Source organism: Virgibacillus necropolis (assembly GCF_044793635.1).
In the GTDB taxonomy this organism is placed as follows: Bacteria; Bacillota; Bacilli; order Bacillales; family Amphibacillaceae; genus Virgibacillus_F; species Virgibacillus_F necropolis_A.
In genome coordinates, this window is sequence record NZ_CP084992.1 from 2,537,547 (window position 1) to 2,595,217 (window position 57,671).

Annotated in this window: 56 protein-coding genes, 3 riboswitches and 1 other annotated feature (2 of these 60 cut by a window edge); of the genes, 34 read left to right on the plus strand and 22 right to left on the minus strand. The window is 37.4% G+C overall.

Annotation, left to right across the window (positions count from 1 at the left end):
* From LG329_RS12310 to LG329_RS12335, 6 genes are all read left to right on the plus strand, one after another.
* Positions 1-875, plus strand: the end of a protein-coding gene (locus LG329_RS12310; RefSeq protein WP_404451120.1) for an MMPL family transporter. Its footprint begins 1,324 nt before the window's first position; 875 of the gene's 2,199 nt are visible here — the last part of the coding sequence; the start codon falls outside the window, past its left edge; its stop codon occupies positions 873-875.
* Positions 876-1,231: 356 nt separating this feature from the next.
* Entirely contained in the window at positions 1,232-1,852 is a 621-nt protein-coding gene (locus LG329_RS12315; RefSeq protein ID WP_404456645.1) for a glycerol-3-phosphate acyltransferase, read from the plus strand.
* A gap of 12 nt (positions 1,853-1,864) precedes the next feature.
* The gene (locus LG329_RS12320; protein ID WP_404451121.1) at positions 1,865-2,350 is read left to right on the plus strand and encodes a DUF456 domain-containing protein; all 486 of its coding nucleotides are present in this window, start codon (positions 1,865-1,867) and stop codon (positions 2,348-2,350) included.
* Between the two features lie 19 nt (positions 2,351-2,369).
* On the plus strand, positions 2,370-3,215 hold the full coding sequence (thiD, locus tag LG329_RS12325; protein ID WP_404451122.1) for a bifunctional hydroxymethylpyrimidine kinase/phosphomethylpyrimidine kinase: 846 nt from the start codon (positions 2,370-2,372) through the stop codon (positions 3,213-3,215).
* 50 nt (positions 3,216-3,265) lie between these two features.
* Positions 3,266-3,775, plus strand: a complete 510-nt coding sequence (locus LG329_RS12330) for a MarR family transcriptional regulator (RefSeq protein WP_404451123.1) — start codon at positions 3,266-3,268, stop codon at positions 3,773-3,775.
* A gap of 493 nt (positions 3,776-4,268) precedes the next feature.
* Positions 4,269-4,649: an SET domain-containing protein gene (locus tag LG329_RS12335; RefSeq protein WP_404451124.1), complete on the plus strand. Its 381-nt coding sequence runs from the start codon at positions 4,269-4,271 to the stop codon at positions 4,647-4,649.
* 70 nt (positions 4,650-4,719) lie between these two features.
* Here the strand turns inward: LG329_RS12335 and LG329_RS12340 are convergent, their stop codons facing one another.
* From LG329_RS12340 to LG329_RS12360, 5 genes are read right to left on the minus strand one after another with little or no spacing between them, the layout of a single operon-like run.
* The gene (locus LG329_RS12340; protein WP_404451125.1) at positions 4,720-5,376 is read right to left on the minus strand and encodes a DUF2642 domain-containing protein; all 657 of its coding nucleotides are present in this window, start codon (positions 5,374-5,376) and stop codon (positions 4,720-4,722) included.
* Complete coding sequence (locus LG329_RS12345) at positions 5,377-6,732, minus strand: arsenic transporter (RefSeq protein ID WP_404451126.1); 1,356 nt, start codon at positions 6,730-6,732, stop codon at positions 5,377-5,379.
* Between the two features lies 1 nt (position 6,733).
* Positions 6,734-6,874 (minus strand): hypothetical protein, encoded by a 141-nt coding sequence (locus LG329_RS12350; protein ID WP_404451127.1) that lies wholly within the window; start codon positions 6,872-6,874, stop codon positions 6,734-6,736.
* Between the two features lie 29 nt (positions 6,875-6,903).
* Positions 6,904-7,866, minus strand: coding sequence for a DUF6897 domain-containing protein (locus LG329_RS12355; RefSeq protein WP_404451128.1), 963 nt, complete (start codon positions 7,864-7,866; stop codon positions 6,904-6,906).
* Positions 7,867-7,893: 27 nt separating this feature from the next.
* Positions 7,894-8,433 carry a hypothetical protein gene (locus LG329_RS12360; protein WP_404451129.1) on the minus strand — a complete coding sequence of 180 codons (540 nt, stop codon included), beginning with the start codon at positions 8,431-8,433 and terminating at the stop codon, positions 7,894-7,896.
* A 275-nt stretch (positions 8,434-8,708) separates the two neighbouring features.
* On the opposite strand from LG329_RS12360, the gene LG329_RS12365 reads away from it, so the two are divergent.
* The gene (locus LG329_RS12365; RefSeq protein ID WP_404451130.1) at positions 8,709-9,245 is read left to right on the plus strand and encodes a GNAT family N-acetyltransferase; all 537 of its coding nucleotides are present in this window, start codon (positions 8,709-8,711) and stop codon (positions 9,243-9,245) included.
* A gap of 45 nt (positions 9,246-9,290) precedes the next feature.
* Positions 9,291-9,513: a binding site (T-box leader), on the plus strand.
* A gap of 48 nt (positions 9,514-9,561) precedes the next feature.
* Entirely contained in the window at positions 9,562-11,001 is a 1,440-nt protein-coding gene (gene proS, locus LG329_RS12370; RefSeq protein ID WP_404451131.1) for a proline--tRNA ligase, read from the plus strand.
* Positions 11,002-11,128: 127 nt separating this feature from the next.
* Here proS and LG329_RS12375 read toward each other — a convergent pair whose 3' ends face one another.
* Positions 11,129-11,608 carry a glutathione peroxidase gene (locus LG329_RS12375; protein WP_404451132.1) on the minus strand — a complete coding sequence of 160 codons (480 nt, stop codon included), beginning with the start codon at positions 11,606-11,608 and terminating at the stop codon, positions 11,129-11,131.
* A gap of 261 nt (positions 11,609-11,869) precedes the next feature.
* On the opposite strand from LG329_RS12375, the gene LG329_RS12380 reads away from it, so the two are divergent.
* Together LG329_RS12380 and LG329_RS12385 are read left to right on the plus strand one after the other, a co-directional pair.
* Complete coding sequence (locus LG329_RS12380; RefSeq protein ID WP_404451133.1) at positions 11,870-12,880, plus strand: TAXI family TRAP transporter solute-binding subunit; 1,011 nt, start codon at positions 11,870-11,872, stop codon at positions 12,878-12,880.
* Between the two features lie 120 nt (positions 12,881-13,000).
* Entirely contained in the window at positions 13,001-14,914 is a 1,914-nt protein-coding gene (locus tag LG329_RS12385) for a TRAP transporter permease (RefSeq protein ID WP_404456648.1), read from the plus strand.
* 75 nt (positions 14,915-14,989) lie between these two features.
* Here LG329_RS12385 and LG329_RS12390 read toward each other — a convergent pair whose 3' ends face one another.
* Positions 14,990-15,964, minus strand: a complete 975-nt coding sequence (locus LG329_RS12390; RefSeq protein WP_404451134.1) for a rhodanese-related sulfurtransferase — start codon at positions 15,962-15,964, stop codon at positions 14,990-14,992.
* Positions 15,965-16,352: 388 nt separating this feature from the next.
* Between LG329_RS12390 and LG329_RS12395 the strand changes: the two genes are divergently transcribed.
* The 4 genes from LG329_RS12395 to LG329_RS12410 all read left to right on the plus strand — a co-directional run bounded on the left by LG329_RS12395 (position 16,353) and on the right by LG329_RS12410 (position 18,509).
* Positions 16,353-16,550, plus strand: coding sequence for a cold shock domain-containing protein (locus LG329_RS12395; RefSeq protein ID WP_404451135.1), 198 nt, complete (start codon positions 16,353-16,355; stop codon positions 16,548-16,550).
* Between the two features lie 187 nt (positions 16,551-16,737).
* Positions 16,738-17,214, plus strand: a complete 477-nt coding sequence (gene tnpA / locus LG329_RS12400) for an IS200/IS605-like element ISOih2 family transposase (RefSeq protein ID WP_404451136.1) — start codon at positions 16,738-16,740, stop codon at positions 17,212-17,214.
* 307 nt (positions 17,215-17,521) lie between these two features.
* Positions 17,522-18,208 carry a class I SAM-dependent methyltransferase gene (locus LG329_RS12405; protein WP_404451137.1) on the plus strand — a complete coding sequence of 229 codons (687 nt, stop codon included), beginning with the start codon at positions 17,522-17,524 and terminating at the stop codon, positions 18,206-18,208.
* Between the two features lies 1 nt (position 18,209).
* The gene (locus tag LG329_RS12410; protein ID WP_404451138.1) at positions 18,210-18,509 is read left to right on the plus strand and encodes a hypothetical protein; all 300 of its coding nucleotides are present in this window, start codon (positions 18,210-18,212) and stop codon (positions 18,507-18,509) included.
* A gap of 1 nt (position 18,510) precedes the next feature.
* Here LG329_RS12410 and LG329_RS12415 read toward each other — a convergent pair whose 3' ends face one another.
* On the minus strand, positions 18,511-19,386 hold the full coding sequence (locus LG329_RS12415) for an NAD(P)-dependent oxidoreductase (protein ID WP_404451140.1): 876 nt from the start codon (positions 19,384-19,386) through the stop codon (positions 18,511-18,513).
* Positions 19,387-19,526: 140 nt separating this feature from the next.
* Positions 19,527-19,729: riboswitch (cobalamin riboswitch) on the plus strand.
* Positions 19,730-19,849: 120 nt separating this feature from the next.
* Here LG329_RS12415 and LG329_RS12420 point away from each other — a divergent pair.
* The 5 genes from LG329_RS12420 to LG329_RS12440 all read left to right on the plus strand — a co-directional run bounded on the left by LG329_RS12420 (position 19,850) and on the right by LG329_RS12440 (position 24,917).
* Positions 19,850-22,084 carry a ribonucleoside-diphosphate reductase subunit alpha gene (locus LG329_RS12420; protein WP_404451141.1) on the plus strand — a complete coding sequence of 745 codons (2,235 nt, stop codon included), beginning with the start codon at positions 19,850-19,852 and terminating at the stop codon, positions 22,082-22,084.
* 227 nt (positions 22,085-22,311) lie between these two features.
* Positions 22,312-23,355 carry a ribonucleotide-diphosphate reductase subunit beta gene (locus tag LG329_RS12425; protein WP_404451142.1) on the plus strand — a complete coding sequence of 348 codons (1,044 nt, stop codon included), beginning with the start codon at positions 22,312-22,314 and terminating at the stop codon, positions 23,353-23,355.
* 69 nt (positions 23,356-23,424) lie between these two features.
* Positions 23,425-23,874, plus strand: coding sequence for a GNAT family N-acetyltransferase (locus LG329_RS12430; RefSeq protein WP_404451143.1), 450 nt, complete (start codon positions 23,425-23,427; stop codon positions 23,872-23,874).
* 80 nt (positions 23,875-23,954) lie between these two features.
* Entirely contained in the window at positions 23,955-24,569 is a 615-nt protein-coding gene (locus LG329_RS12435) for a TraR/DksA C4-type zinc finger protein (protein WP_404451144.1), read from the plus strand.
* 141 nt (positions 24,570-24,710) lie between these two features.
* Positions 24,711-24,917, plus strand: a complete 207-nt coding sequence (locus tag LG329_RS12440) for a zinc ribbon domain-containing protein (protein ID WP_404451145.1) — start codon at positions 24,711-24,713, stop codon at positions 24,915-24,917.
* 101 nt (positions 24,918-25,018) lie between these two features.
* Here the strand turns inward: LG329_RS12440 and LG329_RS12445 are convergent, their stop codons facing one another.
* Together LG329_RS12445 and LG329_RS12450 are read right to left on the minus strand one after the other, a co-directional pair.
* The gene (locus LG329_RS12445) at positions 25,019-25,849 is read right to left on the minus strand and encodes a hypothetical protein (RefSeq protein WP_404451146.1); all 831 of its coding nucleotides are present in this window, start codon (positions 25,847-25,849) and stop codon (positions 25,019-25,021) included.
* A 902-nt stretch (positions 25,850-26,751) separates the two neighbouring features.
* On the minus strand, positions 26,752-28,065 hold the full coding sequence (locus tag LG329_RS12450; RefSeq protein WP_404451147.1) for a S1C family serine protease: 1,314 nt from the start codon (positions 28,063-28,065) through the stop codon (positions 26,752-26,754).
* A 207-nt stretch (positions 28,066-28,272) separates the two neighbouring features.
* On the opposite strand from LG329_RS12450, the gene LG329_RS12455 reads away from it, so the two are divergent.
* From LG329_RS12455 to typA, 3 genes are all read left to right on the plus strand, one after another.
* On the plus strand, positions 28,273-28,959 hold the full coding sequence (locus LG329_RS12455) for a response regulator transcription factor (protein WP_404451148.1): 687 nt from the start codon (positions 28,273-28,275) through the stop codon (positions 28,957-28,959).
* A 2-nt stretch (positions 28,960-28,961) separates the two neighbouring features.
* The gene (locus tag LG329_RS12460) at positions 28,962-30,293 is read left to right on the plus strand and encodes a sensor histidine kinase (RefSeq protein WP_404451149.1); all 1,332 of its coding nucleotides are present in this window, start codon (positions 28,962-28,964) and stop codon (positions 30,291-30,293) included.
* A gap of 75 nt (positions 30,294-30,368) precedes the next feature.
* Positions 30,369-32,201 (plus strand): translational GTPase TypA, encoded by a 1,833-nt coding sequence (typA, locus tag LG329_RS12465; RefSeq protein ID WP_404451150.1) that lies wholly within the window; start codon positions 30,369-30,371, stop codon positions 32,199-32,201.
* Positions 32,202-32,528: 327 nt separating this feature from the next.
* Here the strand turns inward: typA and LG329_RS12470 are convergent, their stop codons facing one another.
* The 6 genes from LG329_RS12470 to LG329_RS12495 all read right to left on the minus strand — a co-directional run bounded on the left by LG329_RS12470 (position 32,529) and on the right by LG329_RS12495 (position 39,536).
* Entirely contained in the window at positions 32,529-33,572 is a 1,044-nt protein-coding gene (locus LG329_RS12470; protein ID WP_404451151.1) for a homoserine O-acetyltransferase, read from the minus strand.
* Between the two features lie 222 nt (positions 33,573-33,794).
* On the minus strand, positions 33,795-35,552 hold the full coding sequence (locus tag LG329_RS12475; RefSeq protein WP_404451152.1) for a PLP-dependent aspartate aminotransferase family protein: 1,758 nt from the start codon (positions 35,550-35,552) through the stop codon (positions 33,795-33,797).
* Between the two features lie 112 nt (positions 35,553-35,664).
* A riboswitch (SAM riboswitch) is annotated at positions 35,665-35,782 on the minus strand.
* 141 nt (positions 35,783-35,923) lie between these two features.
* The gene (locus tag LG329_RS12480; protein ID WP_404451153.1) at positions 35,924-36,703 is read right to left on the minus strand and encodes an energy-coupling factor transporter transmembrane component T family protein; all 780 of its coding nucleotides are present in this window, start codon (positions 36,701-36,703) and stop codon (positions 35,924-35,926) included.
* Positions 36,684-38,360: an ABC transporter ATP-binding protein gene (locus LG329_RS12485; RefSeq protein ID WP_404451154.1), complete on the minus strand. Its 1,677-nt coding sequence runs from the start codon at positions 38,358-38,360 to the stop codon at positions 36,684-36,686. Before LG329_RS12485 ends, LG329_RS12480 begins: the two co-directional genes overlap by 20 nt.
* A complete protein-coding gene (locus LG329_RS12490) occupies positions 38,357-38,935 on the minus strand; it encodes an ECF transporter S component (protein ID WP_404451155.1) in 579 nt (192 codons plus the stop codon). Before LG329_RS12490 ends, LG329_RS12485 begins: the two co-directional genes overlap by 4 nt.
* Positions 38,928-39,536: a YkoF family thiamine/hydroxymethylpyrimidine-binding protein gene (locus LG329_RS12495; RefSeq protein WP_404451157.1), complete on the minus strand. Its 609-nt coding sequence runs from the start codon at positions 39,534-39,536 to the stop codon at positions 38,928-38,930. The genes LG329_RS12490 and LG329_RS12495 overlap by 8 nt, the downstream gene beginning before the upstream one ends.
* A gap of 143 nt (positions 39,537-39,679) precedes the next feature.
* Positions 39,680-39,786: riboswitch (TPP riboswitch) on the minus strand.
* 169 nt (positions 39,787-39,955) lie between these two features.
* Here LG329_RS12495 and LG329_RS12500 point away from each other — a divergent pair.
* The 4 genes from LG329_RS12500 (at position 39,956) to treR (ending at position 45,621) form a co-directional block, all read left to right on the plus strand.
* Entirely contained in the window at positions 39,956-41,002 is a 1,047-nt protein-coding gene (locus LG329_RS12500; protein WP_404451159.1) for a PQQ-dependent sugar dehydrogenase, read from the plus strand.
* Between the two features lie 326 nt (positions 41,003-41,328).
* Positions 41,329-43,224 carry a PTS system trehalose-specific EIIBC component gene (treP, locus tag LG329_RS12505; RefSeq protein ID WP_404451160.1) on the plus strand — a complete coding sequence of 632 codons (1,896 nt, stop codon included), beginning with the start codon at positions 41,329-41,331 and terminating at the stop codon, positions 43,222-43,224.
* A gap of 18 nt (positions 43,225-43,242) precedes the next feature.
* Complete coding sequence (gene treC / locus LG329_RS12510; protein WP_404451161.1) at positions 43,243-44,892, plus strand: alpha,alpha-phosphotrehalase; 1,650 nt, start codon at positions 43,243-43,245, stop codon at positions 44,890-44,892.
* 12 nt (positions 44,893-44,904) lie between these two features.
* Positions 44,905-45,621, plus strand: a complete 717-nt coding sequence (gene treR, locus LG329_RS12515; RefSeq protein WP_404451163.1) for a trehalose operon repressor — start codon at positions 44,905-44,907, stop codon at positions 45,619-45,621.
* Positions 45,622-46,199: 578 nt separating this feature from the next.
* Here the strand turns inward: treR and LG329_RS12520 are convergent.
* The 4 genes from LG329_RS12520 to LG329_RS12535 all read right to left on the minus strand — a co-directional run bounded on the left by LG329_RS12520 (position 46,200) and on the right by LG329_RS12535 (position 48,697).
* On the minus strand, positions 46,200-46,385 hold the full coding sequence (locus LG329_RS12520) for a hypothetical protein (protein WP_404451164.1): 186 nt from the start codon (positions 46,383-46,385) through the stop codon (positions 46,200-46,202).
* A 114-nt stretch (positions 46,386-46,499) separates the two neighbouring features.
* Positions 46,500-47,462 (minus strand): ABC transporter permease, encoded by a 963-nt coding sequence (locus LG329_RS12525; protein WP_404451166.1) that lies wholly within the window; start codon positions 47,460-47,462, stop codon positions 46,500-46,502.
* Complete coding sequence (locus LG329_RS12530) at positions 47,455-48,375, minus strand: ABC transporter ATP-binding protein (protein WP_404451167.1); 921 nt, start codon at positions 48,373-48,375, stop codon at positions 47,455-47,457. Before LG329_RS12530 ends, LG329_RS12525 begins: the two co-directional genes overlap by 8 nt.
* Positions 48,376-48,553: 178 nt before the next feature.
* Positions 48,554-48,697: a YfhE family protein gene (locus tag LG329_RS12535; RefSeq protein WP_404451168.1), complete on the minus strand. Its 144-nt coding sequence runs from the start codon at positions 48,695-48,697 to the stop codon at positions 48,554-48,556.
* Positions 48,698-48,903: 206 nt separating this feature from the next.
* Between LG329_RS12535 and LG329_RS12540 the strand changes: the two genes are divergently transcribed.
* The 4 genes from LG329_RS12540 (at position 48,904) to LG329_RS12555 (ending at position 52,866) form a co-directional block, all read left to right on the plus strand.
* Positions 48,904-49,467 (plus strand): RNA polymerase sigma factor, encoded by a 564-nt coding sequence (locus tag LG329_RS12540; protein WP_404451169.1) that lies wholly within the window; start codon positions 48,904-48,906, stop codon positions 49,465-49,467.
* Positions 49,457-50,242 carry an anti-sigma factor domain-containing protein gene (locus tag LG329_RS12545; RefSeq protein ID WP_404451170.1) on the plus strand — a complete coding sequence of 262 codons (786 nt, stop codon included), beginning with the start codon at positions 49,457-49,459 and terminating at the stop codon, positions 50,240-50,242. The genes LG329_RS12540 and LG329_RS12545 overlap by 11 nt, the downstream gene beginning before the upstream one ends.
* 544 nt (positions 50,243-50,786) lie before the next feature.
* A complete protein-coding gene (locus LG329_RS12550; RefSeq protein ID WP_404451171.1) occupies positions 50,787-52,139 on the plus strand; it encodes a copper amine oxidase in 1,353 nt (450 codons plus the stop codon).
* Between the two features lie 40 nt (positions 52,140-52,179).
* Complete coding sequence (locus tag LG329_RS12555; RefSeq protein WP_404451172.1) at positions 52,180-52,866, plus strand: class F sortase; 687 nt, start codon at positions 52,180-52,182, stop codon at positions 52,864-52,866.
* A gap of 91 nt (positions 52,867-52,957) precedes the next feature.
* On the opposite strand, the gene LG329_RS12560 is transcribed toward LG329_RS12555, so the two are convergent.
* Both LG329_RS12560 and LG329_RS12565 read right to left on the minus strand, forming a co-directional pair.
* Positions 52,958-53,308, minus strand: coding sequence for a phosphatase PAP2 family protein (locus tag LG329_RS12560; protein WP_404456651.1), 351 nt, complete (start codon positions 53,306-53,308; stop codon positions 52,958-52,960).
* The gene (locus LG329_RS12565) at positions 53,299-53,490 is read right to left on the minus strand and encodes a hypothetical protein (RefSeq protein WP_404451173.1); all 192 of its coding nucleotides are present in this window, start codon (positions 53,488-53,490) and stop codon (positions 53,299-53,301) included. The genes LG329_RS12560 and LG329_RS12565 overlap by 10 nt, the downstream gene beginning before the upstream one ends.
* A 406-nt stretch (positions 53,491-53,896) precedes the next feature.
* Between LG329_RS12565 and LG329_RS12570 the strand changes: the two genes are divergently transcribed.
* The 4 genes from LG329_RS12570 to LG329_RS12585 all read left to right on the plus strand — a co-directional run.
* The gene (locus LG329_RS12570; protein WP_404451174.1) at positions 53,897-55,186 is read left to right on the plus strand and encodes a DUF2254 domain-containing protein; all 1,290 of its coding nucleotides are present in this window, start codon (positions 53,897-53,899) and stop codon (positions 55,184-55,186) included.
* 56 nt (positions 55,187-55,242) lie between these two features.
* The gene (locus LG329_RS12575; protein ID WP_404451176.1) at positions 55,243-56,406 is read left to right on the plus strand and encodes a CapA family protein; all 1,164 of its coding nucleotides are present in this window, start codon (positions 55,243-55,245) and stop codon (positions 56,404-56,406) included.
* 68 nt (positions 56,407-56,474) lie between these two features.
* Complete coding sequence (locus LG329_RS12580) at positions 56,475-57,290, plus strand: DUF368 domain-containing protein (RefSeq protein WP_404451177.1); 816 nt, start codon at positions 56,475-56,477, stop codon at positions 57,288-57,290.
* 70 nt (positions 57,291-57,360) lie between these two features.
* A protein-coding gene (locus tag LG329_RS12585) for a thioredoxin family protein (RefSeq protein WP_404451178.1) crosses the window boundary here: on the plus strand, positions 57,361-57,671 show its 5' portion. 10 nt of this gene lie beyond the right edge of the window; 311 of the gene's 321 nt are visible here — the first part of the coding sequence; its start codon is at positions 57,361-57,363; its stop codon lies beyond the right edge, outside the window.

Genomic DNA, 57,671 nt, shown 5'->3' on the forward strand with positions numbered 1-57,671 from the left:
TTCATACTGACGACGGAAAAATTGATGTAGAAAAGCTTGCCAATTTAAAAGAGAATTTGAATGAAAAAGAAGGTGTGGCTAAAGTTACTCCAACTTTGGAAAAGCAACAGCCTGCTATGCCGGCAACATACTTATCTGATAATGGGAAGTATGCGAAGCTCGAATTAGTTTTTTCAAGCAATCCGTATGAAGCACAAGCGATTAACAATTTAGAGGATATACTTTTAAACAAAGAAGAGCTATTGCAATCCAGTGGTTTTGAAAATGCCTCCATATATTTTGCAGGTGAAACAGCAAAACAGTTAGATACACGCGAAATAAATAACCGCGATCTAATCGTTGTAGCCTCAATTGTCACAGTTCTTATTACCATTATGCTAGGATTCCAGACTGGGTCATTAATCGCACCGATATATATGATTTTAACAATATTAATTTCCTATTTATCAGCACTTGGTTTAAGCACATTTATCTTTGAAAATTTCATGGGGTACTATGATATGAGCTACAGTATTCCGCTATATACCTTTGTTTTCTTGGTAGCGCTCGGTGTTGATTATAATATCATGTTAATGTCGCGGATTAGAGAGTATGTGGATGATTATCCTATTAAAGAAGCTGTTTTTAAAGGACTCGCACATACAGGTGGAGTAATTTCTTCAGCTGGATTAGTACTCGCCGCAACATTCGCTGTACTAATGACGCAACCGCTACTTTTACTGTATATGTTTGGATTTACCGTTGCGGTAGGAATTATGATTGATACATTTTTAGTACGATCGATTTTGCTACCTGCAATTGTCATGAAGTTAGGTAAATATAGCTTCTGGCCGTACAAACCAAAATATGAAGCTAAACAAAAGGCTCAAGATTAATTTCTTGGGTCTTTTCTTTTAGGTTGTTTTCGTAAAAATTGTTGCTCTTGAAAGAATAGATATAAACTGTGTCATAGCATACCGCTCCAGAAATACACTTCGCTTTCCGCGGGCTCGCGCTGAGCCTCCTCGCGAGCAAAAACCGCTCACTACGGGGTCTCATCGTCTTCGCTGTTTCCGCAGGAGTCTTCGAGTATTTCCTCCGCTAACATGGTGTCTGGAAGGAAGTACTTGGTGGCGCAGGTAATGAAACTTTTTTGGAGGAAGTGCGTAATAAAGTAAAGAAGAATTTTTGAAAAATGATGTATCCAAAACCAGTTGATGCTACGATTATAGTAAGATAGAGGGGGGATTAGATTTTGTACATTCTAAGTATGTTAATCGGTTATCTGATTGGATGTATTCATGGATCGCAGCTAGTCGGGAAGTATAAAAGGATTGATATAAAAGAATCTGGGGTAAAAAACTCAGGTGCTTCAAATACAACGATTTTATTAGGGTGGAAATTCGGAGTCATTGTAGCCATTATAGATATTTTCAAAGCTACTTTATCGATATTATTTTTATTATATATAATTAATGAAAATGGGATAACTGGAGATACAAAGACATTACTTATTTATATTAATGTATTATTTATCATTGTCGGCCACAATTATCCGATTACCATGAATTTTAGAGGTGGAAAAGGGACAGCATCAATTGTAGGAGCTTTTCTAGCTATTGATTGGAAAGTAGCTGTCATTTGTATAGGTGCTTTAGTGGTCTTTACATTGTTGACGGATTATTTAGTAGTAGGTGTGTTGCTTATGTACATTTCATTTGTAGTGACAACGTTCTATTACTTCTGGATGGTTCCAGCATTTATTGCGTTTGTTTTATTTGTTATAAGCATGATTATGCATAAAGAGAATTATAAACGCATTATTTCAAAAGAAGAAACGAAATTATCAAGTCTTTTTAAAAAAACAGCCTAATTGGAGGTAACTATGGTAGATATTCTTATATGGATCGTAATTATTGCGTTATTTGTTTTGAGTTTTGTGGGGATTATTTATCCAATTATCCCTTCCCCACTTGTAATATGGGTCGGGTACCTATTGTATCATTTTGTGATCAATCCTGATGAGTTAAGCATGATTTTTTGGATTAGTATGGTTATCCTGACTGCCGTACTCATTGTTTCCGATATCATTGCAAATAGTTATTTTGTGAAGAAATTCGGTGGAAGTAAATGGGGGGAACGTTTTGCAGGTATTGCTGTAATAGTTGGATCATTTATTATTCCACCATTTGGTATATTAATTTTACCATTTGTAACAGTGCTTATCGTTGAAATGGTTCAAAAACGGACAATAAAAGATGCGTTCCGTGCATCAATTGGTTCGCTTATTGGGTTCTTAAGCGGTGCGGTAGCGAAAGTCGTGATACAGGTTATCATGATTGCATGGTTCGTATTTGTTGTGATCTTTTAAATAGAAAGAAGGATATTGTATGATGATCAAACCACCTAGAGTACTAACAATCGCTGGTTCCGCTGCTGGTGGTAGTGCTGGAATCCAGGCAGATTTAAAAACGTTTCAAGAATTAGATGTATATGGAATGAGTGTTATAACAGCAATCGTTGCAAGACATCCAGAAACAAAGAAGAACGTTCATCCGCAAACCATTGAAGCAATCGAAGCGCAATGTGCTACAGCAACTAATCAGGTTGGTGTCGACGCTCTTAAAACAGGTATGCTTTTTTCAAAAGAAGTGATTGAGAAAACCGCGGAAATTATTAGGGATTCGAATGTAGAACATGTTGTCATTGATCCAGTAATGGTCGGGAAGCTTGATTCAAAATTATTAGAGGATGATGCGATTGATGCATTGAAGATGCAGTTATTACCTATGGCTACGATTATTACACCGAACATGCCAGAAGCATCTTTCTTGTTAGATGGGCGCACGTTAACATGTGTGGAAGATTTGAAACAAGCAGCCAAGGATTTACATGAATTAGGTCCGAAATATGTCCTGGTTAAAGGTGGAAGACTAGAGGGACCCGCTGTTGATGTGTTGTATAATGGTTCGCAATTCATAACATTTGAGGCTCCACGGATTGATACGGTACATACTAGTGGAGCAGGATGTACCTATTCCGCTGCAATTACCGCGGAACTTGCAAAAGGAAATTCCATACATGAAGCTGTTGAAGCGGCTAAGGGCTTTGTGACAACTGCGATTGATTATGGATTTTCTTATACGGAATTGGTAGGTCCAACTTATCATGCAGCACGGCGTACGCAGGGGGAAGCGCATCGGATTATAGTAGACAAAACTGTGGGTGAAAATTAATTGCGATTAACTATAAAATATGAACAATTAAAAGCGGCGGAAGTGAGAAAATGGAATACAACATACATGATTCAAAAGCAATAGATACCAACATACTAAATAAGGAAGAAAATGAACTGTGGTCCTTATATATGGAAGTTTTAACTGGAGCTGGACTCGGCGACGTTTCGGAATGGATGAAGCTTGATTTAAGCATGCCGCAAATGAAGATATTAATGCTGTTAAACAACAAGGGGCGATTGAAGGTGAGTGAAATTGCCACCTCTATGGGAGCATCCATGTCGAACATGACTGGTTTATTAGATCGGTTGGAAAAAGAGGGTTTTGTTAAGCGTGTTCATTCGCAGGAAGATCGTCGAACCGTTTATGTAGAGCTTGGTGAAAAAACGCTTACTATTTTTCGGGGACTATATAAAAAGGGTCATGTAAAAATAAAGAATGCGTTAGAATTAATGTCTGAAGATGAGAAGTTAAAGGTAAAGGAAGGTTTGACGATTCTGGCATCTACATTAAACAAACCTGATCAGGGTAGAGGGAACGACGAAGAAGGCACTGATTAACATTGGAAATACGTTGCGGTTCGATGTGATTTATCTAAAATAGGATGCTAAGTATTAAAGCAAGTGAAACCTGTAACAATGGGGGTCGCTTGCTTTATATATATATATCGAAAGATGCGAAAAGCAGTGATAGATGCCGGCACATAAAGGGAAATTTTGAATAAAATGTCTTAATTCTAGTGTAAAAAGGAGGCAATTCAATGCCGAAAGGAAAAAAAGGCAATAATAATTCTGATAAAAAGGCGGAATCAACTTCAACAGACTCTACATCAACGGAAGAAACAAATGAAGCAAAAGAAACAAAAGACAAGGAATAATAGAGCCAGGAAAAAAACGATCTCGAAATCAGCTACTTCTGCTTGATCAAGACTTTAATGTCAAGCGGAAGTTTTAATATTGAAAAAATCACTCCATAATTAAATGATGTACATAGCATAGAATGTAGGCCACAAAGTACTATTCTTGTTTTTGATTAGGGGAGGAGTTATTAACATTGGAAACATTGTGTATAAAAGATACTGGGAAATATGGTCGAGGTGTATACGCTGCACGTACTATTAAAACAGGTGAACTAATTGAGGTGTCACCTGTTTTAATAGTACTTAAAAGCGAATGGAAATATTTGAAGGAAACAATTCTCTTTGATTACTGTTTTACTTGGGGTGAAAATTACGAGCATACTGCGATTGCCCTAGGGTATGGATCGTTATTTAATCATTCATACACACCAAATGTTAGATTTGAAAATAATTTAGATAATCAATCAATCGATTTTTTTGCAATTGATGACATTGGGGATGGTGAAGAAATCACGATTAATTACAATGAAGATGCAGAAGATAAATCTCCATTATGGTTTGATGTAATTGATTGAACTTTGGATGGGGTCATAAATTATTAGGTATAAAATAATCATAAGCGGCAGGAATCTCCTCCGCTTATGATTATTGAAAGTGAATAGTTTTTATATGGTGTAGGTTAACATACACAGTGTCCTGCCGAGCCGTCGCTAATTCCAGGTATTTTCCTTGTATCGTTTTTAATTGGCCAATTTTATCTGTGGTTGGTGCTAAATCAATCACGATGATTTGACCGATTAATTTCTCAAGCTGTACATCAAGTGTTCTTGATACGCTGATTGTAGATGGATTTACCGGTAGCATTTCCTTTTCCAAAGAGTAAGGTGTTTGGTGGTCGTGATAAGGAATAAGCCACTTCAGGTGCCGAAAAGGAATAAACATTGTTTTATAAACTGGGGAGTAAAATACGAAATAATCATTTAGTATACTGGTAACATATCCATGAATGGACTGTGTACCTGTTACAAAAATCTCCGAGAACAGTCCTTTGGCATTCGTGAGCACCTTTCTTAGGGAAAGCTGGTCACTTATTTGGATGTCGGCAGCATTATCTATGGCTATCTCTTCTTCAGTATTTTGTTTAACTTTTTGTATATGCATATTTGGAATATAAAGGAAATCAACGCCGTTATAAATAACTAGGATATCGCTGCCAATCTCAAGCAGTATGCCATAGTGGGTTTTTTTTCCGGAAATTTCAACTTCAATTGTTTGTTGTAGATATTTTTTTAGGATATCCATTTAGAATAATCCCTCCTTATAAAATGTGATCCACTCTGTCCATAGATATAAAGAAACCAGGCTTACAAACAAAGTGATTGGAATTACCATAATAGTAACTTTAAAATACTGACCCCAGGAAAACTTAATATTATTCTTTCGTAAAATAAACATCCATATTAATGTTGCAAGTGTTCCTATTGGTGTTAGAAGTGAGCCGATATCACTACCTATGATACTAGCAAGATAAGAGATCTGGGTCGTATGAAGGTTTATATCCATACCCGTTAATGCTAATGTACCGATCATGATGGATGGTAGATTATTAACAATATTCGAGAGAAAACTAACCAGGACTCCCATAATCATGATGGCATTAAAGTGATTTGATTCAACGATAGGGCCGATTAGGTCAACCAGATAATCTGTTAAACCAACGTTCTGAAGTGCAAAAACGATAACATACATACTGAAAGCAAATAGTAAAATATGCCAAGGGGTTTTCAGAATAATATCTTTTCCCCCTTTTTTATAACGGAAGTACCTAAGGGAAATCAGAATAACAGCACCTATAATTGATATGACCTCAAGTGGTATGCCTAGTGGGGTTAGTGCAAAGTAGCTGACGCGGATGATGACGATAATAATTAACGAAATATAAAACATCTTCCAATCAATAGTTTGTTCAATCGTGGATGTGGACAATGGGTTGCTTTTCATGCCATTCTGGAATAAGGATGTATTGATTTTGTCAGGTATATCCTTTTTAAAATAAATGAATAGTAATAAAACCATTGTGATAATCCCAATTACTGAAGGAACAAACATCATGTCAACATAACCATTTAAGTCAAGACCAACAATTTTCATTGCAATTAAGTTTGCGATATTGCTTACAGCGATTGGTGCGCTAGCTGCTGTGGCGACTAATGCACCTGATACAAGATAGGGGATTTGCTGGTGAGGTCTTAATCTTAATGTTTTTACAATATGGATTATAATTGGTGTCGTAATAAGAATACTACCGTCATTATTGAAAAAAATAGTTACAAGGAAACATAAAATGGTAACATAAAAGAAAAGTAGTTTTCCTGATCCTCTTGATCTATTTACTATATTGATAGCAGCCCAATGAAAGAACCCAACACTCTCTAAAACTATCGTCATAACGATCGTCGATAAAATAGTTATGGAAGCTCCACTGACCATATTGAATATACTAACAATATCTTGAAAAGGTACAATGCCTAATAAAAGTAAAAGAGCAGCTCCAATTGATGTAGGAATTGTTTCATTAATTCCTCTAGGCTTCCATAACATGAACAAGACGGTTAACGAAAATATAAGAAGTGTAATAATAGTTCCATTTGGTAACATCTTAATTCCCCTTTTGCTCAATAGATGCAGGAGTTATTTTAAGTTGTTTTGAAGGGATATACTGGTGCTGTTCTGGTTTTTGCGGTTTGATTATTGTATAAAATGATAATCCACATGCTATAAAGACTAAAATGGTGAACATACCTTCCCTCCTTTCCAACTATATTTTATTTACTTGCCCGAAGCCTTCCTTCTTTCTCTGGCCTTGCGGCGATTTCGCATTACTTGTTGGGGCGTTAAATCATTTCTTGGATCATAATATTTTTGTTTAGACTTATATTTATTACTTTGCTTTTGTTGTGGCTCTGTTTTTTCTTTTTGTTGTTTTACTGACTTATCTTGTTTGGATTGTTTTTTAGTACTCTGCTTTTGTTGTGATTCTGTTTTTTCTTTTTGTTGTTTTACTTTCTTTCCTTGTTTAGATTGATAGGTTTTAGTATTTTGTGTTTGTTCTTGCTCTTGCTTATTACTTTCCTTATGTTGTTTCGAAGTAATTTCTTTTGCCAATTTATTCAACCGACTTGCAATATTATCATCCTTTTGCTTCTTATAATTACTTACTTTACCTTCCTTACTATCTTTCGTTGAGCTTTCACTCGAAGGGTTATCATTCTTACTTTGATTAGTAGGTTGATGGGTTTTACTGTCTTGGTGTTCAGGTGAATGATCACTGCTTTTCTTTTGATGTTTCGATGGCTGTTCCTGCTTAGGCTGTTTCACTAAATTGCTTGCACCTGTTGCAATTTGTGAAATCGGAATAAATGAAATTTCATCATTGACGATAAAAGTTATATAGACGTTATGCACATTGCTTAAAAAGCCCTCTATGGCTTCCGTTCCATCTCTACTGACAGTTAACCACTCATTTTCAAATGCCTTTAAAAGTTCAACAAAATTAGGCTTATTAACGAATTTAATATCGCTCAAATCCCGTACCTTTAAATTCTTAGTGTTTTTTGTGAGTTCTTTAATATTATCCAGTTTTATATAATGCGTTAGATCTTTTTCATTTTTTAAAATCAGGTAATCTTCTTTTATATCAACTAATAACCCTTTTATTGTATGTGGACCGGGATATACCACTTTAATTTCGTGACCTATTAGATTACTTAAAAGGTTATGATGCTCATTCAAAACATAAACCTCCTCTCACTTTTGATATTAATCGTCTTGTTTTTCTTTTTTGTCATGGTCATCTTTTTTGTTATCGTCTTTTTTGTCGTCTTTCTTGCCATCATCTTTATCTTTTTTAGGTTTATTTCCGACGCTTACATTATTAATGTGGAAAACAACTACGCGAATGACTTCTTGATCATGAACGAGGGTAATTACTTCATCCGTAATATCATTAACTACCCCATCAACTTTGGCGGGACCGCCACGATTGATTTGAACCCACTTGTATTTCAATGTCGATAGAAATGATCTAAAGTCATGGGGGGTATTACAGTCAACGTTTCTTGATTCTTCTTCAATTTCGTCAACATCGTCCCCGTCCAAGCCATCTTTCACATTTTCGGTGACGCTTTTGATATGGTCCATATTATAATAAAGAACCCCATCATTATTTGTTAACAAAGTTATATAGTCATCATGGACTGCAACTAATTTTCCTACTCTAGAGTTAGGGCCACCACGGTCAACCTTAATAACTTTATCTTTTAATGCTTCCAATTGCTTGTTAATATTTGATGAATTCATCCTTACACTCTCCCTTTTGTTTGTTTTCTGTGCTACTTCCCTACATGTATATGCACCCTCTAATGACAATGCACTAGCCATGAGCCCTTTTAGAAGACAATAATTAAAACACCTAGTTTAGTATTCATTTTGAGTTTTATAGAATCTTGGGGATGAACCATTGCCCTACCTTGTATTTCAACTGACCAGTGTTTTTGTCCTGATAAAATTTTTAATTGATGATAAACTTTTAGTGGTAGGTAATTTTTAAAATATGTAGTTTTGGAGGTTTTCAAATGCTTATATTTAGTACGGAAGAATTCTTTAGTTATAAGGTCCGCCAGGCAATTAAGGAAGATACCCCTTCTGTAGTTAAAATGCTGACAAATGCAGCTAGTTGGCTTAAAGAAAATGGGGTTGATCAATGGAGTTACTTACATAGCGGAAAAGAAAATAATGAGATTGAAGCGGCTATAATCAAAGGGACAACATACGTATTAGAAGATGATGAAGGAAAGTTTATAGCCTCCTTTAACCTTTCCCCCGAACAAAATGATTGGGATCTGGAATTATGGGGCAATACAAATGATCAGGCTTTATACGTGCATCGATTAGTCGTTGCACGTGGTCAACATAAGAAGGATATTGGAAAGAAACTGTTAGCTTGGATGATAAAAAATATAGATCAAAAGATTGAGTCAATTCGATTGGATTGTATTGGTCACAATAGGGTGTTAAATCTTTTTTATCAGGATGCAGGATTCACATATGTAGGATCACATGATATGGGTGGAGAATTGTTTTCCAAGTATGAACGACCTTTAAGACTGTAGAACTTGACTTTATTTTCACATGGTTATATATTAAAAAATACAATATACGAAACGTTGATGAGGATTAGTATAGTTTGAAAGTTTTTTCAAGAGAGGGAATGAGTGGTGTGAATTCCTAAAAACGCAAACTAGAACCTGCCTTTAAGTTCGCCATCAGAAAAGCGTATTGCTCTAAGATGTGCGCGGTATTTTACCGTTATCAAGCTAAGTGTACAGGATGAATTATACCTGTAAACAAGGGTGGTACCACCAAACCTCGGTCCCTTTTCGGATGGAGGCTTTTTTGCGTTTATAATTTTTCAAGGAGGAATATAAAATGGGTAAAAAAAATAAGCAATTTGTGGAAAAAATTACAGCAATGGAAGATGATTTCGCACAATGGTATACGGATGTTGTAAAGCAAGCAGACTTGGTGGACTACGGGCAAGTGCGTGGAACAATGATCATAAAGCCATACGGTTTTGCAATTTGGGAAAATATAAAAAATGAACTGGACAAAATGATTAAGGATACTGGTCATTCCAATGTCGCTTTCCCATTATTCATTCCTGAAAGTCTTCTGCAAAAAGAAAAAGATCATGTGGAAGGTTTTGCACCAGAAGTGGCTTGGGTAACACATGGTGGGGAAGATGAATTAGCTGAACGAATCGCTGTCCGTCCAACCTCAGAAGCACTTTTCTGTGACTACTATTCGAAAAATATTCATTCGTATCGTGACTTGCCAATGCTTTATAACCAATGGGGAAATGTTGTTCGCTGGGAAAAAACGACACGTCCATTCTTGCGTTCATCTGAATTTCATTGGCAAGAAGGTCATACGGCACATGCGACAGATGAAGATGCATCAGCAGAAACAGAGAAAATGCTTGGTGTATATGCAGACTTGGTCGAACATTATTTAGCAATTCCTGTACTTAAAGGACGTAAAACAAATAAAGAAAAATTTGCAGGTGCAAATTATACACTGACGATTGAAAGCTTAATGCATGATGGAAGAGCGTTGCAATCTGGGACAACTCATCATTTTGGTTCTGGTTTTGCCGAGGCGTTTGATATTACTTATTTAGATGAAAATGGTAAAAGCCAGTTTGTTCATCAAACTTCATGGGGGCTATCTACACGCATTATGGGTGGATTAATCATGGTGCACGGCGATAATCGTGGTTTAGTCGTTCCGCCACGGATTGCACCTACACAAGTAATGATCGTCCCAATTGCACAGCATAAAGATGGCGTCTTGGATAAAGCGTATGACTTACGTGATCAATTAAAGAATGTTGCACGTGTTGGAATCGACGCAAGTGACAAATCACCTGGCTGGAAGTTTAACGAGCATGAAATGAAAGGTGTGCCAATTCGAATTGAAATTGGACCAAAGGATATAGAAAATGAACAAGCAGTAATTGTTCGTCGCGATACAGGAGAAAAAGAATTTGTTCCATTGAATGATTTGGAAGCTCGCGTAGCTACATTGATAGAAGAAGTTCAACAAAGTTTATTTGATAAAGCACTGCAGCACCGTACTGACAAAACATCTATTGCAACCACTTTAGAAGAATTTAAACAAACGCTTGATGAAAAAACTGGATTCATTAAAGCAATGTGGTGTGGCGATCAAGCATGCGAAGAGAAAATTAAAGAGGAAACATCTGCAACATCACGTTGTATTCCTTTTGAACAGGAAAAAGTCTCCGATAAATGTGTATGCTGTGGAAAAGAAGCAAAAGAATTAGTTTACTGGGCAAAAGCATATTAAAGTAGAAAAGCGGAGGCGACTGGTCAGTGGCCACCAATTAGAGGATGTTCTCTAGAAATAATAAGGATCGGGCACTTTACTTTGCCCGGTCCTAATTATCGTTCTCGAGGATTGATATATCAATAAATTATGATTTAAGTGCCTTTCCGATATCTTCCTTAATGCTTTCCGGTTTTGTTTGTGGGGCGAAACGATCAGTTACCTCACCATTTTTATTAACTAGAAACTTGGTGAAGTTCCATTTGATTTGCTTCGTTAACATTCCAGGCGCTTCTTTTGTAAGGTATTTGAATAATGGATGTGCATCATCACCGTTAACATTAACCTTACTAAACATTGGAAAGGAAACACCATAATTTCGCTGGCAGAAGTCAGAAATCTCCTCGTCTGAACCAGGATCCTGATTATTAAATTGATTACAAGGGAAACCAAGAATCTCTAGACCTTGTCCATTAAATTCATCATATAATTCTTGTAGTCCTTCAAATTGAGGGGTAAAACCACATTTGCTTGCTGTATTAACTATCAAAACAACCTTACCTTCATAATCTTTTAATGATTTTTCTTCACCCATCAGTGTCTTTGCTGAATAGTCATAAATGGTCATTTTAACAGACCTCCTTTTTAAAAATGATAGCAACAGTACATAGACTAGTCAAAATGTGTGATTAATTTTTCATGACTAAAAAAGGTGAGAGCAAGCATAGTATAAGGAATGGAAGTTATTTTAAAACTTGTAGTATTAGATGAATTAGGATAAAATACTTGTAAAACGTTATCATTTATTATGAAAACGTGTTCAATTTAATCTAATACATAGGAGTTAAGCACTATGTCTTAGATAAAAAAATATAGAGGGGGCAATATTTTGAAGAAAAAAAGTTTATTTTCATTAGTGCTCATCCTAGCTATCGGCATGGTATTAAGTGCGTGCGGCGATAGTGGGAATGGTGGCAGCAGTGACGGTGGTGGAGAAGGTGGAGATCCTGTAACAAATCTTACCATGGGAACTGGTAGTGTAGGTGGAGTCTATTATCCATTAGGTGGCGAAATGGCTAATCTATGGACAGATAACATCGATGTCGAAGGCTTTGACGTAAGTTCAGTAGAATCTGGTGCATCTGTAGAAAACATTGCAAAGATCCAGTCAGGTGATTTCCAATTAGGAATCGCACAAAATACAACAATGATCAATGCTATTAATGAAACAGGTGAATTTGAAGGAAAAACTACTGATAAAGTTGCAGTAATCGGTTCACTTTATCCGGAAGCACTTCAAGTTGTTACACTTGAGTCAACTGGAATCGAGTCTATTGAAGATTTAAAAGGTAAAAAAGTTGCTATTGGGCCTCCAGGTGGAGCAACTCGTGAGGCAGCTGAATTAGTATTAAAAGCTTACGGAATTGAAGAGGGCGACTTCGAAGCGTACGAAGAAGGTTTTGGCGATGCGAAAAGTAAGCTGCAAAATGGTACAATCGATGCTTCATTCGCAGTTGTAGGTGTTCCATCTTCTACAACAGATGAACTAGCAGCAGCTACTAATGAAGTGAAGTTCCTTGATATCGAAGGTGATGCATTAAAAGAAGTAACGGAAAAAAGTCAATACGAAGCATACACAGTTGAACCTGGCACTTACGAATGGCAAACTGAGCCAGTCCAAACTGTAACAGCAATGGCATTACTTTTAGGTTCAACAGAACAAATAAGTGAAGATCTTGCATATAAAATTACAAAAACGTTATATGAAAAATCAGGAGATATGACAATTGCACAGGCAAAACTAATTACGAAAGACAGTGCATTAACGGGTGTTAGTGATGATTTACCATTACACCCTGGTACAGAAAAGTACTTTAAAGAAGTAGGAATTATTGAATAAAGGAAATAGAAAGAACCGGGCGGTTATGTCCGGTTCTTTCTCCTCACTAATAAAGTAGAGGGAACGGAGGTTTAATCATTGGCTACACAAGATACGCAACAAATAGATAAAGATGAATTGATGGCAAAATATGATAAAGAGAGTGCATATCGGACAAATTTAGGACCTTGGGGTTGGGTGACCCTGATAGTAGGTGCGGCATTAACCATTTTCCAACTCTACACTGCTTTTTATGGAGCGAAAGTCTCGTTGATCCAAGGGGCAATCCACTTAGGGGCAGGATTAAGTTTGGTTTATCTACTTTATCCAATAAAGTCGTCCATGACCAAACGGAGAGGTGTACCATGGTATGATGCTCTATTAGCACTGGCGGCATTATTTACAAACTTCTATATTATATATAGCTATGATAGATTGATTAATGAAGCAATTATATTCGGGTTTACGTATATGGACCAATTTGTTGCAACGGCGGGTATAATATTACTTTTAGAAGCAACAAGACGTGTTGTAGGTTTACCTATTGTTATTATTGCTATAGTAGCTCTCCTATATGGTTTGCTTGGTCAATATATTCCAGTTATCGGACATGCCGGATATGACTGGCCTTCGCTTGCTACAGAAATGTTCTTTAGTTCAAGCTCCATTTTTGGTATTCCAATTCAAATTTCATCCACATACATTTATTTGTTCTTATTCTTCGGGGTTATGTTAGTTAAAACAAATATTGGACAGTTCTTTAATGATATTGCACTTCGATTAACAGGAAAATATACAGGTGGTACAGCAAAAGCGGCGGTAGCAGCAAGTGGCTTACAAGGAATGGTAAGTGGTAGCTCTGTTGCAAATACAGTCGGATCTGGTTCATTTACGATTCCAATGATGAAAAATGCAGGATTTAAACCACACTTTGCAGCTGCTACGGAAGCATCAGCATCAACTGGTGGACAAATTATGCCTCCAATCATGGGAGCGGCCGCATTTATAATGGCTTCATACACAGGTATACCATATAACGAAATAATTGTTATTGCAATTATCCCAGCAGTCCTATATTTTGCAGGAGTATTTATGGGGACACATTTTGAAGCTCGTAAACAGGGGATTTTAGGTCTTAAGAAAGATCAGCTTCCTAAAACGAAAAATCTTGTGAAACGATTGGATTTGTTTATACCGCTTATTATTATTATTGGATTCCTACTTGTAGGATACACACCGACATATGCAGCGTTATTTGCAATAGGAGCTGCATTTGTAATTAGCTTTTTCCGTAAAGATACACGTTTATCTTTTAAAGGGATAATTAAGATATTAGAAGAAGGTGCAAGGACGGCATTACCTGTAATTGCGGCCTGTGCGACAGCAGGTATTATTGCAGGTACGGTAACAACTACTGGGCTTGGACCGAAAATTGCTGGTGGAATTATTGATCTTGCACAAGGACAATTTTTCTTAGTAATGTTTTTCACCATGATTGCATGTATTATATTGGGGATGGGACTACCAACAACAGCGAACTATGTAGTTACAGCAACAATGGCGGCACCTGCTTTATTAGCATTTGATGTGCCTGTAATTGCAGTACACATGTTTGTATTCTACTTCGGTATTGTGGCTGATATTACTCCACCTGTATGTTTAGCAGCATATGCAGGGGCTGGTATAGCTGGTGCGAACCCGATGAAGGCGGGAGTTACAGCGGTTAAACTAGCCATTGCAGCATTTATCATTCCATATATGTTTGTATCACAGCCAATTCTTCTATTGCAGGGAGATGCAAATGTGATGAATGTATCGATAGCTGTAATTACAGCCATGCTAGGAATGATGAGTATAAGTTCAGGTATGATCGGTTATTTTGTTAAATCGGTAAACTGGTTAGAGCGAATATTTTTATTTGGAGGAGGATTATTGCTGGTATATCCAGATTTGAAATTCTCACTAGTTGGACTTGTAATATTTGGAGCAATTGCTGCAATTCAATTTACAAGAAATAAATCGAATAAGACAGGTCAACAATCATCCGTGTCATAAATAAAGGGGTAGATCAGTGTTTATACTGATCTACCCTATTTCTATAACCAGACACAAAAGCCTGGTCCTTACCTGTTATACAGTTTGAGATGTTTTTTCTTCTTCAATTCTATTTAATCTTTCTTGTACTTCTTCTTCTGTTAGTCCATGTTCCTGGACGTACATGTTACGAGGGCTTGTGCGACACTCGTGTGAACAACCACGTAAATACTTATGTTCATTTTCTTCAGAGCAAATCATTTGTCTGTTGCATGGAGGATGAGCACAATTTATATATCGTTCACATGGTTTACCATCAAAATAATCTACGCCAACGACAACATGTTCTTTACGATTAATTGGAACAGCAATTCGTTCGTCGAAAACATAACATTGACCATCCCATAGTTCTCCTTGTACCTCAGGATCTTTTCCGTACGTAACAATACCGCCATGTAACTGTGCTACGTCTTCGAAACCTTCTTTAACTAACCAGCCTGAAAACTTCTCACAACGAATCCCACCTGTACAATAGGTTAAAATTCGCTTTCCTTCAATAAGGTGTTTGTTCTGCTGAACCCATTCAGGTAAATCGCGGAACGTTTCGATTTCAGGACGGATGGCCCCTCGAAAATGTCCTAGATCAAACTCGTAATCATTGCGAGCGTCTAATACGATTGTATCTTCGTCCTGCATAGCTTCAAAAAATTCTTTTGGATTTAAATGTTTTCCAGTTGTTTGTTTTGGATTAACATCATCTTCTAGACGAAGTGTTACCAACTCATTACGTGGACGTACATGCATTTTTTTGAAAGCATGACCATCGTGTTCATCCACTTTAAACGTCATTTCTGCAAATCGTGGATCGTTGTGCATCGCGTCCATGTATTTTTGTGTTTGTTCAATGGTACCAGATACAGTTCCATTTATACCTTCCTGTGCTACTAAAATTCTACCCTTTAATTCCAAATCCTTACAAAATTGCAAGTGATCCATTGCAAATTGTTCCGGATCATCTATGTGTACATAGTTATAGTACAATAATACTTGATATTCCTTTGTGCTTGGCATTTTCGTTACCACCTATCATTTATATTTGCAAGATACAAATGCATAGTAGTCATTTCTTTTATATTCTTGCAAGGAACTATTTTATCAGTGATTGCCGGATTTTTCAACTTGTAATAGAAGTGCAACCCGTCTGTAGAAGGATGTATAGACGTGTTTTAAAGGTAAGAGGGGAATAAATAAGAAGCTCACATAAGCGAGCATCTTTATACAGGTTTCATTTTTAAAAAAACAACAGAATAACTTGCATTATTTTTTGGGAAAAGGTAAAATTAAAGGTGCAAAAGGAAATTGGAGTTTGAATAATACTTTACGATCTCTTATCAAAGTGGTGTAAAAGTATTTATGATTCAATTACTTTGCACGATATTTGTATAAGGAGGTCATTTTAATGACTGGTAAAGTAAAATGGTTTAATGCAGAAAAAGGATTCGGTTTCATCGAACGCGAGGATGGAGACGATGTATTCGTACACTTCTCAGCAATCCAATCTGAAGGTTTCAAGACTCTTGAAGAAGGTCAAGACGTTGAATTTGAAATCGTTGAAGGTAACCGTGGACCACAAGCAGCTAATGTAACTCAACTATAATAGATAATAAATAGAAGGTTTATCTCACTTAAGTGAGGTAAACCTTTTTTTATGGTCTTTGAAAACCCCTGGCTATGCCGGGGGTTCCGGAGAGCTTCTAGCGTGGGGTCAAAAAAAGCCTCACTTCGTGGTAAGATAAGGTTGGTTTCCCGACCACCAAATCTCACCATAGAAGGAGGCATGTCCAATGAAGGACAAGAATAGTTTAGCACACACGCAGTGGAGATGTAAGTATCATTTAGTTTTTGCACCAAAATATAGAAGACAAATTATCTATGGAAAATATAAAAAAAGTATAGGAGAAATAATCAGAGAACTCTGCGAAAGAAAAGATGTTGAAATACACGAAGCAAATGCTTGCAGGGACCACGTCCATATGCTGGTGAGTATACCACCAAAATTGAGTGTATCTCAATTCATGGGTTACTTAAAAGGGAAAAGTAGTTTAATGATCTTTGACCGTCACGCCAACTTAAAGTATAGATATGGCAATCGAAAGTTCTGGTGTCGAGGCTACTTTGTAGATACGGTGGGAAGAAATAAAAATCAAAATCAAATCCAAGAATATATACGAAATCAGCTTAAAGAGGATTACATGAGTGATCAGTCAACTTTATTTGAAGAATTTGATCCGTTCACGGGGAAGAAAAATAAAAAGAAATAAGAGATTCTTTTAGAATCAGCGAGTGAGTGTGGTGCAGAAGGGAAAACCATTCAGTGGGCCTTTTAAGCCGAGGCCGGCAACAGAGGCTTTTAGCCGCAGAGCAAACCACCAGTTCACACTGGTGGTTTTGATTGCATTTAAGAAAGTATAAATCCTTTCTTACTGCATAAGTGCAACTAATAAGGCTTGGCGATAAGCCAAGTTTTCTAAGGTTTTAAAGGACGATAATGGGGATAGTTATACAGTTTCCTATCTAAACCCACTAGGTTATAATGAAGGTAGAATAAATTAGTATGGAGGTTTTGCCATGTCTTCGTTCAATTGGAATAAGGAAGCAGAATTACAGTGGGATAATCGGGCACAGTTCTGGAATGATCGTAGTGTGAATATGTGGGATAATGGAAGTAGGAAAGATATAATTCCATTTGTTAAAAAACATATGACAAAAGGAAGTAAAGTGTACGATATCGGTTGTGGGGATGGATATGGTTCCTATAAATTGTATAACACTGGGTATGATGTTGTTGGTATGGATCTCTCTAGTGAAATGATTACCCGGGCTAAGGAACGGATTTCCGGTAATGAAATTTCCTTCATTCAGGGCGATGTCATGAATTTGCCGTTCGAAAAGGAAAGCTGTGATGGGATTATGTCGATCAATGTTTTGGAGTGGACAGAAGTTCCGGCAAATGCACTTAAGCAGTTGAGACGCGTCTTAAAAAAAGATGGATTTCTTTGTGTTGGTATACTGGGGCCAACTGCAGGACCACGTACACATAGTTATCCACGAGTATATGGCGAAAAGGCCATTGCAAATACGATGATGCCATGGGAGTTTCAAAAACTTGCGCAGGAAAATAATTTTACATATATAGATGGTTTTGGTGTTTATCGGGATGGGATAAAGGCGCAGAATCATGAGGGTTTACCAATAGATTTAAAACAGGCTTTAACATTTTTATGGGTATTTATGTTACGAAAAGAAGGTGAATGAAGTGGATCGAAAAGAAATGGAAGACAAAGTTATCGAGAGCTATCAAAACGATGAAAAAATGATGATCTTGATATACGCTCAGTGGTGTATAAACAATGATTTAGAACCAAAGGACCTATATGAACAGGCATATCCATCACAAATGAAAAACAATGCTTTAAAAGAAGCGCTTGAATTAACGGTACCAAAAAAAGAGTCAGAAGAAATTCCTGACTCAACAGTACTAAATGTATTACAGCTTTTTGGTAATGATGATTTAGCATTTATCGTGCAAGAGCAAGTTGACAACCGTAAAAAGTAATTTACTTATCAAAAAGCTTAATCAAGGCCTGGGTTCCACTGTTATTTTCACCTAGCTCAGCTAATTCTGTGTATAGTTCTAACGAGAGCTCGAGTCCAGGTGTTAATACCCCTATGTCTTTTGCAGATTCAAGTGCAATCCGCATATCTTTAATAAAATGCTTCACGAAGAAACCAGGGGAATAGTCACCTTTTATCATTCTGGGTGCAAGGTTTGATAATGACCAGCTACCCGCAGCACCGGTTGTAATGCTTTCTAAAACTCTTTCCGGATCGAGTCCAGCTTTTTTTGCATATACAATCGCTTCACAGACACCCATCATGTTGGATGCAATTGTGATTTGGTTGCAAAGCTTGGTATGCTGACCTGCTCCCGCTTTCCCTTGATGAATAATGTTACTTCCCATCACTTCGAAAAGTGGTAGCAATTCTTGATAAACTTCAGTATCTCCACCAATCATAATCGATAAAGTTCCATTTTGTGCGCCAATGTCACCGCCTGATACTGGTGCATCAAGTGCAAAAAGTCCACGCTTCGAAGCCTCATCAGATATCTTTTCGGCCAAAGCGGGCTTTGATGTCGTCATATCAATTACATATGTATTTTGCTTTGCATTTTCCAGGATCCCTTTTCCGCCAAAATACACGGCTTCAACATCGCTTGGATACCCGACCATTGTAATGATTACATCTACATCAGATGCAAGCCCATCCACAGATTTTTTCCAAACAGCACCTTTTTCAACAAGTACTTTAGCTTTTTCCTTGGTACGTGTATAAATATGTACTGGGAAGCCTGCATCCAACAAATTCTTCGCCATGCTTTTCCCCATTACACCAATTCCGATAAATCCTATTGTTTTATTTGTATGCATCATTATAAAACCTCCTATTTACTAATTCGACATGTCATAGTATATACCTTTTTTAACCAGAAGTATTGCAATCATTTCCAACCTATGGTAGCCTTTAAACACAATATATTGTTCATTTTTTAAAAAACACATACTATATATAGTTTTATCCTACAAGCGTTGGTGGCCAATGTTGATGGCCTTAATAGGGAATCTGGTGCAAAACCAGAACTGTCCCCGCAACTGTAAATGTGGACGAACGAGATTATTTTCCACTGCATCTCTAGCTTAACGGCATTGATACGGGAAGGAGCTCAAGTAGATTAACACATAAGTCAGGAAACCTGCCAAGTCTTGTGAAAAGTTTCAATTCTTCGGGGCCAAAGAATACGAAACGATGGAGAAGTGGATCTTTCTGTCGTTTTAACCGTTCATGGCCGCGTGGCATGGACGGTTTTTTAATATCTTAAAAAGGAGTTGTACAGCTATGCAAACTGCGATAAGACCAAAAAACTGGAAGGGATTTTTAGAAGAAAAGTTAGAGGGGTCGTTTCCATCTATTCCTATCCAAGCATTTCTAAATAAAGGTACCACTGCAAGCGTCTCTACTGAAGAATGGGTGAATCAGCTCACATTAGAGGCACTAGCAAACATAGATGAGGAAAATCCTGACTGGACATACGTGGCAGCAACTATATATTCGGAGTGGTTGTACAAGCAAGCGGCAATCAACCGTAACTATAATTATGAAAAAAAATATGGATCTCTTTACCGCTTAATTAACGAAATAACGGAAGTTGGAATATATGACCCAGCACTTCTACATACCTATTCGAAAGAGGAAATCGATCACCTGGAAAAAGTTATCGAACCGGAACGTGACAAGCTTTTTACTTTTATCGGACTAAAAACATTGGCCGACCGTTACCTGGCAAAGGATTATCAGAAGCAAATTTTTGAATTACCACAAGAACGATTCATGATTATTGCAATGACGATCATGCAAAAGGAGCCGAAGGACAAACGGTTGGAATTAGTAGAACAGGCTTATTGGGCAATGAGTAATTTATATATGACGGTTGCAACGCCAACACTTGCAAATGCAGGAAAAAGCTATGGACAATTGTCCAGCTGTTTTATTGATACATTGGATGATAGTCTGCAAAGTATTTACGACAGTAATACTGACATTGCCAATTTATCAAAAAATGGTGGTGGAATCGGTGTTTACTTAGGGAAAATACGTAGTAGCGGAAGCATGATTAAAGGTTTTAAGGGCGCATCTTCAGGTGTTATTCCATGGATGAAACAGCTGAATAATACAGCAGTTAGTGTGGATCAATTAGGACAACGAAAAGGTGCAATTTGCGTATATTTAGATGTTTGGCATAAAGACATTCATTCATTTTTAGATGCCAAACTGAACAATGGTGATGAGCGACTTCGAACCCACGATTTATTTACTGGTGTAACGTTACCAGATTTATTTATGGAAAAAGTTGAAGCAAGAGATGACTGGTACTTATTTGATCCACATGAGGTACGAACAGTGATGGGATATTCGCTAGAAGACTTTTACGATGAAGAAAATCAGAATGGATCATTTCGTGCAAAATATGCAGAATGTATTGCAAATCCGAATCTTTCTAAAGAAGCAGTTCCGGCGATAGAAATAATGAAAAGTATTATGAAGAGTCAGCTAGAAACAGGTGGCCCATTTCTATTTTATCGTGATGAGGTAAACCGCCAAAACGTAAATAAGCATATAGGCATGATTTATTGTAGCAATCTGTGTACAGAGATTATGCAAAACCAAAGCCCAACGATGTTCATCGATCAGCAAACAAATGACGGCAAAATTATGATTACGAAAGAGCCAGGCGATTTTGTTGTATGCAATTTATCTTCCATTAATTTGGGACGAGCAGTGGTGGATGATGTATTAGAAAAACTCATACCAATCCAAGTGCGTATGCTGGATAATGTCATTGATTTAAATAATATCCCAGTATTACAGGCCGAATATACGAATAAACGCTATCGTGCGATAGGACTCGGGACGTTTGGCTGGCATCATTTATTGGCGAAGAAATGTATGAAATGGGAAAGTGCTGCATCCGTTGAATATGCAGACCGTTTATATGAAAAGATTGCGTTTTTAACAATCCATGCAAGTATGAATTTGGCTATAGAGAAAGAGGAATATCCACTTTTCGATGGGTCGGAATGGCACACCGGAAAATATTTTGAACGTAAAGGGTATGTGAATCAAGTAGATTCGGAATTAGCTTGGGATAAACTGCAGGAGGACGTACAAAAGCATGGCATAAGAAATAGTTATTTAATGGCTATTGCACCGAATTCCTCGACTTCTTTAATCGCTGGGAGCACAGCTAGCATTGATCCGATTTTTAGAAAATTCTACTCAGAAGAGAAAAAAGACTTTAAAATCCCAGTTACTGCACCTGATTTAAGCCCAGAAACAACGTGGTATTATAAATCTGCTTATTTAATTGACCAGCAATGGAGTGTTGCGCAAAATGCCGCTCGTCAAAAACATATTGACCAAGGTATTTCCTTTAATATATATGTACCAAATGGTGTACAGGCGCGCGAACTGTTAGATATCCATCTACAGGCCTGGAAGTCAGGGTTTAAAACAACATACTACTTGCGGTCTACATCATCGGAAATTGAAGAATGTGAATCGTGTTCCAGCTAAGAACAAAAGCGCAAGCGCCTGGTTATTGCCGTATGACCTGGACGGAACCGTATGAGATAAAGGAAACACGAAGAGCGTAAGCGATTCGATGTTGACTTATCGTAAGGAGGTGCCGGAAGGGCACTAGGCAATGGGCGCTGGAGCTGGACGTGGCTGACTAGGTAGATCAGTTATCCACAGTTACAAAATTTTATAGTACGCTAAACAGTAAAATAGGAGGGGAAATAATGTCTTCATCGATTCAAACTCGCACAATCATGGACAAGCAAGCACCAAATCGTTCGACAAAGATCATTAATGGCAAAAGCTCTAATATTTTAAATTGGGATGATGTCAGATTCGCTTGGGCATATCCGAAATATAAAAAAATGCTGGGGAATTTTTGGACACCATTTGAGATAAATATGGCACAGGATAAAAAACAAATTCAAACACTTACAGATGATGAACAAGAGGCTTTTCTCAAAATAATTGGGTTGTTGGCTTTACTTGATAGTATTCAAACTGATTATGCAGGAAGAGTAGCTGACTACTTAACGGATTCAAGCTTAAATGCGCTGATGATTATTTTGGCACAGCAAGAAGTTATCCATAATCATTCGTATTCATATGTTTTATCAAGCTTAGTTTCAAAGTCGAAACAGGATGAGGTATTTGATTTTTGGCGAAGTGAGCCTGTTTTAGAAAGGCGGAATGACTTTATTACAAATGGATATAAAGAGTTTGTGGAAAATCCAACAGTGGAAAGTTTGTTGAAATCCATTGTCTATGATGTCATTTTGGAAGGGCTGTTCTTTTACTCCGGCTTTGCATTTTTCTACCATCTAGCCCGAAATCAAAAAATGGTCGCTACGTCTACGATGATCAATTATATAAACCGGGATGAGCAAATACATGTAGATTTATTTGTGAAAATTTATAAAGAGGTATTAGTTGAATACCCGGAATATGATTCAGATGAAATGAGTTCCTTTGTTCACGAAACTTTTAAGGAAGCGGCAGAGCTGGAAATTGAATGGGCAAACTACATTATTGGCGATAAAATTACCGGGATTAATATTCAGGATGTAGAAGCTTATATTAAGTTTTATGCTAACATTCGATGTAAGCAGCTTGGCTACGAAAGACCATACCCAGAATACAGGAAAAATCCTTTACGCTGGATTAAAGCATATGAGGAAGTAGACCTTGGAAAATCGGATTTCTTTGAACAAAAACCAAGACAATATACAAAAGTAAACTATAGTGATAATGGATTTGATGACCTTTAATAGGGAAAGCAGCTTCTAGTATAGGAGCTGCTTTTCTGCTATTATGAAAAGAAAAAAAGGTGATCTGATTTGGACTGGAAGGTAAAGGAGTTTCAAGCGTTATCAAATGATGAATTATATAGCATTATGAAAGCAAGAGTAGATGTGTTTGTTGTTGAACAAGAATGCGCTTATGAGGAGATAGACAACTACGACCAGGCAGCTATGCATTATTTTTTAACAATCGACAATCAGATTGCTGCATACGTACGGATTTTGCCAAGTAAAACGAAGTATGATGAAATATCAATTGGCCGAGTTTTAGTTACGAAATCGTACCGTGGTAATGGGTATGCTAAATTAGTTATGGAAAAAGCAATTCAATATGTAGTGAACGAATGGCAGGAGGATAAAATAAAAATTCAAGCACAAGAATACCTGCATAGGTTCTACTCAGAACTAGGATTTATTCAGACCTCAACTGTTTATTTAGATGATAATATTCCCCACATTGACATGATTTGGGGAAAAAACCAATAGCTTTTAACCGCATGAATACTGGTCTTTTGCACAAATTATAGGTAGCACTAATTTGCATCTATTTTGGAGGGGAAAAGACTATGCTTTCAAGTGAGCAAATATCAAATTTTAAAAGTCAATTAGTAAAAAGACAGATGGAATTGTTTGATCAAATGGAGTCTGAAGGAGAATATTCCAGAAGAAATCAAGAGCTCTCCAATTATGACAATCATCCAGCTGATATGGGGACGGAAATGTTTGATCTGGAAAGAGACCAAGCATTGTCGCAGCATGCAGAAATTGAACTTAAAGAAATCAATGAAGCATTGTCGGCCATTGAGGAAGGTACGTATGGTATATGCCGAACATGTGGAAATGACATACCACTTGAGCGATTAGAAGCGGTTATAACAGCGGATCAGTGCTTTACCCATGCCAACAGGGCGGGGTTTGTTACGTATCGCCCCGTTGAAGAGGATATTTTAACACCTGATCTTCATCAACACACAAACGAAACACAAACTGGATATGACAGGGAAGACGCATGGCAGGATGTTGGAAGGTATGGCTCATCCGATACTCCTTCCGATCTTGGTGGGAATCATGATTATGATGACTATAATGAAATGTATATCAACAGTGATGAAAATATAGGAATCGTGGATGATGCAGAAGGACTTGGTAGGGCAACCTTTGATGGTCATCGAGATGAATGATTGAAAAAAGGTTGGAGAATGATTCTCCAGCCTTTTTCATGTCTACAGAACAAGTCCATAAAGGGCAATACCGGCTTGGGCAAGCAAATAAGTGAAACTAAATTTCACACTTTTTCGTATATATAATAAAGGAGTGGTTTTATGGGAGATAATAAAGGTTGTTTAAAATGTGGAAGTACAGATGCTGATCAAAAAGAGGTTGCGATGTCAGGGACAGGTTTATCAAAAATGTTCGATGTGCAACATAATCAATTCATCGTAATCTACTGTAAAAACTGTGGTTACTCGGAATTTTATAATAAGAAAAGCTCTTCGGGTAGTAACATACTTGATCTATTTTTCGGTTAAGAACAAAAGGACAAAAGGGCAAGCGAATCGATATTTTATACTTGCCTTACATATTTAAAAACTCTTGTCGAAAATCAGACAAGAGTTTTTAAAACCAGTTTTTACTGACCAATAATGCCACCCAATGGATTCATTAAATTGATGATAGATGTTGAAATGGATTGCAAAATTAGGCTGGCAGCTAAAATGTTAAGGATATATATCACAATTAATAAATAAATACGGTCAATGCCTAGTGTTGGCTGATCAAATAAAATAAATGTTGGGATTAATAAAAGAGCCCCAAGTACACTAACAGAAATTACTATTATACCAATGGAATAAAGATTAATTAACGTTAGAATGGAACCTGCTACGAGTAATAACAAAAATGGTATTAGGTAGCCACCAAATTTAGCAACAGTTGCTTGGTATGAATACTCACTGGCAGTCAACTTTAAGGCGACAAAGGTTAAAGAAATGATAACTGCAAATAAAATAGTAAATTTAAGGAAAGGCCATAAGAACCCATCTGTAAATGGTAAAGATTGTGGAGAGGGGCCACCAAACATCCCACCGATATTCCCAAATGTATTAAGAAGACTATCGACCATTAAATAATAGCCTAACGCAAACAACAGGGAATAAATTACGATAGATATGATGCCGGATACAAGATCATTTCCATTAGCGCGGTCTACGTCACTTGGCTTTTTTAAAAGCGTTAGAAAAAAGTGACCAAAGTTAGAAGCGGATTCTTTTAACTTTTCTACTGCTTCATTTGTTTGTTTTGGTTGATCGTTGTTTTGTTGTGTTGATTCTTGTTGTTCCACTATTGCTGTTACTTCATTTGCTTCCTCAGCAACTGCTGATTCATTCTGTGTAATCAACGCACCACAGTTCGTACAGAACTTACCCTGCTCTGTTTGCTGAAAGCAATTTGGACATTGCATAAACTCACTTCCTTTAATTATAGGTATATATGTACTAGTGACTATATATATGTTCGACATTGTTTGCAAATATCCTTGTATTTTTTTTTATAAAATATAATTATTGCGCAGATTAATTTATTATTTTTCTTTTAGGCTCTTTTCGTACGCATTGTTGCTTTTTCATCTTCATAGTTGATATAAACTGCGACATAACTTCTATCTGAGTTAGAACTGTAGTAATGATAATGGAAACAAGTTACTAAGGCAGCCGCAGCCCGTATACACTTCGCTTTTCGCGGGCGGCTGGTGAGCCTCCTTGTGCTAACGCACTGCGTAGTCTCACCGATGCCTGTCCTCCCGCAGAAGTCTACGTGTATACGGGCTGCTGGTATAATTTTTGCCAATAACAGCTATTCATTAGTTGAAAGAAATGACCAAGAATGCTTAGGTAATAGCTTTGCCAGTTCAGGTGAGTGGAGGGCGGTGACTCCTGCGGGAACAGCGCGTGTCCGAAGACCCCGCAGAGTGGTCGATGATGAAGGCCGACTAAAACCGTCCTTTGCGGACAACGTCGGCATACCCCTTGCCGGGGCAAGGAGGCTAAGGCCGTGCCCGCGGAAAGCATCTGCCCGGAGCGATCCTGGACGGTAGCAATAGCACATGTCATTGGAAATCAACCAGCAGTTACGTCGCAGTATATATATCTATTCTCTCAAAAGCAACAATCTTTACGAAAACAGCCTTCTTTTAATCAACCCTTGATCAAATTATTAACTGTCTTCCATTATATCGATTTCCTATAAACCTTTAAATTAGAAAACTTGGCTTATCGCCAAGCCTTAGTTGCACTTATACAGTAAGAAAGGATTTCTTAACTGCCAAAAAAGGATGACCCAAATTGGATCATCCTCTCAATCAATTTATTGCTGTTGTGGTTCGCGTTCTACCAGTGTCAGTTCAATCGTCTGTGCTTTACCGTTTCGATAAACTTCCATTTCAACAGTGTCACCTATTTTTGTTTCCGTGTACAGGTATTTACGTAAGTCAAGAATAGATGTTATTTGTTGGCCATTGATTTTGGTAATAATATCAAACTGTTGTAGTCCGGATTCGGCAGCTGGAGAACCTGGCTGAACCCCCGCAACCACCATTCCACCTTTAACATCTTTTGGTAGTTCAATCTGTCCTCTGTATTGAACAGGAACTTGCTGAAGGGAAGCGGTGCTAATTCCAATATATGGACGAGCAACCTCTCCTTCATTTTCTAATTGCTTCATGATTGGAATCGCTGTATCGATTGGAATAGCGAAGCCGATACCTTCCACTGCTTCCTTAGCAATTTTCATGGAGTTGATGCCAATCACTTCGCCATCAGAATTAACAAGTGCTCCACCACTATTACCTGGATTAATTGCTGCATCTGTTTGAAGTACTTCTGTAACCCAATCAGGTTGTTTGTCTTTATTGATATCGATACTAACTGAACGTTCTTTCCCGCTAATGATTCCTTTAGTAACAGAGTTGGCAAAATTCATACCAAGTGGATTACCAATTGCTATTACTGTTTCACCGACCTTAACATCCTCAGATGAACCTAATTTCGCTACTGTTTCAATCTTTTTGCCATCTATTTGCAGGACAGCTAAATCTGTTAATGGATCTGATCCTAACACTTTTGCTTTAATTCGGTCATCATTATTTAAGACAACATTTACTTCTTTAGCACCTTCTACCACGTGATGGTTAGTTACAACGTATGCCTTTCCGTCTTCTTTTTTATAGATGATACCAGAACCAGATCCTACTTTTTGACTAGGCTCCCATGCGCTTTTTTGCTGAAGGTTAGTGATACCTACAACTGCCTTGGATACTTCTTCAATATTGGAAGCTATGTCCGTATTGCCAGTAGCAACTGTTTGGGCAATTTCAGGTGTTCCACTATCTTGAGTGGAGGATGAATTCCCAGCATTATTATTGTTTAATGGAATAATGTTGTTAGTGAATAATAATACGACAACAACAGCTGCAACGATTCCCCCAATTAGACCACCGAATAATACACCTGCACCAGACCTTTTAGGTTTAGCTTCCTTTTTCTTTTTTGAAGGCTGATTTGGTTTAGTCAAACCAGGATCAGCTTCTCTTCGTTCGTACCTAGTTTGAGGTTCGTCATCCTTTAGGTTAATTTCATCTATTTGATTTTCGTCATGATTGTTATTATCATACCGTTCCATGAATTTATCACCCTTTTTTGTTTTAATGTCTATATTCTTTCTATACTCCAAATTCTACATGCGTTCTTTGGCATGATTTTGGTAAGAATGTGGAAAAAGTATGTAATATACATATTTCTAAGCATTTGTGCTCCATATCATTATGCACAAACCCTGACTTATGTAAAAATATAATTATACATATGCAGTGAAGGAGGAGGGTTTATCATGAATTATCATATTGGGGTTGTCGAGGATGACATAAACATCCAAAATATTGTTTCTGCCTATTTAAGAAAAGAGGGTTTTACTATAACTGTGTTGGGTTCTGCTGAGGATGCCTGGCAATTATGGGAAACACAACCTCCTGATATGTGGATTTTAGATATTATGCTTCCTGGAATGGATGGATATGATTTTTGTAAAAAGGTACGAGAAGAAAGTGATGTACCAATTATTATTATTTCTGCTAAAGATGAAGAAATTGATAAGATTCTTGGTATTGAATTGGGTGGAGATGATTATTTAACGAAACCATTTAGTCCTCGTGAATTGGTTGCACGTGTGAAGCGTTTATTTAAGCGAGCGAGGCCAGCAAATCAAGAAACGGAACAAGATGTGGACAAAGTTAAGATAGATGATCTCCTGGTACGAAAAAATGATCGTCGCCTGTTTTGGAAGGGACAGGAAATTGAAGTAACAACGAAAGAATATGATATGTTACTTTTATTTGCTGAAAACGTAAATCGAGCATTCGCTAGAGAAGAACTACTGGTTAAAATATGGGGAAATGATTATTTTGGAAGTGACCGAGCGGTTGATGATTTAGTAAAACGTATTCGGAAAAAACTGGATGATATTCAACTTGAAACAGTTTGGGGATTTGGATATCGTCTGCGTAGCGAAGAGGAATAAGTATGAAACTCCAATATCAGTTAAATATTGCATTCACGACATTACTGTTAGTTATCATGTCTGTAACTGGGTTTGTTATCTATTCACTAATTCTTGACTTACTAATTCAGGATGAAAAAGCAGAATTGGAACAAAAAGGTGAACTGCTTTTACAGATACTGAACCAAGAAAATGGGCGAGCGAATGTTGATCAATTTAGTGGGTTTTTACAGGACCAAAATTTGCAAGTGATTTTATATGACCGAATCCAGAACCATATTCTAGATTCAACCATGTCTAAACAAGTTGTGGAAGGTTTTTTGTCTGATAACGACTTTTCAAATATGGATAAAGAATTATGGAGTTTAGGGAATGCTAAGTATGTAACTTCTCGAATTCTTTTTTACCCAGAAGGTACAGGTCTTGAACTGATTTTATTAACGCCATTAAATGAATTGCAAGCAGTTCAACAGGATTTTATTAAGAAGCTATTTATTGTTTTTGTAATTGGTGCAGTAGCTGCTGTTATTTTAGGTTATATTTTTACAAATAAATTGGTTACACCACTAACGCGGTTGAGATGGCAGCTGAAAAAAGTGGAGAAGCGGCAATTTGATAAGATTGAGCCAATTAAGGCTACTGGTGAAATAAAGGAAGTAGAAAAAAGTGTATTTGAAATGGCAAATGAATTACAACGATATATGAAATCACAACAACTATTTTTTCAAAATGCCAGTCATGAATTAAAAACACCATTAATGACTATACAGGGTTATGCGGAAGGAATCCGTGATGGAATATTTGATCCAAATGAAAAGGAAAAAGGATTAGAAGTAATGGTTAATGAGGTAAACAGGTTAAAGAAAATTATTAATGAAATGATTTTGTTGGCAAAGTTAGATAGTGCTCAAACCTCATATGAACCTGAAACTATTTTATTAAAGGATATAGTTGATCAAGTATTAGACCGGGCATTGCCAATTACAAATGAAAAGAAAATTCAACTTCTACATCAAGTTGATGAGCAGTTACGTATTCAAGCGGATCCCGAAAAATTATTACGCGCTTTTCTAAATATCACTTTTAATGGAATCCGCCATGCAAAATCACAGGTAGTGATCAATGTAAGGCAAATTAATCGTATGATTACAATTAGTATTGAAGATGATGGGGAAGGTATAGATAAAGATTTAATGCCACAGATTTTTCACCGTTTCATTAAAGGTAAACAAGGTGAAACCGGGCTTGGCCTAGCGATCGCACGAGCTATCGTGGAACAATCAGGTGGAAATATTACAGTGGGCACTTCAGATCTTGGTGGTGCTAAATTTATTATTGCATTCCCAGAAAAATAACATTTTGAAAAATAGATGCATTGTGCTATACTAGTATAGTTTGAGTTATCCGTAACGAAAGAGGAGCGTACTAATATGCAATTAAGAGAAGATATTCGGAACATCGCGATTATCGCCCATGTTGACCATGGTAAAACAACACTTGTGGATCAATTATTAAAATACTCGGGTACTTTTCGTGAAAATGAACAAGTGGATGAACGAGCTATGGATACAAATGATATTGAGCGTGAACGTGGAATTACGATTCTTGCTAAAAACACAGCCATAAAATATAACGATACAGCAATCAATATTTTGGATACTCCAGGGCATGCCGACTTTGGTGGTGAAGTGGAGCGTATCATGAAAATGGTTGACGGTGTTTTATTGGTCGTTGATGCATATGAAGGTTGTATGCCACAAACTCGATTTGTTTTAAAGAAAGCATTAGAACAAAAACTTACTCCAGTAGTAGTTTTAAATAAAATTGACCGCCCAGGCTCTCGTCCAAATGAAGTAATCGATGAAGTGCTTGATTTATTCATCGAACTTGGGGCTGATGATGAACAGTTAGAATTCCCAGTTGTTTATGCGTCCGCATTAAATGGTACTTCTAGTGATGAGCCAGAAGAACAGGAAGAAACAATGGATCCTGTTTTCAAAACGATTTTGGAAAATATTCCAGCGCCAGCTGATACTTCGGCTGATCCATTGCAATTTCAAGTAGCATTGCTTGATTACAATGACTATGTAGGAAGAATTGGTGTTGGTCGTGTCTTCCGTGGGAAGATTAAAGTAGGACAACAAGTTGCAGTAATGAAAGAAGACGGGTCTCAAAAAGTATCCCGTATTTCGAAATTATTCGGCTTCATTGGGTTAAAACGTATTGAGATTGAAGAAGCAAAGGCAGGGGACATTGTTGCAATTGCTGGTATTGACGATCTCAATATTGGGGAAACACTTTGCCCACAAGATCATCCGGAAGCATTACCTTTCTTACGTATTGATGAACCAACATTGCAAATGACTTTCCTTGTAAACAATAGTCCTTTTGCAGGTAAAGAGGGTAAATATTTAACTTCAAGAAGAATAGAAGAGCGTTTAATGAAACAACTTGAAACAGATGTGAGTCTACGTGTTGATCCAACAGAATCACCAGACGCATGGATTGTTTCGGGGCGTGGAGAATTACACTTATCTATTTTAATCGAGAATATGCGACGCGAAGGCTATGAATTACAGCTTTCAAAACCACAAGTAATTATTAAAGAAATTGACGGTCAAAAATGTGAGCCAGTTGAGCGTGTACAAGTGGATGTTCCAGAAGACTACACTGGTGGTGTAATGGAATCACTTGGAGCTCGTAAAGGTGAAATGATTGATATGATTAACCATGGTAACGGACAGGTTCGTATCGAATTTAAAGTTCCTTCCCGTGGATTAATCGGATATGCAACTGAATTTATGTCCCAGACACGTGGTTATGGTATTCTGAATCATACGTTTGATACGTATGAACCACTTGTCAAAGGCCAGGTTGGTGGCAGAACTAAAGGTGTTCTAGTTGGACTTGAGAATGGTAAAGCATCAACTTATGGTATCATGCAACTGGAAGATCGCGGTGTTATTTTTGTTGAGCCAGGTACAGAGTTGTATGCTGGTATGATTGTTGGCGAGCATAATCGTGACAATGATTTAACAGTAAACATCACGAAAGAAAAACACTTAACTAACGTTCGTTCAGCAAATAAAGACCAAACTTCTACGATTAGAAAGACAAGAACTATGTCATTAGAGGAAGCAATCGAGTACTTGAACGATGATGAATATTGTGAAGTTACACCTGAATCGATTCGTTTACGTAAAAAAATATTAAACAAAAACGAACGTGAAAAAGCTTCAAAGAAGACGAATGCTGTAACATAATTAATAAAAACTCCCGAAAGAGTGAATGTCTCTTTCGGGAGTTTTCTTTATGCGTCCGCTTCTGACCTGTCGCCTTCGCTTTTCTTGTCTAGCTGCGGCTCCTAGCGTCTAGCAGATAGTTGGTCCTGATGAATGTACGGAAAGTTCACCGTACTTCACAGTCCCATCTATCTGTACGCCGCTGACCAGTCGCCTCCGCTTTTCATGTCCAGCTGCGGCTCCTAGAAGCTGCCGTCATAAGCAATGAACACTTCAGAACGACAAACCCGTTCGTTCTTTGGTTCCTTGCTTATGCGTCCGCTTCTGACCAGTCGCCTTCGCTTTTCTTTATTCAACAAACGTTTGAACAATTTTTCCCCATTTTTCAAATTCGGTTAAGAAACCGTCATGGCCATATTTGGTTTGCACGTGGTAATAGGAACTATCTACCACTGAATCAGCGAAAGCTTTAATAAGAGGGGGCTCATATATCAAGTCATTGTCAAAACTAATGGCTAATAGTGGACATTTGAATTTTTGGGAAGCGTGTTGCCAACCACCTCGTTGTTCACCTATGTCATGTCCGTCCATGGCTTGTAATAAATAGATATAGCTATTGGGATCAAATCGTTGAACTAATTTTTGCCCCTGATAGTCTAAATACGATGTGACGTCAAAGCCGGAATTTCTTTTTCTTCTGTCGAATCGTTCGGTAAATAAAGTAGAACTTCGATATGTAACCATCCCAACCATTCGCGCTAATTCTAATCCACTAACAGCCTGTGTCTCATGATAAAGTCCACCATTCCAATCAGGATCATTTTGAATAGCGGATAATGCAATGTGGTTAAAGGCAATTCCATAATCGGAAAAAAATGGTGTAGCAGCTAGAAGTACTAATTTATCCATCATTGCCGGATAAAGAATTCCCCATTCTAGCACTTGCATACCACCAAGAGAACCACCGATAATTGCTGCGAGTTTATCGATTTCTAACCTTTTTAATGCGTGATATTGTGCATGTACCATATCACGGATTGTTATGGATGGAAATTCGATTCGATAAATTTCATTTGTATTTGGATTAATGGAAGTTGGACCAGTAGAACCATCACAACCGCCAAGAATATTGAATGTGATGATTTGGAATTTTTCCGTATCAATATATTTTTCCTTACCAATTAAACCGTGCCACCAACCTGGAATTTCGTTTGTACCGACAGTAATATGGTTGCCTGTTAGGGCATGGCACACTAAAATCACCGGTGCTCCGATTGGCCCGACACGTTCATAACGCAATGTTACCTCATTGATTATTTCCCCAGATGATAAAAAGAGTGGGCCAAATGAAATATTTCCTATTGTTGATTTTGTTTTCTGTTGGCATTTCATATGACCCATCCTCTCTTAGAAAACTTAAGGCTTGTCGCCATTTAATAAGGTAAGAAAGAAAACTTTGGCGTTACTCTGTCTAGCGCAAGCGCCCTAGCCCGCCTGAGGTTTTAAGTCAAATCTCTTTGTGATAAAAATCATCACTAAGAGATTCGTCTTAAACTTGTCGGGGCTGACCAAGGCGCTTGCGTTTTTCTAATATTCCTTGCTTTAATAAATAACCTAGACTTCCACAGGTGTATTTACGTTGCCATTACCTCGTAAGCGGATTGCTTCAAGATAAGGATTTTTACTATAAATAACAGTAATTCCGGCTGCCGCTGCATTTTCTAATGTTTGATCATGAACAACTGGTTCTTCAACCCATAATATTTTTCCTTCTTTATTAATGAGTTGTTCGATTGTTGTCGGTGAAACCTTTCCATTTAACCAAACCGCATCTACGTTAAACGGAACGTCAGCTAGTTGTTTATAAGGTTTTTCACCAAGGGTTTCTTGCTCGGATTCATTAATTGGCACAATTTGAAAGCCAAGTTGTTGCAGTTGCTCTGCATTTTTATATAGTTGGCTTGAATGGTCAGTTAGATTGAATATAGCTATTACTTTTTTACTTATAGTACCTTCGTATCTTTTGAATGGTGAGCTTAATAACCATTTTGTTGCGTCTTCTGTGCTTATACCAATCGTTTGGGGTTCATTTGTTGCTTTCGCAATTGCTTGATCCAAATCCAACAATATATCTTTCGTTGATTCAATACCAATTGACAAGCGAACTAATTCTTCAGAAACACCGCTTTTTTTCAAATCCTCCTCGCCCAACTGTTGATGTGTTGTTGATGCTGGGTGAATAATTAAGGATTTAGCATCTCCAACATTTGCCACGTGGGACCATAGGGTGACGTTGTCGATTAGTTTTGTGCCTGCCTCGCGTCCACCTTTAATGCCAAACGTTATGATGGAACCAAACCCATTTTGTAAATATTTCGTTGCCAATTCATAAGATGGATGTTCTTTTAGACCAGGATAGTTAACCCATTCAACTTGTGGGTGTTTTTGTAAGTATTCAGCGACTTCTTCAGCATTTTTGTTGTGTCTTTCAACACGTAAATGTAACGTTTCTAAACCTTGTAGTAGTAAGAAGGCATTTTGTGGACTTAAGCATGCTCCGATATCACGAAGTAATTGTACGCGTAATTTTGTTGCGAACGCTGCTGGCCCGACATCTGCATAGCGAATTCCATGGTAACTATCATCAGGTTCAGTAAATCCTGGGAATTTTTCGTTATCCCAATTAAAACGACCACCATCAACAACAATTCCACCAATCGCTGTTCCATGACCGCCAATCCATTTTGTAGCGGAGTGGACCACAATATCTGCTCCCCAAGTCAATGGCTTGGTTGTATATGGTGTCGCAAATGTATTATCAATAATTAGCGGTATGTTGTGGTTATGGGCAATTGCAGCTATCGTCTCAACATCAAAAACGTTAAGACTAGGATTGGTAATAATCTCACCGAAAACAGCTTTAGTTTTATTTGTAATTGCACCTTGAATCTCTTCAGGATTTTGAGCATTTACAAACTTAACATCAATTCCGTATCGCGGTAACGTATTAGCGAATAAGTTGTAAGTCCCTCCGTATAAATTACTGTCTGCAATTATTTCATCACCTGCACCAGCAAGATTTAAAATTGCGAGTGTAATTGCTGCCATTCCAGATGATGTCGCCACTGCAGCAACTCCATCTTCAAGTGAAGCGACACGTTGTTCGAAAACATCAACGGTAGGGTTGCCGATGCGTGTATAAATATTCCCAGGTTCCTTTAATCCGAATAAATTTTGAGCATGTTCTGTATCGCGAAATACATATGACGTTGTTTGGTAAATAGGCACAGCCCGTGAACCCGTTGCTGGATCAGGACTTTGACCACCGTGTAGTAATACTGTTTCTTGATTGTGAAAATTGAAATTTGACATTAATAATTCCTCCTTTTGTAGTTGGCCTTAAATTAATGGTCTGGGGTTAGAAAAGTGGGAAAATAAAAAGCCCCCTTCCTAAGAAGAGGGCGTGTATGTAACGACGGTCCTCCCCTTATCTTCCAGATCATTACTGACCTGTAGGATTTAGCACCTTTCATAGCTAAAAATCTAGCTTGATGGTTGCCGGGCTTCACAGGGCCTAATCCCTCCACCGCTCTTGATAAGAGTTGTTTAAATTTAATGACTATTATATATCCACTACTCAATACATGTCAACAGTTATTTTGAAAAAAGATTAAAAAATCAAAATTAATCGCGATCCTCATTTTTTTGGTATCAATGTTCACTCGCACAAGAGACAGTGGCCTTTAAAGTTCACCACTATACCACTGGAAATACCCTAAATGCCACGAAAGGTATACAATCCCTAGAAAAGCAGTAACCATCAAAATTGAAAAGAACCAATCATGTGATGAAATGGAAAAAAGTCGATAAAACGTTCGATTTTTATCTCCAGTAAACCCTTTTGATTCCATTGCCATTGCAGTACGTTCTGCCTTTCTGATAGCACTTGCAAGCAATGGTATTGAAAATGTTTTGTATTGATTCCATTTCCCGCGAAGCGTTTTTGCCTGATCAAAACCTCGAACCCGGTGAGCGGAACGGATAATGAATAATTCATTCTTCATCATTGGTAAAAACCGGTACCCAGCTAATACACCATATGCAATCTTTGGTGATAATTTTAATTGCTGGATAAGACTTAATATGAAATCCACAGTATCTGTAGTAAAAATGAACAACAGTGCCAATGCTGCAACGCTTAAAACACGTAATGATAGTGCAAGTGCGGTCGTAAGGGACTCCTCGGGAATGTTGAATCCAAGAAAGTTTATTATCTCCTGTGGATGTTTAGGCGTATCCGCAAAAACAATTGTCGTCCAAAGCATTCCAAATGCAATAATGAGAAATGGCAGAAAGTATAAACAATACTTCTTCAAATTTATATTCCCACCAACGAACGTTAGTGTAATTGTCCAAACCATAAATAGAAATGGTGTAATCGGGTCAAATATTAATGCTAACATAATCTCAAGTAATACGATCGTTAATGCTTTTATACTTGGGTTAAGACGATGTAGAAACATAATAAGATTCCTTTTCATAGATATCTTGGAGCTGAATCTGAATAGGTTTCTCGAGCTGCCAGGCTTGTAGTGTCGCGGGTGATCTTTTCCATAATTCACTTGGATGACAATCAGCTGCGATAGCTCCTTGTTCAATAACAATTACTCGATTTGCATAGTGATGGACAATCTCCATGTCATGTGTGACCATGACAATGCTGGTTCCTTGTTTATGCCGTTCAATTAGCAGGTTCATTAATTCGTTGGTAGAATGTGCATCCTGTCCAAAAGTTGGTTCATCTAAAATGAGTAGTCGCTGATTGTCGACGATCATAGTTGCTACACTAAGACGGCGTTTTTGACCTTGACTAAGGGTATACGGATGCTCATTTTCAAGTTTCGATAATCCACATGTCTTTAATATGAAACTGACCTTTTCATGTATGTCGTTATTATTCATGCCTTTTAATCGTAAACTGAATGCTACCTCATCAAACACAGAGTTCATAATAAATTGATGTTCTGGATTTTGGAACACATATCCTATCTCATCACGTAAAAAAGTTTCCTTCCACCTTTGTAATGGTTTCCCTTTTACATGAATGGTCCCTGACGTAGGCTTTTGGATACCAGCCAAAATTCTCGAAAGTGATGTTTTACCACTACCGTTCGCACCAATAATGGCAACGAATTCTCCGTCATACAGGTTGAGTGAGACATTTCGAAGGATTTCCCGATGCTTTTTTACCCATGAAATATTGGTTGCCTCAAGAATGGCGTCGAGATTGTTTTTGTTAATTAGTGGTTGAGGCTCCGATTTTACTAGCGACCATTTATCTGCTTGGTCAGTAAATTCGTTAATGGTTAACGGGATAAAATTTCCCCACCGTTTTCTTTGGTGTAAAACATATTGCGTTACCTTTGGAAGCCAAATACCTTGTTCGTTTAATTTCTTTAAATTTTTCTCGACTCCGTTTCGAAGTGACCCATCGTAGAATACTTCTCCGGATCTATTTAATAAAAGACTGCGGTCAATCAGTTCTATCCAACCGTCTAATTGGTGTTCAATGACGATAAGGGAAAATTCTTTTTGTTGTTTCAAATGTTTTATGGTTTTAATTAAATCCTTTGTTGCGATTGGATCCAAATTTGCGGTAGGTTCATCTAATATAAGCAAACCTGGTTCCATTGCCAAAATGCATGCTAAGGCTAGCTTTTGTTTTTGTCCTCCAGAAAGAGATGCAATAGCCGACTTCTTAAAAGCGGTCATAGTAACAAGTGAAAGTGCATCGTTGATTTTTTCATCCATCAGTTGACGAGGGACATTTAAATTTTCTAAACCAAAAGCAATTTCATCTTCAACGGTAAGCATACAGAATTGTGTTTCTGGGTCTTGAAATACAACACCTACATGTCGACTAAGCTCACCTGGTTTGTAGTTAGTCGATTGTTTACCTTTGATGAAAACATCACCATTCATCGTTCCATCCAGTTCACGTGGGTATAGGCCGTTTAAACAATAAGTTAACGTGCTTTTTCCGCAGCCACTTGGCCCAAGCAACAAAATTGTTTCACCTTCGTTCAATTCAAAACTAACCTCAGATAGGGTGTCGTTATGCAGTTGATTTTCAAAACGTAAAGACAACTGTTGGACGCTTACAAGTGGCTTCTTGTTCATGCTACTCTCTTCCTTCTGCGTTCTTTTCCTAAAGCAAAGCTAGATAAGACTCCAGTTTGTGCTAAACCATCGCTTAATGCTTTTCCTAGTAATCCAGCGATTAGTGCACCACTTACTATGCGTGTTATCAACATACCAAGTACATAAGATGTTGATAGTGCAGCATAACCACTCATAAAATAGCCATATGCAAAGCTAAACACTGCAGCACCCACACCTGCAGCCATGAGCACCCATGTTGAGTAATTTTTCCATCTTGTTGCTGTAAACGCAGCCTCGGCACCGAGTCCCTGAATCATTCCAGATACAATAAGTAATGGACCAACTGCACTGCCAAGTAAAACCTCGACCATCGCTGCAATCGTTTCCGAGATAAAGGCTGCACCAGGCTTGCGAATAATGTAAGCTGCGATAATTGAAACAATAAACCAAATTCCAAATATAAGGTCATAACCAATCGGTCCGAAAAATCCCACAAGAATTTTCCCAACAGGAAGAAATGCTAAATAAACAACTGCGAATACAACGGATAGTGCTGACAAGACAACAATTTCTTTAAAACGCCAATTACTCATGTTCGTTCGTCCCTTTATGTGATGGACTATTTGCTGACATAGAGACTGTCATCACCGTGTGATTTGACCCACCATCAACTGTTGCATTGAAAACCTGTTCTAATCCATTGAAAACTTTAATGGATTCTCCACCTAATCTAGTAGAGTAATGTGCGTGTGTAACGTCGACATGTTTTCTCATAGCTTCAATCTGTTCCATGATTACGTCCATATAGTTTCCACCACCTAATGGATAAAGGGAAAATTTAGCGGCAACTGGTTGCGTGATGTCTTTTATTTGTGTGTTATTAACTGATATATCATCTTCCGCCATATAAACATCTCCCGTTGAGTCACCTGGGCAGCCTAATGAATATGTCGCCTGAAACGCAACATGTTCACCTGTTTTTGCAGCATGGATAAAAATAGCTTTTGTAACATCGAAAACATGCACAAGTTTCCCCCGGATAGTTGTTGTCACATCGTCCGTTTTCATCCAGACCTTGGATGTATTTACATTTTTTAATGCTTCCGTAATTATTTCAATAAAGTTATCGCTCATTGGATGAACAGAAAAACTACACCCAGCGATACGTGAACCTGAACATTGTTGATTTGTCATTATTATTTCCTCCTAGTTTGTTGGGCGGCCATTCGCTTGATGGAAAGTAGTTCTAAGAATAGCGCCTCTATAAAATTACATTAAAAAAACTGCATCCCTCGTGGAATGCAGTCTGCTTGTATGTATTAAAGACATAAAAAATACGAGCTTCGACCACACTTCCCCACGCTAGTATTATCTAGTTCGGGTTCAAAGGGTCAGAATAAATTTCTTCTCAGCCACTTTCACAGCAGCTCCCCCAGTGCTAAGGTTATTATGCAACTTTTCTATTTCTATCTTAACGAGTATATTTTGTCTTGTAAAGGGGGCAATCATCTCGTTCCGAAAATTAACTATTTTTAATTTGTACCATATATAATTTTTCGATAAACTATAGAAAACCATTCCAAGTGAGGAGATGAGATCTGATTCGTTACGTATTGGCTGTTGTAATAATTTGTTTACTCACCATCATAGTAGGATGTTCTGAAAAGCAAGATGTTCAACCAGAACAAAAACCTGCTACCAATAATCAAAGAAAGGTTGTAGCCCAAAATCTAGAAGAACCTTGGGAAATACAGCTAGTAAATGATACGTTCTATATAAGTGAGCGAACTGGATCGATTGTAACTGTTAAAAACGGTGAACAATCAAGAAAAGCAGTGGATTTTGAAAAGGATATATCAAGTCAACCAGAAGCTGGATTGCTTGGGATAGCTATGCCACCAAATTTTACAGAAACAAAACAGGCCTTCGCTTATTATTCCTATCAAGAAAATGATACATATTATCAACGAGTGATTAAAATGAAGGAAACGAATGATACTTGGGAAGAAGTTGAAGTGTTACTCGATAAAATTCCTGGTGGAAGATTTCATCAAGGTGGAAGAATCGCAATTGGACCAGATAATAAGTTATATATAACTACCGGAGATGCTACGATAGCAAGTAATGCCCAAGATTTGGACAGTCTTTCCGGTAAGATCCTGCGAATGAATTTGGATGGAACTATCCCTAGTGATAATCCTTTTGAAAACTCTTATGTTTATACCTACGGACATCGTAATCCGCAGGGACTCGCCTGGGATAATGCAGGTGATTTATATGCCACAGAACATGGTTCAAATGCTTATGATGAAATCAACCTAATTCAAAAAGGAAATAATTATGGCTGGCCTGTGATAAGGGGTGATGAATCGAGAGAAGGTATGAAAGAACCAGTAGTTCACTCGGGAGAATCTACATGGGCGCCATCAGGAATGACCTTTTTAAATGGTGATTTTTATTTCGCTTCACTACGAGGTGAAGGTGTGAGAAAGTTTAATCCTGATAATAAAGAAGTGGAATTAATTGTTGATGATGTTGGTCGTGTACGAGACGTGTTAGCTGCCGATGGAGGTATTTATTTTATCACAAATAATTCAGATGGACGTGGAAATCCAGCTGAAAATGATGATCGTTTGTTATTTATATCAGGAACAAGTTAAGAGGCTGTTTTAGCAGCCTCTTTTAATTTTACTTTTTCTGAATGATATATCCGCCATTCCAGAGATTTATCGGTCGTTATTTAAATATAACTTCCAATATAAAAATATATCCGCTTTTTTTAAAATATAACCCCGATATCCTTAAATAACCGCTAATTCAATCATTTATCAGTCAATCTAATCTAAATTGTATTTTTCTAATGGTAATTGGTTAAATTAACCTGTTGATGTAAGCCCTTGCATAACATGTATATACAAGTTATACTATTTATTAGAACATGTATATACAAGTTGAAAAGTATTTGAGATGAGGGAGTGTCCTTTATATGAGTAATAATAAAGAAACCATATATTCACCTCTTAGTGGTGAAGTTAAACAGCTTGAGGCTGTTCCAGACCCAACATTTTCAGAAAAGATGATGGGAGACGGTCTGGCTATTGATCCGAGTGATGGAAAGGTAGTTGCACCGTTTGATGGGGAAGTTGTTCAGATTTTTCCTACTAAGCATGCTGTGGGATTACAAAGTGAATCCGGTGTAGAGGTCTTAATTCACATTGGTTTGGAAACGGTTTCGCTAGATGGTGAAGGTTTTCAAGCACATGTAAAACAAGGGGACCAGGTAAAGGCCGGAGATTCTTTGGTAACGTTTGATTTAGATTTTATTAAAGAGAAGGCAGAAAGTGCTATCACGCCAATTATCATCACAAATGGAGATGCATTAGAAACATTGGTGAAAACAAACGATAAAGTAGTAGTAGGTGGGGAATCACTTTTATTTAATGCTACTTTTCAAGGTAAAACTGAAAGTAATACAAAAGCTGGATACAGCAAGGAAGCGGAGGATATAGTTGCAGCAATTGGTGGCAAAGATAACATCAATGTAGCTACACATTGTGTCACACGACTTCGATTCGCATTAGCTGATCAGGATAAAGTCGATAAAGAAGCATTAGAAGATTTAGATATTGTTAAAGGTTCCTTTTTATCCAGTGGTCAGTTCCAAGTAGTAATTGGACAGGGGACAGTTGATAAAGTATATGCAGCTATGATTAATGAAACTGGTATGGAAGAAGCTAGTAAGGATGATGTAAAGGCAGCAAGTGCTCAAAAACAGAATCCGCTGCAACGAGGAATTAAAACACTGGCAGATATTTTCATTCCAATTCTTCCTGCTATCGTAACAGCTGGTCTATTAATGGGTATTAATAATATTTTAGTGAATCCAGTTTTTTACGATAATCGTTCAATTGTTGAAGTACACCCAGAGTGGGCTGGTATTGCAAGTATGATCAATATTATCGCAAATACAGCCTTAACATTCTTACCGGCTTTGATTGGTTGGGCAGCGGTGAAGAAGTTTGGTGGTAGTCCAATTCTCGGTATTGTGCTTGGATTAATTATGGTTCATCCAGATTTACTAAATGCTTATGCATATGGTGACGCATTAAAAGAAGGAACTATTCCAAAGTGGAACCTTTTTGGGTTTGAAGTTGATAAAATCGGTTATCAGGGTCAAGTTCTCCCAGTATTATTTGCTTCCTATGTATTAGCAAAAATTGAAGTGTACATGAGGAAAAAAGTTATCGATTCCTTGCAGTTGTTAATCGTACCACCAGTTGCATTACTAATTACAGGGTTTCTAACATTTATCTTAATTGGTCCAGTTATGTTCGCAATCGGAAACTGGATTACAGACGGAATTGTTATGATATTTGACACATTCCCAATTATCGGTGGACTACTTTATGGAGCTATTTACGCACCGCTCGTAATAACGGGTATGCACCATACATTATTGGCAGTGGACGTTCAGTTGATTGGTTCGACAGGAAGCACATTCTTGTGGCCTATATTAGCGCTTTCTAACATTGCGCAAGGTGCAGCGGCATTTGCAATTTGGATAGCCACAAAAAATGAAAAATTAAAAGGACTTTCTCTAACTTCGGGTATATCTGCATGGCTTGGAATCACTGAACCAGCAATGTTTGGTGTGAATTTACGCTTTAAATATCCATTTGTGGCAGCGGTTATCGGTTCATCATTAGCCGGAGCATTTATCACCTTACAAGGTGTAACTGCTGAATCAATTGGTATAGGTGGAGTTCCAGGATTCCTTTCGATTCAAAGTGCTATGGCATCTTTCTTTATCGGAATGGCTGTTGTTATTGTAATTCCATTTTTAATTACGTATTTTATTGCTCAACGGAAACTAGAAAAATAATACAGTGAGGTGTTTCAAATGACGGAACCGTGGTGGAAAAAGGCGGTTGTGTATCAAATATATCCAAAAAGCTTTCAGGATACCACCGGAAATGGCGTTGGTGATATTCAAGGGATTATTAGTAGACTTGATTACTTGCAAAAGCTAGGTGTCGACGTTATTTGGTTGACACCTGTCTATCAGTCACCACAAAACGATAATGGCTATGACATTAGTGATTATTTTTCAATCGATGAAATGTATGGAACGATGGAAGACTTTGATCTATTGCTTCAAGAGACACATAAGTGTGGAATGAAATTGATCATGGATTTAGTCATAAATCATACATCCACAGAAAATGCGTGGTTCGTTGAATCAGCTAGATCAAAGGACAACCCTTATCGGGATTTTTATATCTGGAAGGATGCTAAAAATGGTGCTGAACCATCTAATTGGCAATCCAAATTTGGTGGCTCTGCTTGGCAATATGATGAAAAAACAGATCAATACTATTTGCATCTATTTGATAAAACGCAAGCAGATTTAAACTGGGAAAATGAAAAAGTTCGTACAAAACTTTACGATATGATGCATTATTGGGCGGAAAAAGGCATCGATGGATTTCGCTTAGATGTGATTAACCTTATTTCAAAAGATCAACAGTTTCCGGATGATCATGAAGGAGATGGGCGTAGACATTATACGGATGGACCAAAAATTCATGAATATTTACAAGAAATGAATCAAGCAGTTTTTTCAAAACACGATATGATGACGGTTGGAGAAATGTCGTCAACAACGCTTGAAAACTGTACATTATATACTAATCCTGAACGTAATGAATTGAATATGACATTTCAGTTCCATCATTTAAAAGTTGATTATCCTAATGGGGAAAAATGGGCGACTGCTCCATTTGACTTTCAAGCATTAAAGCAAATCTTATCTGATTGGCAGGTTGGTATGCATAAGGGTAATGGGTGGAACGCCTTATTCTGGTGCAACCATGATCAGCCTCGTGCCGTATCCAGATTTGGAAATGATAACAACTATCGAGTAGAGTCTGCTAAAATGCTTGCGACTACGATTCACATGATGCAAGGCACCCCTTATATTTATCAGGGTGAAGAAATAGGAATGACCAACCCAGAATTTTCATCAATAGATGATTATCGTGATGTGGAAACATTAAATGCATATGAGACATTAATGGATCAAGGAAGATCACAGGAAGAGATTATAACCATCTTACAACAAAAATCACGCGATAATGCTCGTACCCCAATGCAATGGTCGGAAAAAGATCATGCTGGGTTTACGGAGGGAACACCATGGATTCCCGTGGCAAAAAATCATCCTCAAATTAATGCTGATCAAGCTTTACAAGATAAAAATTCAATTTTTTATCATTACCAGAAATTGATTAGTCTTAGGAAAGAACATGATGTTATCACATACGGTGATTATCAATTATTACTAGAAAACCACCCACAGGTGTTCGTATACACGCGTAATTGGAGTGGTCAAACACTATGTATCGTAAACAACTTTTACGAACAGAATGTAACAATTGAATTGCCCTTCACAGAAGGAAATGTGTTACTATCGAATTATACCGATTCAGAAACGAGCCTTGAAAGTCTAACACTAAGGCCATATGAATCCATTGTGTACGATTTAAAATAGTGAGGAATGACAATGCAAAAGAAATATTTAACTATTTACCAGGATTTAGTTTTAAAAATACAAGAGAATTATTGGCCAAAACAAACCATGCTTCCTTCAGAAAATGAATTATCCGAGTTGTACGCGACATCAAGAGAAACCATTCGAAAGGCATTGAATTTATTAGCGCAGGATGGATATATTCAAAAGATACGTGGCAAGGGATCTGTTGTTATTGATATTAACAAATTTGATTTTCCGGTATCAGGAATAGTTAGCTTTAAGGAACTAGCCACGAAACTAAATGTAACAACAAAAACAGTTGTTCATGAACTCAGCCTTGCAACTGCCAATGAAAATCTGCAAAATACTTTACACCTAAATCAAACCAACAAGGTTTGGACAGTAGTTCGCTCGAGAGAAATTGATGGTGAGAAGGTTATTTTGGATAAAGATTTTCTAAATGAGCAGGTTGCACCTAATTTGACAAAAGAAATATGTGAGGATTCGATTTATCGTTATCTAGAAAACGATTTAGATCTAACTATTAGTTTTGCTAAAAAGGAAATTGTGGTTGAGGAACCAACGCAAGAAGATCGGCAATTCCTCGACTTAGAGGGGTTTTCAAATGTAGTTGTGATCAAAAGCCTTGTATATTTAGATGACGCTAGTTTGTTTCAGTATACTGAATCGAGACATAGGCCTGATAAATTCCGGTTTGTTGACTTTGCACGCCGAATAAATGAATAATGATGAATCCGTTATTTCAATTAGCTCTTTTCGTACGCATTGTTGCTTTTTCATCTTCATAGTTGATGTAAACGACGTAACTAAGGTTTATTTCCAAAGACGTGTGCTATTGCTGCCGTCCAGGATCGTTCCGGGCGGATGCTTTCCGCGGGCACGGCCTCAGCCTCCTCGAGAAAACCACTCTGCGGGGTCTTCGGACACGTGCTGTTCCCGCAGGAGTCACCGCCCTCCACTCACCTGGACTGGTTCAACTAATGAATGCTGTTATTACAAATATTATACCAGCAGCCCGTATACACGTAGACTCCTGCGGGAGGACAGGCATCGGTGAGACTACGCAGTGCGTTAGCACAAGGAGGCTCACCAGCCGCCCGCGGAAAGCGAAGTGTATACGGGCTGCGGCTGCCTTAGTAACTTGTTTCCATTTTCAGTACTACAGATCTAACATTGCTAGAAGTTACGTCGCATTTTATATCAATTCTCAAAAGCAACAATCTTTACGAAAACAGCCTTTCAATTAGAAATAATAAGTAAACAAAAGCTGTATGACCATTGTGGTCATACAGCTTTTATATGTTTTAATTATGATCTTTTCGTTTCTTCTTCTCATTTGGAATATACTTAGTAAAATAGACTGCAAATATTAGGCTGACAAATGATAATCCCCAAGATACAATTCCATTCCAGCGAAAGTCAATTTGCAAACCAATAAATAAAATAATACCACTAAGTATAAAAAATAAGGTTGTTAAATAAGGCTTCATTCCTAACACCTCAGATAATAAGGTAGATATCCTTTTATTTATATCATAATATTGTATGGATGAGAATGCAAAATGAGAATTTTCATAAGCACTTAACAATAATGTAATGATTGATTAGTGTCCCGCTACATCCCTTTTTGTAAAAAACATCCATGTGACTGCAAGGAAAATGACATAGTACACAACAAGTACAGTAATGGAGAATCCTAATGTCATGTCTTCCATAAAAGGTGTTCCAGTTACATGTTGATCTAAATTAGTATTAGCAAAAAGGATATATTTTGACCATGCTTTATCAGCAAAAAAGCCAACAATAGAAGTTCCTGCAAACATAAGGAAGATTGCTGTTCCGATTGCGAGTGAACTTTGACGGAATATAGCCGAAATCATGAGGGCGAATGTCGCCATCATTAATAATGTGACCAGTTGAAATCCGTATCCAGATACAATTTGGCTGATTACAGAAACGTGTTCAAATGAACCACCTTGACTTATCACAACATGGGGGTCGAAGCTGTTTATTCCAAAAAATATTGCTCCCACGATAAAGGTTAATACTAATACAAATAGTAGTGTCCATAAGGCGAATAACAATACAGAAATATATTTAGATAATAGTATTTTCGTGCGTGAGATCGGGCGAATTAATAAAAGTTTGATTGTGCCCCATTTAAACTCATTGGCAATAATACCTGCAGCAACGATTATTGTAAATAATGTTACAAGTGATAATAGGAATTCATTTTCCGAAACAAATTGCCATGCATCATATTCAGCTGGCATAATGTCATTCTCTAAATGAAAATTGTTTCGCTCAATTTGAGATGAGCTGAAACCTTTAAGCATTTCATTGTTTTCCATTTCTTTTTTCATATCTTCTTTAATCTGTTGATTCTCTTCTTGGAGTGTTTGGCGCCATGTATCTTCTTCGTAAGTAGTTACAGTTCCCTGGTAAAAGTTTGACATCAAACCAAGACCAATAATAATAAGGGCTAATATAATATACATAGACCAGGTAGATTTTCGTATATATGTTTTAATTTGTTCATTTACTATAAGCTGAAAGAAGTTACTCAATTATATTCTCTCCAATCAAATCAAAAAATTTATCTTCTAATGTTGCTTTTGATACACCAACCTGATAGACGGAAATTTGGTTTTCAACAAGCGTTTGAATATATAAAGGCATATTCCGTTTATCTCCTTGGAATGTGATGAGGTCACCAACTATTTTCCCTTCTATTTCATGGTGTGTTGTTAATAAATCAAGTGCCTTTTCAAGTGGATCTACTTCCATTTGAATTTGATGGAGTTGCTGTTCCTCTGTTGTTTCGTGTAAATGTTGAGTGGTAATCAATTCTCCGTTTTTAATAATACCGATACGATCACACATTTGTTCAATCTCTGCAAGTAAATGACTTGATATGATTACAGCAACGCCTTCGGATTCTGCTAGGCTGCGAATGTATTTACGTATCTCTCGGATGCCGGCTGGGTCAAGTCCGTTTGTAGGCTCGTCTAGAATCAAAACTGATGGTTTATGTAATAATGCTTGGGCTATACCCAATCGTTGTCGCATACCCAGGGAGTATTTTCCTGCTCTTTCTTTGATTGGCTTTTCTAATCCTACCAATCGAACAACCTCATGAATACGTTCTTTTGAAATGCCAGGTATCATTCGTGCATAATGCAGCAGATTTTGCCATCCACTCATAAAAGGATACATTTCTGGATTTTCAACAATTGCTCCAACCTCGCGAATTGCAGCCTTGTGCTCAGTTTTAATACTGTTTCCCAAAATCCTGATATCACCTTCAGTTATGTTCATTAGGCCTACCATCATTCGGATTGTTGTGGTTTTACCTGCTCCATTCGGCCCAATAAAACCAAACACTTCTCCTTTGTTAATGGTGAAAGATAACCCCTTAATGATTTCTTTTTTTCCAATTGACTTATGTACATCAATCAGTTGCATTGCTGGTTCTGACATGTGTAAAGACCTCCTCTATTTCTATCTGTTTGTATTACGAAAATTATTTAAAAACGTTTCAGTTATTTATTATTTTTTCATATTCTTTGAAACCTAGAAAGTCTATTCATGAAAAAAGCCCCCTTACATTTTTGTAAGAAAGGGGCTTTCAAGATTATTCATATATCTATTTTTATCTTTAATTATCGCGTTTTGCTTCTTTTACTTTTGACTTACGATAGCCTCCAGCCATATCTGCTTGTTTAAAGTCTCTTGTATATAAGACCTCTTGTGCGTCAGAAAGTTGTTTGTTTTTTGTTGGTTGATATTGTGCTTTACCCATATTTATCTACCCTTTCTATAGTTAAAATTTAGCTGAATAAATTATTTTCCCGTTGTGTATCGATTTAAACATGAAATATATATAAATGATCCATAAGAGGCTTTAAGTCGTTTTCTATATAGCGGAGGTGTTTTAGCGTCTGTATTCTCTCCATTTGGAAGTGTTATGATATGATGGGCTATATATCTTTTCAGAAGGAGAATGTTATGCGAGAAAATGATGTTGAATTATTCAACCGGGCACAGGCACAAGATGAGCATGCGCTAGAGTTGCTATATGATCGCTATGAAAAACTACTATTTTCATTCTCGTTTCGCATGACCAAGAATAAATTCCTTGCAGAGGAAGTAGTGCAGGATGTTTTTACAAAAATATGGTCAAAGCAACGGAATTTTGATGAGTCGAAAGGAAAGTTTTCTTCGTGGTTATTAACCGTTACGCGAAATGCAACAATTGATATGTTAAGGAAGAAGAAAACAACATATGAAATAGATGAGAGGGATGCGCTTCATGATTTAAGTCCTACTACTGAAGAACAGGTGGAATGGAAAGAAAGAAGTGAGGAAGTCCGCACGGCGGTCCAGCAACTTACTATTGAACAACAAGAAATCATTGAAATGTTTTATTTTAAAGGGTTATCACAGTCTAAGATAGCCGAAGCATGTAATCTACCATTAGGTACAGTGAAAGGGAGAGTTCGTTTAGCGTTGAAGCACTTACGCGGCATATTGTCTCCTACGAATGAAAGGGGGTTTCAGGATGATGTCTAAAACCTGTGATTTGTTGCTTGATTATTTTAATAACCAACTAACTAAAGAGGAACAAGGAAAGTTTGAATTACACTTGTTAGAGTGTAAGGAATGTCAAGAAGAGCTTGCAGAGCTACAACAATTAACGGAAGACCTTCCATATAGCAGTGAAGCTATAGACCCACCTAGTGGTATGAAGAAACGTATTTTATCAAACGTTGTGAATGGAACAAACACCTCTGAGCCAGAATCAGAACCAGAAGTCGAACAAGGTGAAGGTGATCAGGTAACTGCTATAAAGGATTGGAATGAACCGCAAAAGAAAAAAGCGGGATGGTATAAACCATTAATTGCAGCCGTTTTAACGATATCATTACTAGGAAATGGTGCGGCTCTAATTTATTTAACTAATGATCCAGTGGAAAAACCTACTACAGAACCACAAGAAACTTCACTTGATGCAATTCAAAAAATGCTATCGTTAAGTCCTTCTGAAGGAATAGATGCGGAAGCAACCGCAGTGATGATTGAACAAAACAATAAAACCAACCTCGTTATTCAAGCTAGTGATCTTCCGCCACTTGAAGGTGAGGAAACGTATCAAGTGTGGGTACTGGAGGATGGGAAACCGTATCGAGCAGGGACATTTGTTTCCAATGAGCAAGGAAATGGCGCTGTCTCCTATATTATGAATTATGATGGTAAACAAAATTGGGATACCATCGCAATCACAAAAGAACCAAATGCTAATAGCCAAACACCACAGGGTAAGATCCTGTTAAGCTCACCATTATAGAAAAAAACTGAGGTGACTGGTTAATTTTGAAACTGGGATGTATATAATTATACATCCCAGTTTTTTACATAAGTAAAGAATGTATAAAATGTTGACATTGAATATTTTGGTAGCCATGCAGGGCCACGTCCAGCTCCAGCGCCCAGCGACTATTGGATTTCCTTTACCTCCTTACGATAAGTCAACATCGGTTCGCTTCCGCTTACCGTGTTTCCTTTATCTCAAAGGAGGTTCGATTAAAACCGCCACTTTGCGTGGCAACATCGAACTACCCACGTTGCGTGGGCACAATCCATACGTCGCTAAACGGGCGCTTGCGCTTTTGTTCTTTCTGAAGGGGAATATATCCTATAGCAATTTTAATGAAATCTCAAAAAAATAGATTTGTTAAAACATTACTGCTATGCAAGCGTTTGAGAGACCTCACCTATCTAGTAAGGGGTTCTTTTAAAATTTTTTTTGCAAAAAGTGATCCAATTGAAATTCATCTTCGTTAGCTTAGTAGAATCACAACATACTAAAAAACTAAAGGAGATGTCTTAAAATGAATTGGAAAAAAGCATTAGTAGTAGCACCAATGAGTGCGGCGTTATTATTTTCGGCAAACGGAGGGCTTGTAAGCGCAGAAGAAACAACGGAGCCAACGGTAACTAACGCAGCTGTTGATTTAAGAGCTACCTTAGGAACGTTGTTATCTGAACACGGAAACTTGGCTATCATTACAATGCGTAAAGGTATCGAAGGAGCGGAAGATTTTGAAGCAGCAACAGCACAACTTGCAGAAAACACCCAGGCACTATCTGATGCTATCGCTTCAGTTTATGGTGAAGAAGCAGGTCAAGCTTTTCAGGACATGTGGAGTGCACATATCGGGTACTTTGTAGATTATGTAAAAGGAACTGCAGCTGAAGACGAAGAAGCTAAGCAAGCAGCATTAGACGAATTGTCTCAGTATCGTCAGGATTTCTCAGCATTTCTTGAAAAAGCAACTGAAGGTCGTGTTGAAGCAGATGCTTTAGCAGAAGGACTACAAACACACGTTAATCAATTAATCTCAGCATTTGATTCTTATGTTGCTGGAGACTATGCAGAAGCATTCAGCAAGCAAGCAGATGCAAGATCACACTTGTATATGACCGCGAAAGGGCTATCTAGTGCTATTACAGCACAATTCCCTGAGAAGTTTAATAACTCAATGGCTGTAACACCAGCTGCTGATCTTCGTTTAACTTTAAATAACATTCTTTCGGGTCACGTTGCATTCGCTGTAACAGCTATGCAAAATGGTATCGAAGGTGAAGAATCTGCAGAAGTCTTCAAAGCTAATGCAGCACAATTAGCACAAAATACGGATAAACTTACAGGAGCTATTGAATCTGTTTATGGTGCAGAGGCTGCTGAAAAGTTCAAAACTATGTGGAGTAACCACATTGGCTACTTTGTAGACTATGTTAAAGCAACAGCTGCTGAAGACGAAGAAGCTAAGCAAGCAGCACTTGAAGAGTTGAAGCAATATCGTGCAGACTTCTCAGCATTTATGGAAACCGCAACTAATGGTGAGATCTCAGCAGAAGCTGTATCTGAATCACTACAAATGCATGTAAATCAACTTGTAGCTTCATTTGATGCATATGCAGCAGGTAACTATGAAGAAGCTTATAACCAGTTCCATGAAGGTTATGTTCATTCAAATGACATTGCAAAAGCACTTTCTGGCGCTATCGTAGCTCAGTTCCCAGATAAATTTGCTACTGATATGCCATCTGAAATGCCGAAGACAGGTTTCGAACCAGCAGCTAACAATGACATGATGATGTTATGGATCATTGGTGCAAGTGCTTTAGTGCTAGCGGCATTTGTAGCAATTCGTAAGTACAGGACATCAGAAGAAAAATAATAGATAAAAGAACATCAGGAAAAGGTAGGGGAGCAGTGTGATGCGGAAGATTATAAGTATACTATTCTTATTAGTATTGGTAGGTTGTGGTCACGCCGAAAGCACTGACTCCAGCCAACCGGAATTAAAAGATACGAATAAAACACAAGAGAAGACTATTGAGCAAGAAAGTGTGGAAGATTCAGATCAATCAAGTACCGAAATAGAAGATGTTAGTGCTAATAAAGAGTCAAATGACAAGACTTTTTACGATAATGCATTTGACGATCCTGTTAAAGGTATAGTACCTGCTACAATTAGGATAGATAGTATCGATGTGGAAGCGCCAGTAGAACATGTAGGTATACAGGAAGATGGTAAAATGGGCGTTCCTGAGGATTATCGGAATGCAGTATGGTACAAAAAAGGACCTAGGCCAGGTGAAAAAGGAAGTTCGGTAATCGCTGGACATGTAAATGATCCTAAAGGTAAGGGTATCTTTTGGGACCTGAATAAGCTTGAAACTGGCGATGAAGTTAAAATATCCAATAAAAATGGGGAAGCACTAGTATTTGAGGTTGTTGATAAAAAAGCCTACGACCTTGGTAAAGCTCCTGTTGAAAAAATATTCGGGTATACGCCAAGAAGAATGCTTAATTTAATTACCTGTACTGGAGATTACATTGAGGAACTTGGTACACATGGTCAACGTCTGGTTGTATATACAGAATTGAAGGTAGAAGAATAATAGTAATAGGTTTCGATAAAAAACTGGTCTGACACGACATGAAACGTGTCCAGACCAGTTTTTAGATTTCAACGGTAGTTTAATTAGAAACTCAGGATATATTTTTCATCTTTTCATCGGATAACTTCCTATTGATTGTTTCATAGAGTTGCCAACAAATAAATGTCGAACATAGGCCGATAACACTTCCCGCAAATACATCAGTGGGATAATGGTGACCTACAAATATTCGAGAAACCGCGACGAGTACAGCTACTACAAGAATACCCCAGCCTAATTTACGGTAGATCAACCATATAGCACTTGCTGCAGCAAATGCGATAGTTGTGGTATCACTGGGAAAAGAAGCAGAAGGTGCCTTTTCGATCAATAATGTTATATCGTGCAACATAAACGGGCGTGGACGGGAATATAACAAAGTGATTAGATAATTTATTCCCATACCCAAAAGGATACCACCAATGCTATAAACGCATAAAGGCGGTTTATTGAAAAAATGACAAGAACTATTAACAACCCTATCAACATATAGATAACATAATTTGATAGAAACATCATTGATGCATCTAAAAATATAAATTCACCTGCAAATCCGTTAATCCATTTAACTATTTCTAAGTCCATTAATTTCCTCCTATTTTCCCTTTCCATTAATTGTTACGGTAATAGTATAGTGAATTGATTCAAATGCGGCAAGATAATTTTTTTGATTACCAAGGTGACTAACGGTGCTTCTACTTTTGCTCGCGGTTATTATTAGCATAACCTAAAATAACTTTATCGCTTTCCCTGCAACAGTTATACTTAATGTGTCGAATAGTATAGGGAGTGGAGGTTGCGTGAAGCAAGGAAAATCTTTTTAGAATCGTAATAGAAGACCATGTGGCTGGAAAAGATAATGTGACACAGGTCTCAAAAGCAAAATATTGGCGAACACATACAGCAATCTATGTTGGTATGAATAAAATTTATAAACTATTATTGCTAAAGTATAGGATTACAGCAATAATAATCCAGTAAGGAGCCCCTAATGAATCAAACAAAAATATGGATGAAAATTCGCGATAGCTTTTGGTTTATCCCCACAGTATATGGGGTTGTATCGATACTATTGGTCATACTTATAACGATTACAGATGGTTGGTTAGTAGGAAGTTACAAAGACAACCTCCCAAAAGTTCTGCTTACGACAAACAAGGTCGCGATAGATTTATATGCATCGCTTGTCACCGGTATTTTGACGATGACCACTATTAGTTTTTCCGTTATTATGGTTGTCTTAACAACTTATTCTACTCAATTCTCCCCACGTACCTTACAGGATTTCATGCGTAGTAGTACAACACAACATGTGTTAGGAGTCTATTGTCTAGGGTTTATTTTTGCACTCATACATTTGTTGACAGCTGGCAAGGAAACCTCTGTTATTGGCCCGATTGTAATGGTGATTGTTGCCATCATTACGCTAGCGTTTTTTGTTTATTTTATTCATCATTCTGCACGGTGGATACAGGTGAATAATTTAATTGGAAAAATTCGAAATGACGGTTCGCGGGTAATTAAAAGAACATATAAAGATCATAACTTTTTGGAATATGAAAAATGGAACGAAGATGAGCTGAATGATATACAGTCGTATAATAAACGGTCCATTTATGCCTATGATTCTGGTTATATTCAAAAAATCGACTGGGAAGGGCTTTTGAAACAGGCAACAAGACAGGGATGTATAGTCCATGTCCACGCTCGAATCGGTGATTTTGTGACGAAGGGTTTACCTATTATGAGTGTCATTGAAACGGAAGATTGTGATGACAATTATGAATTTAAACAGTTCTTGATAATTGGAAATGAACGTACAGATATACAAGATGTTGAATTTATGATTCAGAAATTAGTTGAGATTGCATTACGTGCTATTTCACCTGCAATTAATGATCCACACACTGCAATAAATTGTATAAATCGTATCGGGGCATTGCTGAGTGAAATTGGTGCTGCATATAATGAGAATCGTTATTTTGCAGATAGTAACAAGCAACTACGAGTTATTTGTGAACCAAAACGGTATGAGGATTTCCTTTATAAATCGCTTTATCAAATTCGTCATTATGGTAAAGATGATATTTCCATGCTTTATGCGATGGTTGAAGTACTTTATAAAATAGCGATTGTCAGTAAGCAACCAATCAAACAAAAAGTATGGAACTTTCATTTTTATATAATGGATGTAGTAGAGTGGGATATCTTATCTGATCTAGACCGTGAACATTTACAAGGTATTTATAAAAGGTTTAAAGCATACTGCACGACAGATTAATTTGTCGAAGGATGTAATAAGTATGATAAGATAGGAAAAAAAGGAGCTGACTTATCATGTTGCGGTATAAAGCCGGCTTTTTATTCGTTTTGTGTATTCTACTAGTGACAGCATGTAATAGTAATGAAACGCATAGTTCAAGGGATCATGTAAAAAAAGAATCTGATACTCAGGAAAAACCAATAAAAACAGACTTCCTAAAACCGGAGATTCATGAGATAACACTTTCTGCAATTGGTGATTTATTAATTCACGCAAGGGTTTATCAAGATGCTTTTACAGGAACCCAATATAATTTTAACCCGATGCTTGATAAAGTTGCTCCATTTCTGCAACAATCCACTATTACAATGGCTAACCAGGAAACGATGATTGGTGGTGTGGAACTCGGATTATCGACCTACCCAACTTTTAACACTCCACAACAAATGGGGGACGCATTAAAAAAGGCTGGGGTCGATGTAGTGACCCTTGCAAATAATCACACGTTAGACGGGGGAGAAGTTGCAATTCAGGAAGCAATTTCGTATTGGGAGACTATCGATATGATGTACACAGGCGCATATAAAAGTGAAGCAGATCAAAATGAAATTCGTGTACTCCAAACAGAAAAAGATATTTCAGTTGCATTTCTTGCTTATACATATGGTACCAATGGAATTCCTGTACCTGAAGGAAAAGACTATCTTGTGAATTTTATTGATAAGCAAAAAATGGCTTCTGATATTGAAAAAGCGAAAAAACTATCGGATGTCATTGTATTAAGTCTGCATTTTGGAAATCAATATGAACGGATGCCTAGTCAAAAACAAAAAGATCTTGTACAGTTTGTAGCGGATCAAGGTGTTCAGGTTGTGATAGGACATCATCCACATGTACTGCAACCAGTAGATTTTGTTGAAGGAAAGAATGGGAACAAGACATTTGTAGCATATTCACTTGGTAACTTTTTATCTGGGCAGGATGAATTTTACCGTCGAATTGGTGGGATGGTAAAGTTTACGATTCGAAAGACAGAAAGTGAAGGGAAAGATAAAATCGATATTGTTTCACCAAAGTTTTTGCCGACCTTCGTTGATTACCAGAATAATGCACATTATGACGTAATACCAATGTATAAATTAACTAATGAAATTCTTCCTAATGCTGATAAGCATTATAATGAAATTAAAGCACATATGTCTCAGTTAGTACCTGAACTTGAGTTTATTGAGGAATGACTTTGTTTGAGGTTGAGGTGACCCATATCACCCTTTGGTAAGAATTTGTTTTTAAAGGAGTTTGATAAATGGAATGGAAAAATATTTATCGGGGCATGTTGATGGGAGCAAGTGATGTGATCCCCGGTGTGAGTGGGGGAACGATTGCTGTTTTATTAGGAATTTATGATCGGTTAATTGCATCGATTAACGGAATAATTAGCAAGGATTGGAAAAAACAGCTAGGATTCTTAATACCACTTGGAATTGGTATTGGAACAGCAATTCTTCTGTTAAGCCGATTAATAGAATGGCTGTTTGAGCATTATGCTGGACCGACACAATTTTTCTTTTTAGGCCTAATTATTGGTATTCTACCTTATTTATTTCATGAAGCAGACGCTAAACGAACGTTTGAAATGAAGCATTATATTGTACTATTGGTTGGTGCGGTCATTGTGGCATCAATGGCGTTTATCCAATCAGGTGAACCAGGAATCATAGAAGATATTTCAACATCCACTTACATATTGTTATTTTTTTCAGGAGTTATTGCTAGTAGTGCCATGATCTTGCCTGGTATCAGTGGTTCCTTTATGCTTTTAATTATTGGTGTGTATCCTACCATCATTAGTGCCATTAGTAATCTACGGCTTGATATTATTGCTGTAACTGGCGTTGGGATTGTGATTGGCATCCTGGTTATGAGTAAAATCATCAACTTCTTTTTGCAAAATTACCGCTATGCTACATTTGCACTTATCATTGGATTGGTCATTGGATCTATTTTTGTTGTATATCCAGGATTTCCAAGTTCTACTTCGTTTGTATGGTTAAGTGTAATGACGTTTGCTGGTGGCCTTTTAGTTGCATATATTCTTGGTCGAGTTGAATACAAGTCTTAAACAGATTATAAGACAAAACGCCTGATAATCGGTAAAATAGTAGTAGTAATAAGTGAGGGAGTGTTTATTGATGGAACATATAAATACAGAAGAAAAATTCAATGAGATTATCCAAAGTGATAATCCTGTAATTGTAAAGTTCTTTGCCGATTGGTGCCCGGATTGTAAGCGCATGGATATGTTTATCGGAGATGTTATTGAAGAATTCAATGACCATAACTGGTACCAAGTAAATAGTGACGAAGTAAAAGGACTTGCTGAAAAGTATGAGGTAATGGGAATTCCCAGCATCTTGATTTTTAAAAACGGTGAAAAAGTTGCCCATCAGCACAGCGCGTATACAAAATCACCTGAATCTGTAAGTGAATTTTTACAGGAACA

Coding starts and splice junctions, on each gene's coding strand:
- treC (WP_404451161.1), top strand. CDS start 43,243: ATGACGGAACCGTGGTGGAAAAAGGCGGTTGTGTATCAAATATATCCA.
- LG329_RS12490 (WP_404451155.1), bottom strand. CDS start 38,935: ATGAGTAATTGGCGTTTTAAAGAAATTGTTGTCTTGTCAGCACTATCC.
- LG329_RS12350 (WP_404451127.1), bottom strand. CDS start 6,874: ATGTTCACCATTTTAGTCTTTATAGCATGTGGATTATCATTTTATACA.
- LG329_RS12550 (WP_404451171.1), top strand. CDS start 50,787: ATGAATTGGAAAAAAGCATTAGTAGTAGCACCAATGAGTGCGGCGTTA.
- LG329_RS12340 (WP_404451125.1), bottom strand. CDS start 5,376: ATGGATATCCTAAAAAAATATCTACAACAAACAATTGAAGTTGAAATT.
- thiD (WP_404451122.1), top strand. CDS start 2,370: ATGATGATCAAACCACCTAGAGTACTAACAATCGCTGGTTCCGCTGCT.
- LG329_RS12445 (WP_404451146.1), bottom strand. CDS start 25,849: ATGCAATGTCCAAATTGCTTTCAGCAAACAGAGCAGGGTAAGTTCTGT.
- LG329_RS12455 (WP_404451148.1), top strand. CDS start 28,273: ATGAATTATCATATTGGGGTTGTCGAGGATGACATAAACATCCAAAAT.
- LG329_RS12480 (WP_404451153.1), bottom strand. CDS start 36,703: ATGTTTCTACATCGTCTTAACCCAAGTATAAAAGCATTAACGATCGTA.
- treR (WP_404451163.1), top strand. CDS start 44,905: ATGCAAAAGAAATATTTAACTATTTACCAGGATTTAGTTTTAAAAATA.
- LG329_RS12395 (WP_404451135.1), top strand. CDS start 16,353: ATGACTGGTAAAGTAAAATGGTTTAATGCAGAAAAAGGATTCGGTTTC.
- LG329_RS12360 (WP_404451129.1), bottom strand. CDS start 8,433: ATGAATTCATCAAATATTAACAAGCAATTGGAAGCATTAAAAGATAAA.
- LG329_RS12425 (WP_404451142.1), top strand. CDS start 22,312: ATGTCTTCATCGATTCAAACTCGCACAATCATGGACAAGCAAGCACCA.
- LG329_RS12580 (WP_404451177.1), top strand. CDS start 56,475: ATGGAATGGAAAAATATTTATCGGGGCATGTTGATGGGAGCAAGTGAT.
- LG329_RS12415 (WP_404451140.1), bottom strand. CDS start 19,386: ATGATGCATACAAATAAAACAATAGGATTTATCGGAATTGGTGTAATG.
- proS (WP_404451131.1), top strand. CDS start 9,562: ATGGGTAAAAAAAATAAGCAATTTGTGGAAAAAATTACAGCAATGGAA.
- LG329_RS12460 (WP_404451149.1), top strand. CDS start 28,962: ATGAAACTCCAATATCAGTTAAATATTGCATTCACGACATTACTGTTA.
- LG329_RS12575 (WP_404451176.1), top strand. CDS start 55,243: ATGTTGCGGTATAAAGCCGGCTTTTTATTCGTTTTGTGTATTCTACTA.
- LG329_RS12435 (WP_404451144.1), top strand. CDS start 23,955: ATGCTTTCAAGTGAGCAAATATCAAATTTTAAAAGTCAATTAGTAAAA.
- LG329_RS12565 (WP_404451173.1), bottom strand. CDS start 53,490: ATGGACTTAGAAATAGTTAAATGGATTAACGGATTTGCAGGTGAATTT.
- LG329_RS12530 (WP_404451167.1), bottom strand. CDS start 48,375: ATGTCAGAACCAGCAATGCAACTGATTGATGTACATAAGTCAATTGGA.
- LG329_RS12545 (WP_404451170.1), top strand. CDS start 49,457: ATGATGTCTAAAACCTGTGATTTGTTGCTTGATTATTTTAATAACCAA.
- LG329_RS12560 (WP_404456651.1), bottom strand. CDS start 53,308: ATGGGAATAAATTATCTAATCACTTTGTTATATTCCCGTCCACGCCCG.
- LG329_RS12485 (WP_404451154.1), bottom strand. CDS start 38,360: ATGAACAAGAAGCCACTTGTAAGCGTCCAACAGTTGTCTTTACGTTTT.
- LG329_RS12320 (WP_404451121.1), top strand. CDS start 1,865: ATGGTAGATATTCTTATATGGATCGTAATTATTGCGTTATTTGTTTTG.
- LG329_RS12470 (WP_404451151.1), bottom strand. CDS start 33,572: ATGAAATGCCAACAGAAAACAAAATCAACAATAGGAAATATTTCATTT.
- LG329_RS12540 (WP_404451169.1), top strand. CDS start 48,904: ATGCGAGAAAATGATGTTGAATTATTCAACCGGGCACAGGCACAAGAT.
- LG329_RS12390 (WP_404451134.1), bottom strand. CDS start 15,964: ATGCCAAGCACAAAGGAATATCAAGTATTATTGTACTATAACTATGTA.
- LG329_RS12375 (WP_404451132.1), bottom strand. CDS start 11,608: ATGACCATTTATGACTATTCAGCAAAGACACTGATGGGTGAAGAAAAA.
- LG329_RS12570 (WP_404451174.1), top strand. CDS start 53,897: ATGAATCAAACAAAAATATGGATGAAAATTCGCGATAGCTTTTGGTTT.
- LG329_RS12555 (WP_404451172.1), top strand. CDS start 52,180: ATGCGGAAGATTATAAGTATACTATTCTTATTAGTATTGGTAGGTTGT.
- LG329_RS12365 (WP_404451130.1), top strand. CDS start 8,709: ATGCTTATATTTAGTACGGAAGAATTCTTTAGTTATAAGGTCCGCCAG.
- LG329_RS12330 (WP_404451123.1), top strand. CDS start 3,266: ATGGAATACAACATACATGATTCAAAAGCAATAGATACCAACATACTA.
- LG329_RS12420 (WP_404451141.1), top strand. CDS start 19,850: ATGCAAACTGCGATAAGACCAAAAAACTGGAAGGGATTTTTAGAAGAA.
- LG329_RS12345 (WP_404451126.1), bottom strand. CDS start 6,732: ATGTTACCAAATGGAACTATTATTACACTTCTTATATTTTCGTTAACC.
- LG329_RS12405 (WP_404451137.1), top strand. CDS start 17,522: ATGTCTTCGTTCAATTGGAATAAGGAAGCAGAATTACAGTGGGATAAT.
- treP (WP_404451160.1), top strand. CDS start 41,329: ATGAGTAATAATAAAGAAACCATATATTCACCTCTTAGTGGTGAAGTT.
- typA (WP_404451150.1), top strand. CDS start 30,369: ATGCAATTAAGAGAAGATATTCGGAACATCGCGATTATCGCCCATGTT.
- LG329_RS12475 (WP_404451152.1), bottom strand. CDS start 35,552: ATGTCAAATTTCAATTTTCACAATCAAGAAACAGTATTACTACACGGT.
- LG329_RS12450 (WP_404451147.1), bottom strand. CDS start 28,065: ATGGAACGGTATGATAATAACAATCATGACGAAAATCAAATAGATGAA.
- LG329_RS12535 (WP_404451168.1), bottom strand. CDS start 48,697: ATGGGTAAAGCACAATATCAACCAACAAAAAACAAACAACTTTCTGAC.
- LG329_RS12495 (WP_404451157.1), bottom strand. CDS start 39,536: ATGACAAATCAACAATGTTCAGGTTCACGTATCGCTGGGTGTAGTTTT.
- tnpA (WP_404451136.1), top strand. CDS start 16,738: ATGAAGGACAAGAATAGTTTAGCACACACGCAGTGGAGATGTAAGTAT.
- LG329_RS12440 (WP_404451145.1), top strand. CDS start 24,711: ATGGGAGATAATAAAGGTTGTTTAAAATGTGGAAGTACAGATGCTGAT.
- LG329_RS12385 (WP_404456648.1), top strand. CDS start 13,001: ATGGCAAAATATGATAAAGAGAGTGCATATCGGACAAATTTAGGACCT.
- LG329_RS12520 (WP_404451164.1), bottom strand. CDS start 46,385: ATGAAGCCTTATTTAACAACCTTATTTTTTATACTTAGTGGTATTATT.